Below are 57,671 nucleotides of genomic sequence, written 5' to 3' on the forward strand. Positions count from 1 at the left end.
TTATTTATAAAAACGGCTTTGTAACCGATCATCAAATAGGTGTTGCAGGAGGGAACGATCTTACCCAGTATGCCATATCAGGCGGATACTACAACGAAACGGGGATCTATTTCGGCCAGTCGTTTGTACGTTATTCTATTAAACTGAGTGTAGATCAGCAATTGGGTAAATATGTAAAGGTTGGTTTAAGCAGCTTAAATACCTTAAGCTATACCAACGGTGAAAACGCGAACCCACTTGGGCAGGCCTTAAGGGCAAGTCCGCTTTCAACACCTTACGATGATGCTACCGGCAAACTGGTAGGTTTTACCGCCGGGAGCGCTAACCAGGTATGGAATCCGCTTGCAAATTTTGTTCCGGGTGCTGCTATTGAAACTCGCAAAAGATTTGGAACTTTTACAACAGCTTACCTCGAAGCCAGCCTTGCACCTGGTTTAAAATACAGGTTTAATGGCGGTGCTGAAATAAGGCCTGATATTTACGGCAACTACTACGCCAGCGCTACCACAAATAACCTCGGCGGTGCATCAACAGCAAATAACCAAAGTACTTACAGCTATAATTATACGCTTGAAAATATATTGACTTACGATAAAGTATTTGCGCAAAAACACCATATTAATTTTACGGGCCTTTACAGTTTACAGGAGAGCCAGTCACAATCAAACTCCTTTAGCTATAATAATATCCTGTCAGATGGGGTCCAGTATTTTAACCCGCAGTACGGGGCTAATCTAAACGGCTCCGGATCATATTCTAAGTGGGATATTATCTCGTATATGGCCAGGGTAAATTATGGTTATGCCAATAAATACCTGCTTACCTTAACCATGCGTTCAGACGGATCGTCACGCCTGGCGCCTGGCAATAAATATCATGTATTCCCTTCAGCAGCAATTGCATGGAATGTTACGAAAGAGCCTTTTTTAATGAACTCAAACGTACTTTCAAACCTCAAATTAAGGGCAAGCTATGGTACCGTTGGTAATACTTCTATTAATCCTTACCAAACATTGGGTGCTTTATCATCTGTTACCTATAATTTTGGCTCTACAAACCTTACCGGGGCTTATCCAACAAATGTTCCTAATCCAAACCTCACATGGGAGTATACTTCTACATTAAATGCGGGTGTTGATTTCGGGCTTTTCCAGGGGCGGGTTACGGGCACGGTTGAAGCCTACCATCAGTATACCAGGTCATTACTGCTACCATTATCATTACCGCCAACCTCGGGCATACCAAACAGCATTTTAACTAATGTGGGTCAAACGCAAAATAAAGGTATCGAAGTAAGTATAAGCACTATCAATTTACCGGGCAACGGCAGGAACACAGTTAGCTGGAGCACCAATTTTAACATCGCATTTAACAGGGGCAAAGTAACCAAATTAGCAAGCGGGGTTACCCAGGATATTACAAACGGTTTGTTTGTGGGCCAGCCTATTAATGCCATATTTGATTATAAAAAAATCGGTATCTGGCAAAATACGGCTGCAGATACCGCCCAGGCTAAAAGCTTAGGTCTTACAACCACCGGTACAGGTTCTGTAATTGGCACTATCAGGGTAGAGGATGTAAATAAAGATGGAAAGATAAGCGCTGCCGACAGGGTTGTGCTTGGGTCAGATCAGCCAACTTATACAGGCGGTTTTACTAACCGCATTGGTTATAGAGGATTTGATTTTACGGTAGTGGCCGCTTACAGGGTGGGGGGATTAATTACTTCCAAAATGTTCCAGAGCGGAAGCTTTATTAATACCTTCCAGGGTAATTACAATAACCTGAACGAGGATTACTGGACACCAAGCAATCATCAGAATTACTATCCTAAACCAAATTCTGCTTCAACCAATACGCCTTACTCATCAACGCTGAGCTATTTTGACGGTACCTTTCTTAAAATCAGGAGCCTTACTTTGGGCTATAACATGCCCGAATCGATAACAAAGCGTATTAATGCACGGTCGCTAAGAGTATATGCTACGGCCCAAAATCCGTTTATTCTTTTTTCTCCGTATCGTAATACTTATCATGGTTTGGATCCGGAAACAGCCGGAGCTTTAAACGTAGATACGCCTCCTACAAAGTCATTTACATTCGGTATTAACATGACACTTTAAATTTAAATAAGATGAAAAGGATATCTATATATTTATACACCTGTTTGTTTTTAGGTCTGATAACAACGGCTTGTAAAAAAACACTGATAGAAGACCCGAAATCAACACTTACACCCGCTTTTTTTACAACAAGCCAGGGCTTTCAGGCTGGTCTCACCGCGGCTTATGCAGGATTTAGAACTATTTGGGGCCCCGATACCTATTTTGAAATGACCGTTCCGGGTACCGATGAATTTATTGCAGGTAACGACGGCAACAACGGCATGGTAAAATATAACAGTAACTTTAATACCGCCGATGGCACTGTAGCCACGATCTGGAAAAATTGTTACACCTATATCAATACTTGTAATGGTTTAATCGGTAGTGTCCCGGCTGGTATTGACGCTACATCGGCAACAAGCATGGTCGGTGAAGCCAAGTTTTTGCGGGCGAATTACTACTTTATATTAGTTCAGTTTTGGGGCGATGTCACTTTAAACAAAACATTCCAGTCGGTGCCCACAACGTCGGCCACGAGGGCTAAAATGGCCGATGTATATGATTTCATAGTTCAGGATCTGAAAGATGCCATAGCAGTTCTTCCGGCAACCCCTTTAACCAATGGCGTGCAAACCGGCAGGGCAACAAAAGCGGCAGCCATGCACATGCTCGCAAAAGTATATTTAACAAGAGCGGGTTCATCGGCCAAACAGGCAGATGATTATAAAAATGCTTACAATACAGCAATAGACCTGATAACCAATGTTGCACCCGCAGGCGGCATGAAATTGCAGCAGGATTTTGGAAAGGTATTTGCTGAAGGCAATGAAGCCAACAGTGAAATATTGTGGACTGTACAGCACACAACTACATTGGCTTATAACGGTTCGGCTACACAAAATAACAGTGGCCCCGATAACCTGCTATGCCATTTATTTGTGCCTAAGTATGAAGTGCAGCCTGGTATGCAGCGCAGTACCCTTTATGGGCGCCCTTACATTCGTGTGGTGCCCACACATTGGCTAACCGATACCGTATTTAGCGAAAGGGTTAATGATCAGCGTTATAATAAAACTTTTCAAACAGCCTGGTTATGTAATAATGCAGCATCAATACCTACATGGTCTAATCCTCTGCCGGTCGGGGCGCCCGCCGGCGCTCAACCCGGGGCTGCTAAATTTACAGTTGGCGACACCGCTATCTGGATGCCGGGTAAGGATATGACGTCGGCGCAAATTGCAGGTTATCGTTACCAGGTTATTCCACCTGCTAAGTATAGCATTGCTTTGTCGCCTGCTATGATCAAATATTTTGATACCAAACGGCCCGATCAAAACTCACCCTCAAGCAGGCCCATAATTATTTATCGCTTAGCCGAAACCTATTTAATTGCTGCCGAAGCATTGGTTATGGATGGTCGTGCGGGCGATGCAGTGCCTTATGTTAATGCAATCCGCGAAAGGGCCGCTTACCCTTCAGGCAACGCTGCGGCAATGGATATTACTGCTGATAAGCTTACGCTGGATTTCATATTAGACGAACGTTCGAGAGAACTGTGCGGCGAGCTTGTACGCTGGCTTGACCTTGCAAGGACAGGTAAGCTGCTGGAAAGGGTAAAACTGCATAATACCGATGGTAAAAGCAATATAAAGCCATTTCATGTACTGCGCCCAATCCCGCAGACACAAATTGATGCAACAATTACCGGTACTCCATATCCACAAAATCCTGGCTGGTAAAACAGAGTTAAATTCAAGGTATATACTGTAAAGTGATTAAAAATGCTATGAAAAAACACAACGCTTTGATTCGTGTTCTTTTAATTTTTCTTTTGCCCTTTTGCTTCTTTAAAGCTCAGGCAAGCAGTAATACATCGCCGGAAACATCCCCATATAATGTAAAGTTATATGGGGCAAAAGGCGATGGAAAATCTGTTGATACTCAAAATATCAACAAAGCAATTGAAGCTGCCGCCGCGGCAGGCGGTGGAACGGTTTATTTTCCGGCAGGGAATTATTTAAGCGGTTCTATTCATCTTAAAAGTGGCATCAGCCTGTATATCGATCAGGGGGCTACTATAATTGCCGCGCCTATTGAAGCTGCCTCAGGCTATGATGAACCCGAAGCCAAAATAGACAATAACTACCAGGATTTTGGGCACAGGCACTGGCATAACAGCTTGATTTGGGGTGAAAATCTGCATGATATTTCCATATTAGGCCCCGGTACTATTTGGGGTAAAGACCTGGCGCGGAGCAACAAAGGAGAAGACGATAAACGCCCGAACAAAGCCATTAGTCTTTATTTATGCAGGAATGTGATTATCAGGGACATTTCCATATTGCATGGCGGCTGGTTCGGAATCCTGGCCACAGGGATAGACAATTTTACTATTGATAATGTAAAAATGGATACCAACCGCGATGGGATGGATATTGACTGCTGCCGCAACGTACGCATTTCAAATTGCAGCATAAACTCGCCTTATGATGATGGTATTTGCCTTAAGAGCACCTACGGGCTTGGATTTGCCAGGGCTACCGAAAATGTTACCATTACCAACTGCCAGGTAAGCGGTTATGATGAGGGCTCATTTTTAGCCGGTACTTTTACCCGCAATGAAAAAAAATACTCTGACGGTAACCCTACAGGCCGCATAAAAATGGGAACAGAATCAAACGGAGGGTTTAAGAATGTTACCATATCTAATTGCGTATTTGATTACTGCCGCGGCCTGGCCCTTGAAACTGTTGATGGATCACTTTTAGAAGATGTTACCATTACCAACATAACCATGAGGGATATTGTAAACGCGCCAATTTTTGTAAGGCTTGGTGCACGCATGCGCGGGCCGGAAAATGCCACTGTAGGCTCGCTCAGAAGGGTAATCATCAGCAATGTGGTATGTTATAATGCCGACTATAAACATGGGGCAATTATAAGCGGGATCCCGGGGCATGACATTGAAGATTTGCGATTGAGTAATATCAGGATCTATTATAAAGGCGGAGGAACAAAAGAGCAAGCTGCACGTGAAGTACCTTCGCTTGAAAAAGAATACCCTGAACCATATCGTTTTGGAACAATGCCTTCTTATGGCTTTTTTATCCGCAACGTTAAAGATTTAAAAGTGAACGATGTGGAGGTTAGTTATATCACTGATGATTTTCGCCCGCCATTTATCCTTGATCATGTAACCGGCGCCGATTTTCAGCATGTTAAAGCACAAAAAGCAGTAGGCTCATCAACATTTGTTTTAAACGAGGTGAAGGATTTTAACATCTACAATAGCCGCCCGGTCGCAGATACTAAACTGGCTAACGCGAGTAAAAAAGAATTATAATTAAACAGCATGAAAAGTATACTATTTAAATGGGTGATAATTCTTACGATCCTGCCGTTGAGCATAATGCTTTATGCCTTGAAACCGGGATCAGAAGTTGTGCCCGATGCCGATAACGCCGGTTTAAAATTACCTGCAGGTTTCGGTGCCCTGAAAGTTGCCGAAACGGGTGCAAAGGCCCGGCATTTAGTAGTTACGCCACAGGGCGATATTTACGTAAAGCTTGCTAAACCCAATAAAGAAGGCAAGAGTATTTTAGTGTTACATGAAGCACCTAATGGTAAAGCCGAGCTTAAATCGGGCTTCGGGACCTATGGAGGCACAGAAGTTTATTTAAAGAACGGGTACCTTTATGCTTCGTCAAATACCGAAGTTTTCAGGTATAAGGTAAATGGCAACAATGAAGTGATTAACACCGATCAGCCGGAAAAAATCATTACCGGGTTAAAGGCTGGCCGGCAGCATGAAACCAAATCGTTTGCTTTGGATAATGATGGCTATATCTATGTAAATATAGGTGCATGGTTTAACTCATGCCAGGAAAAGGATCGCGGCCTGCATTCGCCCGGTATACCGGGATGCCCGATACTGGATTCGATGGGTGGGGTGTGGCAGTTTAAAACTGATAAATTAAACCAAACTTATAGCGATGGTGTAAGGTATGCTACCGGCTTACGGAATATGGTAGGTATGGACTGGAACCAACAGGACAACCAGCTCTTTGTAATGCAACATGGGAGGGATAACCTGAATAGTTCATGGCCTGAGTTGTATACCACCAAGCAGTCGGCCGAGTTACCCGCCGAATGTTTGTATGCCCTTAAAAAAGGCGATAATGCAGGCTGGCCATATATGTATTATGACCAGATTCAGCATAAAAAGATACAAGCCCCTGAATATGGCGGCGACGGAAAAAAAGAGGCTGATGCTAAGTTTCTTGATCCCGTCGTCGCCTATCCCGGCCATATGGCTCCCAACGGTTTGTTGTTTTATAACGGAAACCAATTCCCGGAAAAATATAAAAACGGGGCTTTCATAGCTTTTCATGGCTCATGGAACCGGGCTCCCGAGCCGCAGGCCGGATACTTTGTAGTTTTTCAGCCATTTAAAAATGGTAAGCCTGATGGTGATTGGGAAGTGTTTGCTGACGGTTTTTCAGGATCTCCGGAAAAAACAGCGGCCGGGCGTGCCGACCATCGTCCCTGCGGTCTGGCACAGGGTGCGGATGGTTCATTATATGTTACAGATGATTCAAAAGGTACCATATACCGTATTATCTATCTTAAAAAGTAGTAAACAAATGACTAAATATTTATTGACCCTTCTTTTTGCTTTTAGCTGCTTCCAGCTCATGGCGCAAGTGAAAACCAAGGCAAACACAAATGCAAAGCCTGTTGTGAATCTTGCCGTTTCTATGGCAAATGGCAAAGCTATCTATATAAATCATTGCTTAACCTGCCACCAGGCCGATGGAGGAGGTGTACCTAATATGAACCCTCCATTAATCAAAACATCCTATATAACAGGCAGTCATGAGCAATTAATTAAAGTGCTGCTTAACGGGTTTTCGGAGAACGTTGATATTGACGGCGAATCATATTCAAACGTGATGCCTGCACACGATTTTTTAAAAGACCGGGAAATTGCAGACGTGTTAACCTATGTACGGAAAAGCTTCGGTAACAAGAGTAGTGCAATTACCGAGGCACAGGTAAAGGCGGTCCGAGATAAAAACAAAAAGAAGACGGCTATTAAAAACACATAATAATCAAATTAAAAACAGCTAAAATGAAATCATTTTTATACTTGTTACTTATTGCTTATGCTTCGGCAGCGTTTGGGCAGGACGTTAATACTGAAAATATTGTACGCCGGGTTGCTGATAATATTATTAAGGAAACTTCTTTCCAGTTTGTCAATTCCAAAACAAACGAAAAGTATAATTCTACAAAGGGGTTAGCTCCATCGACAGATATTAAGGTCGATAGTAAATACAATAAATGGGCTTACGTAAATGGTGTTTTAGCCATAGGCATGGTGCAAACGGCTGATGTGCTTGGCGACAAAAAATATTCAGATTATTCCCAGCGTAATTTTACATTTATTTTTGATAACCTCAGTTATTTTGAAACGCTTTATAAAGCAAAAGCCGGCAAGGTTGAATATGGTTCTGTATTCAATATAACCAATCTCGATGCCTGTGGTGCAATGTCGGCTGGTTTGTTTGATGTGGACGCACTTGCTCACCGGAAAGATTATCAGGCTTATTTAGAAAGGTCTGCCACCTATATTTTGACAAAACAAATGCGCCTTCCTGACGGTACGCTTGCTCGTCCGCAGCCCCGCTTTGGTACGCTTTGGGCCGATGATATGTTCATGAGTATCCCTTTTTTGGCACGTATGGGCAAACTTACCGGCGATAGTAAGTATTTTGATGATGCTATTAAACAAGTTGAGAATTTCAACAAGTACCTTTATGATCCGGCCACAGGCTTGTTTTTTCATAATTATTATGCTGATGATCAAACCAATGGTGTAGGCCATTGGGGCCGCAGCAATGGCTGGATAGCCATGGCACAGGTTGAGCTGTTAAACAATTTACCTGCAAACCATCCTAAACGTGCTGAACTGATCAAGTTGCTGTTGAGGCAAATTGTAGGTTACGCCCGTTACCAGGACCAAACCGGTTTATGGCACCAGTTACTGGATAAACCCGATTCATATCTCGAAACATCAGTTACTGCTATGTACACTTATGCAGTAGCAAGGGCTGTAAACCAGGGCTGGATCAATGATAAATATATAGCCATAGCCCGCGAAGGGTGGAAAGGTTTAACCTCAAAAATAACTGCCGATGGCCAGCTACAAGATGTTTGCATTGGTACTAATATGGATACAGCCATTAAATTTTATTACACGCGCCCAACCGAACTGAACGATACGCATGGCTTAGGTGCCTTATTATTGGCCGGAACAGAAATGCTTAAGGCCGAAAGGAAGAAATAACCATGTACAGGCTAACAAGGTTATTGTTGTGCATTGGTGTTACACTTCTGGCATCTGATTGCAGTTTGTTTGCCGCGGATGTAGATATCACAGCCTATGGAGCTACGGGTAATGGCACAACATTAAATACAGCGGCTATTCAAAATGCCATTGACGTGTGCTATAAAAGTGGCGGCGGCAAGGTTGTTGTTCCATCAGGCGTATTTTTAACCGGTACAGTTGCATTGAATGACAATATTACCCTGCACCTGAATAAAGGAGCTGTTTTATTAGGAAGCACCGATATTAACGATTACCGGAACCTTGATCCCTTTGTTGAGGGGTTGGGCATTAGCGTAGGCTGGGCGCTGGTTGTTGCGGTTGATAAAAAGAATATCAGCATTGAAGGCAAGGGGGTTATTGACGGACAAGGGGTAAAACTGAAAGCGCAGCAAATCTTAACTGATACCCGGGCCGAATCACAACGCTGGGGCAGGCGTCCGTTTTTATTACGCGTTGTACGCTGCCAAAATGTTTTTGTACAGGGCGTTACTTTAAATTACTCGGCCGCCTGGACCTCGCATTATTTTCAATGTAAGCAGGTAAATATTCAAAATGTAAAAATTGAAAGCCGGGGCGTTGCTCATAACGATGGGATGGATATAGATGGCTGCCAGGATGTTACTATTAAAAATTGCGATGTGGTAAGCGGCGACGATGCCTTATGTTTTAAAACAACATCAAGTAAAATGGCTTGCAGGGATATTGTGATTTCAGGTCTGAGATTAAAAAGTGGGCAGGGGGCCATTAAGATCGGTACCGAATCTATGGCGCCATTTGAGAATATCAGGATCTCAAAATGTTACATCTATGATACGGCTAACGGCGGGATCAAGCTGCTTTCTGTAGATGGGGCGAATATCAGGAATATCGAAATTGATGATATTACTATGGTTGAAGTAAAAACACCTATCCTGATCCGTTTGGGGGCAAGGTTAAGTGTATTCCGCAAAGATCAGGATACGCAACAACCAATTGGTACGCTTGAAAACGTAACCATTAAAAATGTAAAGGCAAAAGCGGCAGATATCGCGCAACTCATGCCGCCATCAGGCATTTTGATAACGGGAATTCCCGGGCATGACATTAAAGGGCTAACATTAAAAAACATTGAGATAAATCTGGCGGGAGGTGGAAGCGAAGAAAATGCCCGGCAGATTGTACCTGAAGCTATTGACAAATACCCCGAAGTAAAAACATTTGGCCCGCTTGTGCCTGCCTATGGTGTATGGGCCAGGCACATAGAAGGGTTAAAACTCGATAATATAAAATTTACATTGGGTAATAATGATCTCAGGCCCGCTTTAATCTGTGAGGACGGAAAAAACATTGAACTTAATTCCTGCATAATTCCTGAAACTACAGGTGCAAAGGCTGTAATAAGGTTAGAGAATGTTGCAGGTGCTCGCATAAATAATACTGCCGTTGCCGGATCTGCGGGTGCATTTGTGCGTGTTGAAGGCACTGCGAGTAATAATGTTCATCTCCTGAAAAATAAAACACCTGGGATACAAAAAAAGGTTGACCTGTCTGCTGATGTGAAAGCGGGTACAGCCATTTTAGATTAGCATTAATGGGAAATTGAATCCAACATATGAAGATAGATAAACATAAAATATTTTTAAGCTGCCTGGTCTTTTTGTTCCCTTGCGTGATTTACGCTCAGGAGGTTGCTTTACCGGCACAAACAGACCGCTGGGTTATCCAATCTGATGGAAGTATAAAATGGACTATTAATGGCCGCTTACCCCATACCGATCATATTGAAATGTCGGGCGAGAAAGCATCCGTGTGGGTGCAGTATGGATTAGATAGTACCGGCAGCGCCTCTGTTTCAAGAACTGTTGTTTTCCCCACATTCAGGATGCTGCCTGATGGCACCCGCACTCACATCGATTATACATTTCAGGACAACGAACTGCCGCGTTTTTTTGTTAATAACCGTAAGCTAAAGACAGATCTGGCCAACGGGAAGAAATCAGGCGATCTTTCGTACAATATCAAAAGTATCAGTCATAAAGGGATCATGAGGATAGCCGCCATGGCCGGTAATCCTGCGCTGGTGAAAATAGACCGGAGTATCTTTCCATCTGTAGATAAACCAATGGTTATTGAAAAGTTTGTGTTTACCAATATAACGGACAAGCCGGTTACCGTTAGCATGGAGTATTTGCGGCGTGAAGTTAGGACAGATAGTGCTAAAAGTAAAGTAAGGCCCCATTCGGTGATCAGCGGCTCTGTTGATCCTGGCAGCAGGGTGATACAGCCCGGAGCAAATGCCGCCTTTTCAGTTTATTACCTGGCTACGGATTTTCCTGCCCAAGCGATTAAAATTGACGCTGATGCTGAAGAAAGAGCCCGGGAAAACCGTATAAATACCATTTTATTACCCTTGCAGTTAAAAACCCCTGACACCTTATTGAATACCGCATTCGCTTTCGCCAAGATCAGGGGAACGGAGAGCATTTACAAAACCAAAGTTGGATACCTGCATGGCCCTGGCGGGCTTGCATATTATGCGGCCATTTGGGCTAATGACCAGGCCGAATATATTAGTCCTTTCTTCGCTTTTTCGGGAGATAGCATCGGTAACCTGTCGGCCATGAACTGTTACCGGTTATTTGCAAAATATATGAACCCGGAATACAAACCAATTCCCAGTTCAATTGTGGCCGAGGGCGATGCGGTATGGAAAGGGGCGGGCGATCGTGGCGATCAGGCTATGATAGCCTATGGCGCATCAAGGTATGCATTAGCTTATGGTAAACCCGACTCTGCAAAAAAACTATGGCCGCTCATAACCTGGTGTCTGGAATATAGTCGCCGGAAACTGAATGAACAGGGTGTAGTTACATCCGATCATGATGAACTGGAAGGGCGCTTTCCATCTGGCAAGGCCAACCTTTCGACCAACAGTCTTTATTATGATGCTTTGATCTCCGCCGTATATCTTGGCAAACAATTGCATCAGTCCAAAACACAAACAGATGAATATTTAAAGCAGGCTGCGGCTCTTAAAATTAATATCGAAAAATACTTCGGGGCAACTATCGGGGGCTTTGAAACTTACAGATACTACGAAACCAATGATGTACTGCGTGCCTGGATTTGCCTGCCGCTTACTATGGGTATTTTAAACCGCAGCGAAGGAACCATCAAAGCCCTGTTTTCGCCCAGCTTGTGGACGGCCGATGGCTTAGCCACACAGGCCGGCAAAGAAACCTTTTGGGACCGCTCTACCTTGTACGCCCTTCGGGGTGTATTACAGGCAGGTAAAACCGAAAAGGCCGTGGAATATCTTCGGTATTATTCACGCAGGAGGTTGTTAGGGGAGCACGTGCCTTACCCGGTAGAAGCCTATCCCGAGGGTAATCAAAGGCATTTATCAGCCGAAAGCGGCCTTTATTGCCGGATCTTTACCGAAGGCTTATTCGGCATCAGGCCAACAGGTTTCAGCAATTTTGATTGTACACCCCGTTTACCAAACGGATGGAATGAGATGACCTTGAATAATATTCATGCATTTGGTCATGTTTTCAATCTTCAGGTCTCAAGGCAAAACAAAGAAAAGCTACTTATTACTGTCACAGAGGGTAGCAAAGTAATTAAATACAGGATAAAAGATGGTGCAACGCAATCAGTTGTGCTGTAAGTTCTATCTTGATGTATAAACAATGACTATGAAAAAAATATTGAAATGCACATTGCCCGTTTTAATGGCATTTATGGTACAAGGCGCTTTTGCACAAACACACCAATTAGAAAAACTTTGGGAAACTGATACCGTTGTTCGGATCCCCGAATCGGTTTTACCGGATTTTAAAAAGAAGATATTATATGTATCAGAAATTGAAGGGAACCCCAGCGCTGTTGATGGCAAAGGTGGGATTGCTAAGATTGGACTGGATGGAAAGATCATTAACCTCGACTTTACCACCGGTATAAATTCACCTAAAGGCCTTGGGCGGGTTGGCAATCAATTGTATGCGGCTGATCTGTCGGAGGTTGTTGTTATAGATATCAAAACCGGCAAAGTAATTAGTAAGATCCCTGTTGACAGTGCAAAAATGCTAAATGACATTACTGTGGATGACAAAGGAATAGTTTATGTATCAGATAGTAAAACCAAAAAGATCCACCGGATTGAAAAGGGTAAGGTAACTACTTTTTTAACGAATGTAAATGGTGTAAACGGCCTTAAGGCTATCAATAATGATCTTTATATTCTTGGTGGACAGAAGTTCATGAAAGCAGATAGTAAAGGCAATTTAATCCAAATAACTACACTCAGTTGCGGAGGAGATGGTCTTGAACCTGTAGGCAATGGCGATTTTTTGATCACCTGCTGGTCGGGCCATATATTTTACGTAACTGCCGATGGTAAAATAGAAACCCTGCTTGATTCGGAGCCACAAAAGATGAATACTGCCGATTTAGGTTACGATACCGTTAATCATATTTTGTATGTGCCAACGTTTTTCGGAAAAAAGGTAGTGGCTTACAAACTAATCACCCGTTAATATGCAGTTGAAAAATTTAAGGCTGTATTTAATAATGATAGGTGTTTTAAGTACTAACCTTTTATTCGCGCAGCAAAGTACCCGTTTAAATACGGGATGGGAATTTATACAACGCGATTTAGGCGGCATTTGGGAGGCTATTCGTCCCGAAGATAAGGGCATTCCGCACGATGTTCCGCACTGGCAGCAAGTAACACTTCCGCATTGTTTTAATGCACGTGACGCGGTTGACCCCGATGTGAACTATTACCAGGGCCCCGGATGGTACCGCACGCAGTTAAGCATTAATAACCCTTATAAAGGAGGGCGTACGTTATTGCACTTTGAAGGCGCCGGACAAAAGACTGAGGTTTATGTATATAACATTAAAGTAGGTTCGCATCTGGGAGGGTATGATGAATGGACAGTTGATATAACAAAAGCTATTGATGACTTTAAGCAAACTGATATCTGCCAAACCCAATTTAAAGGCAACGTTCCCGTTGAGATAAGGTGTGATAATTCGCGTGATTTGGAAAGTATTCCTTCCCGCTTATCGGACTTTACCGTTTATGGCGGGCTTTATCGGTACGTCAACTTGGTATACGTACCGGCTGTTTCGTTGGATAAGGTTTTTGTCAAAGCAGAGGTTGATAAAGATGGCCAGCAAGGCAGGTTAAATGTAGGTGTCCGAGCGTACGATCCTAAAAATATTAATTCGACCGAAGGTGATATCAGGATCATTGATCCGCAGGGTAAGGTTATTCAGCAATCAAAATATAACCTATCATCTACAGCAGGGCAATCGTCTATCGGCTCATTTACGGTGAAAAAGCTGCAATTATGGTCGCCAGATCATCCGGTGTTATATACCGTTGAGGTTACTGCGCGTGCCAATGGTAGTACTTTCACCCAAAGAGAAAAAATAGGGTTCCGGAATTTTGAATTTGTGGATCATGGGCCATTTATGCTGAATGGTAAGCGCTTGTTATTAAGGGGCACCCATCGGCATGAAGATCAGGCTGGTGTTGGCGCCGCCATGACAGAGGGCATGATCAGGCAGGAAATGCAGCTGATGAAAGATATGGGCGTAAATTTTATTCGCCTGGGGCATTACCAGCAATCGCGTATTGTACTTAATCTGTGCGATAGCCTGGGAATTTTAGTCTGGGAAGAAGAGCCCTGGTGCCGCGGTGGTTTAGGGGGCGAGGTTTACAAGAACCAGGCCCGGCAAATGCTCACCAACATGATTGAGCAGCATTATAATCATCCGGCTATAATTTTATGGGGGCTTGGGAACGAGAACGATTGGGAGGGAGATTTTCCAGAGTTTGATAAAGCAAAGATCAGGGCCTTTATGAGCGAGCAAAATGATCTTGTCCACAGGCTCGACCCGTCCCGTAAAACCACTATTCGTCGCTGTGATTTTTGCAAGGATATTGTTGATGTGTATTCGCCCTCTATATGGGCTGGCTGGTACCGCGGTACTTATAACGAATATAAGCAAACCACCCTTGATGAATTTAATAAAGTAAATCACTTTTTTCATGCAGAGTGGGGAGGAGATAGCCATGCTTTGCGCCATTCTGAAGATCCGGACAAGGCATTTGTAAATATTAAAACAGGGGGAGGGGCCGATGAACGTGCAGGCGATGCGTCACTCTCGGGCGGAGATTCAAGGGTTTCAAAAGATGGCGACTGGAGCGAAAGCTATATCTGCAACTTGTTCGACTGGCATTTAAAAGAGCAGGAAACAATGCCCTGGCTCACCGGTTCGGCCTTTTGGGTATTCAAAGATTTTGCTACACCATTACGGCCTGATAATCCGATACCGTATATGAACCAAAAGGGAGTTCTGGAACGGGATATGACCAAAAAGGAATCTTATTACGTTTTCCAGTCGTATTGGACAGCCAAACCAATGGCACATATTTACGGGCACACCTGGCCTGTGCGATGGGGAAACGACGGAGAGCAAAAAGTGGTTAAAGTATATTCGAACTGTGAAACCGCCGAGCTTTTTTTGAATGGCAAAAGCTATGGTATAAAAAAGAGAAACAGCCAGGATTTTCCGGCAGCGGGCCTGCGCTGGGTAGTGACCTTCAAAAAAGGAAGCAATAATATCCGCGTAGTAGCTAAAAAAGGAAAAGTTATAGTAACCGACGAAATTACCCAGGCTTATCAAACCGACAAATGGGATAAACCCGCTAAACTGATAGTTGAGAAAACCGCCGATGAAAACGGTTTTGCCACCGTACAGGTTAAAGTTTTGGATAAAAATGGGATCCAATGCCTCGATGCTGTTAACTGGATCAGTTTTTCCTTAAGCGGAGACGGCATCTTACAGGATGATCTGGGCACATCAAGCGGGGCAAGAAAAGTGCAGGCTTATAACGGTCGCGTTATTATAAAAGTGCAAACCCAAAACGGCAAAAGTGTTGTTGGTGTACAATCGCCGGGATTACAAACCGTATTTATAAATCTCTGAGTTATGCATCAGCTTAAAAGGTATTTAGTTTTTGCAGGTTTAATAAGCGCTAAACTTGCTACTGCTCAAACACAAAGCAATAGTGCTGCTTTAAAACTCTGGTATACCAAACCGGCTGTTGCCTGGGAAGAAGCGCTGCCTCTCGGTAACGCGACTACAGGAGCTATGGTATTTGGCGGCGTTAATCATGAACGTTTTCAACTGAATGATCATAATCTTTGGTCGGGCTACCCCGAAGCGGGAAACAATCCTCAGGGGCCTGCGCATCTGCCCGAAGTACGTAAAGCTGTGTTTGATGGTGACTATGATAAGGCTGCCGCCATTTGGAAAAAGTACTTACAGGGGCCATATACCGCGCGGTATTTACCCTTGGGCGATCTGTTACTCGATTTTAACCCGGCCGACAGCACCTCCACTGATTATCATCGCGATCTTGATTTAAATAACGCGGTATCCACAGTAAGGTACAAGATTAACGGGGTTAATTTTTCGCGTGAAACATTTATAAGCTACCCTGACAAGGTAATGCTCGTGCGGATCACTGCCGATAAAAAGGGTGCTGTAAGCTTTACCGCTAACCTGCAAAGTAAATTACGCTTTAGTGTTGCGGCCGCCGGTGCTAATAAATTGATTTTGAATGGAAAGGCACCTACCTACGTGGCAAACCGCGATTATGAGCCCCGGCAAGTGATTTATGACGAGCCTAAATGCGAGGGTATGAATTTTCGCATCAACCTTAAAATAAAAAACCATGGCGGTAAAGTACGTGCCGTTAATAATGCGCTGCAGGTTAGTGGTGCAAATGAGGTTATCCTATATCTGACTGAGGCCACCAGTTTTAATGGCTTTAACAAGTCGCCTGGATTACAGGGTAAAAACCCTGCTATTGAGGCCGACAGGAACCTCTTGGCTGCAGAGCAAAAAACATATGACCAGCTTAAGCGAAGGCATATTGCCGATTATCGGCATTTATTTAAACGCGTGGATTTTAATTTGGGCGCTGATGCCGAAATGATAAAGCTGCCTACAGACGAACGGCTTAAGAACTTTGATATAGCAAAACCTGATAAACAGCTGCAAACCCTGTATTATCAGTTTGGGCGCTATCTGCTTATTGCCAGCTCAAGGCCGGGAAGTGCTCCTGCCAATTTACAAGGGATCTGGAACGACCAGGTAATACCACCATGGGGTAGCAATTATACCACCAATATTAATACCGAAATGAACTATTGGCTGGCCGAGAATACCAATCTCTCAGAATGTCACCAGCCTTTGTTTGATTTTTTAAAAGAGCTTGCAGTAAATGGGAAAGTTACCGCCAAAGTGAACTATGATATCAATGAAGGATGGGTTGAGCATCATAATACCGATATCTGGGCCAAAACATCAACCGTTGGTCATTTTGACCAGGACCCAAAAAGCTCGGTAAGGTGGTCGGCCTGGCCAATGGGCGGGGCATGGATGAGCCTTCATTTGTATGATCATTACCTTTTTACCGGCGATAAAATTTTTTTAAGTAAAACCGCTTATCCCATTATGAAAGATGCCGCGCAATTTATGCTGCGCTGGCTGGTTACCGATCCTAATACGGGCTATCTTGTAACAAACCCATCCACATCGCCCGAGAATACCGTAAAGATCAATGGTAAAGAATACCTGGTAAGTATGGCCTCTACCATGGATATGTCAATCATCCGCGAATTGTTTCAGGATTGTATCAGCAGTGCAGACATTATGGGTGTTGATAAAGTGTTTGCCGCAGAGATAAAGGAGGCGTATAATAAACTTTATCCGTTTCACATTGGCAAGCATGGTCAATTGCAGGAATGGTTTAAAGATTGGGATGATACGGCGGATACACACAGGCATATTTCACATCTGTTCAGCCTGTTTCCCGGGCGGCAAATCTCTGTATTTAATACACCAGAATTGGCCGCAGCCGCAAAGCAGTCTATGATTTACCGGGGCGATGTAAGTACAGGCTGGTCAATGGCCTGGAAGGTGAACTGGTGGGCGCGGATGCACGATGGCAACCACGCTTATAAAATATTGGCGGTCGCATTTAATTACATGGATCCTTTACAAACGAAAGGCCAAATGAGCGGCGGTGGCACTTATCCTAACTTGTTTGACGCGCATCCGCCTTTTCAGATAGACGGAAATTTTGGAGGAACAGCCGGCATAACCGAAATGCTGCTGCAAAGCCAGGATGGTGAAATAGAATTATTACCGGCTTTGCCCGATGCCTGGCCCGATGGCAGTATCAAAGGAATCAAAGCACGTGGAAATTTTGAGGTAACTATCGACTGGAAAAAAGGAAAATTAAGCAAAGCGATCATCAAATCAAACACAGGGGGGAATTGCAGGTTACGTACACCTATCCCTGTGAAAATTGTGGAGGTAAGCAGCAAGATCACTGTTGGTGCCAATAATAATGTCTTAAACGCTCCTCCCGCAATACCTGCTTATCAAAAAGCGGACAACGCTAAACTTCCTGACATCACATTTAATAAAGGCCATTTAATTGAGTTTACTACTCAAAAAGGTAAAACGTACACTGTTATTCCCCGGTAATATCATGAAAAAATTAAGGTACTATTTGCTGTTTTGTTTGTTTTTAAGTTTTACTGTATCGCTTCATGCGCAATCAATAAGCTGGACGGAGGTAGAGCCCGGGATCTGGAAAGGCGTTATCGGCAAGCCCGAAGAGTTTGATCTGTTGAAAGCCTCTGGTGCACAGCCTTATCATGCGGGTTTACAGCAAATGCCCGCAGCCGGCTTTCCTCTCGTACGGGAAGAGATTACCGGGCGGTTACAGGATGGCAAAACCTATCTCAGGTTCCCTCTCGAAAAAAAAGAACAATTGTTCGGGTTCGGTTTAAATTTTCAAACCGTATTTCAACGGGGAAAGGTACTTACTCTTCATGTTGATAATTATGCCGGTAAAGATAATGGACGTACACATGCACCGACGCCATTTTACGTGTCATCAAAGGGCTATGGCGTGTTTATTAATTCGGCAAGATATATCAACGTATATGCCGGTACGGCGGTAAGCCGGGACAGTAAGGTGCCTCCCGAAGTAAAAGATCGAAATCTTGATAAAACATGGAGTTCACACCCATATTCGGACGGGGTGGAAATGCTGGTGCCTGCCGCGGGTACCGAGATCTACGTATTTGCCGGGCCTACTATGCTGGATGCGGTTAGGCGTTATAATTTATTAAATGGCGGCGGCTGTCTGCCACCACGCTGGGGATTAGGTTTTACCCAGCGCATGCAGCGCTTAACTGATGCAAAGGGCGTTGAAGATGAAGCAAAGGCTTTTGAAGATAAAGGATACCCGCTTGATTTTATAGGACTTGAACCCGGCTGGCAAAGCAAATCGTACCCCTGTACTTTTGAATGGGATCCGAGTCGGTTTCCCGATCCGAAAACTTTTGTGCGGGAGATGCTGAAAAAGAACATCAGGCTTAATTTATGGACTAACCCTTACGTATCGCCCGAAGCGCCGGTTTATAAAAGTATTTTACCTTACAGTGGGTCGCATACGGTTTGGAACGGTGTAGTGCCGGACCTGAGCATGCCTGAAGCCAGAAATATCTTTTTCGGCGAACTGGAAAAAGGCAAGATTGATATCGGCATCAGCGGGTATAAAATGGATGAGGTTGACGGAGGCGACAATTACTTATGGCCTGACGTAGCTGTTTTTCCGTCGGGCCATGCTGCGGAGCAAATGCGCCAAACCTATGGGTTGATGATGCAGCGTTATACCAGCGAAATTTTTCATCAGCGCAACCAGCGTACATTTGGCCTTGTACGCGCATCGAATGGGGGCGGATCATCATTTCCGTACGTAATTTATAACGATTATTATGATCACCGCGACTTCATCACCGCGCTGGTGAACAGCGGCTTTGCCGGTGTGCTATGGACGCCTGAAGTACGATCATCCAAAACAGGCGAGGAATGGCTGCGCAGGTTTCAGTCAAATGTATTTTCGCCTATGACCATGATCAATGCCTGGGCAAGCGGCACTAAACCATGGTCGTTTCCCGAAGTAGCCGAGCAAGTAAAAACCATGGCTAATCTGCGGATGCAAATGATGCCATATTGGTACAGCGAATTCGCAAAATATCATTTTGAAGGGATTCCGCCTTTCAGGGCTATGTATATGGAAGAAGGTTTTGGAAACCCTGAAGCCAAAACCGAAAAAAAACAGCTAAACCTGGAAGAAAACCCTTATGAAGAAGCGATAACTAAAGAAGTGAAAGACCAGTATATGGCCGGCGAATATTTATTGGTAGCCCCGGTATTTACAGGTGAAACCAGCAGGAAAGTGATATTACCCAAAGGTAAATGGTATGATTTTTATACCGGGAAGTATGCAGGCAATGGCGAAGTGATCAGTGTTACGCCAGGTCTGGATAAAATCCCTGTCTATGTAAAGGATGGCGGGGTCATCCCCATGATGCCTGTAATGTTGCACACGCCAAAAGCAGGGCAGAAGATAGATGTCGAGATCAGGTATTACGGCGAAAAGCCCGGTGTTTATTCCTTATATGACGATGACGGTGAAACTTTTGATTACGAAAAAGGAAATTACACGTTCCGCAAAATTACGGTTGTTAAAAAGAATGGGAAATTAGTTGGTTCTATCACATCTGCCGTAACAGGCAAACCCGATAATATCGGAAAGGTAACCTTCAAAGCCATGACGGGGCAATAAATTGTTAATGCCCCGCTTTTTAATGTTGAAGTTTTAAACTCAATGGGTTAGGATAATTATCACTTTGGTCTTCAGCCACATTATCCAGACATTTAAAATCTTTTTCAATAAGCAGGTACATTTGGTCGGTATTGTTTTCATAACCAACCCGGTCGGTGCCTGTCCATTCAAGGGCCATCGCAGCCGGCATATACATAATTATGGTATTATCGCTGAACCCGGCAGATAAAAATTCAGTTGCAGAGCGTTGCAATGCATATTTAAATACTTGTGAACCAAAATTGGTGCATTCTTCCAGATAGCCGTCCCTGTCAAAGTTTTGCACGTCTGTTTTGGTGAGGCGATAGCGCAGTGAGTTTCCTTTTATTCTGATCTTCATTTCTTCAATTTTTTACGTTAACAACATCTCCTATAATAATAATAGCGGGGTAGGTAAGCTGATTATCTGCTGCGATAGCTTCAAGGCCGCTTACTTTTCCTTTTGCAGATTTTTGTTGAGGCAATGAAGCATGTTGTATAATAGCTGCCGGTGTATCGCCTTTACCCGCTTTTATATAGGCTGATGCTATTTCTGCCAGCTTTTTCATCCCCATATATATAACAACTGTCGCGTTACTGTGCATGGCGCAGGTTAAATCGGCAGATAAGCTGCCATCTTTTTTGGTGCCGGTAACCATCCAAACGCTTTCGCTTACCTGTCGGTGGGTTAGGGGGATGTCTTCCAAGCCGGACGCCTGCATGCTGGTTACACCAGGTATATAATGTGTGGTGATACCATGTTGGCGGGCATAAATGATTTCTTCAAACCCGCGGCCAAATATAAACGGATCGCCGCCCTTTAACCTTACCACGTTACCTTTAGTAAATGCGTAATGTTTTATCAGCTCATGAATTGTTTCCTGCGGTGTATAATCGCCGTAAGGTTGCTTGCCAACGTACACTTTTTCACAATCATCCCGGCTTATTGCCAGTAACTCTTTGTTAGCCAGATTGTCATATAGTATCACATTTGCCTGTTGTAATACCTTAAATCCCTTGATAGTCATCAATTCTGGGTCTCCAGGACCTGCTCCAAGTACAAAAAGCTCTGGATTTTGTATTTGTTTTTGCATTTTGTTAAATTAGTGATTAAAAAATAGACTTTTAAGCCTTTAAATTTCATTGATTTTGTAAAAATAACAAAATTACATGAAGAAATATGTTTAAATAATGATATAAATTATGTTAATAGCACTATTTTATAAATTTAAATGCCAATAATCATGATTTGTTTAATAAAAAATTGAAATTAAATTTTTATTTGATGTTTTTTTAGTTATAATTGTAATATAAATGAAATCAAGGTCGCAGTTGATTCATTTTTAGTTTGAAAATTGCTTTAACATTTAAAAAATTTCGATATGTCAAAACCAACCATCATTGTTGTTGGCAACGGTATGGTAGGTTATAAGTTTTGCGAAAAACTTTTAGCCAGATCAACTCAGTTCCAGATAATTGTTTTTGGCGAAGAGCCGCGTCACGCTTATGACAGGGTGCATCTTAGCGAGTATTTTAACGGTAAGACTGCCGACGACCTATCGCTCTCCACTTTATCGTGGTATTCAGATAATGGTATCGCGTTGCATTTAGATGATCCCATTCAGGAAATCAATCGCACCGAAAAAACAATCCACTCTTTAAAGGGTGTTACACTTAAATATGATTACCTGGTTTTAGCAACCGGCTCATCGGCTTTTGTGCCAGATATTCCGGGTATTGAAAAAGAAGGTGTGTTTGTATATCGCACCATTGAAGACCTGGAGCTGATCAAGGCTTGCGCTGTTAATGCAAAGTCGGGCGCTGTAATGGGCGGTGGTTTGCTGGGACTGGAAGCTGCCAAGGCTTTAATAGATCTTGGCATTTCTGAAACTCATGTTATTGAATTCGCGCCGCGCCTGATGCCGCGTCAGATAGACTCTGCAGGGAGTAGTATGCTGCAAATGAAATTAAGCCAGCTGGGTTTGCATATCCATCTTAATAAAAGCACCGCGGCTATTACCGGCGATAAAAAAATTCAGGCGTTAAAATTTAATGACGATAGCCAGCTTGCGGTAGATATGCTGGTTATTTCTGCCGGTATCCGCCCGCGCGATGAGTTAGCTAAATTGGCCGGTTTGCACGTAGGTACCCGTGGCGGTATTGTAGTGAACGAAAAAATGCAAACCAGTGATGAATGCATTTATGCTATTGGTGAATGTGCTTTATATGAAGGGATGATCTATGGCCTGGTTGCGCCCGGCTATGAGATGGCGGATATTGTAGCTGCTCATTTAACTGAGGCTGATAAGAGTTTTTATGGCTATGATATGAGCACCAAGTTGAAGTTGATTGGTGTTGATGTGGCCAGCTTTGGTGATGCCTTTATTACTGAGCCTGATTGTCGCACCATCTTGTTTGAGGATACGCATAAAGGGATTTACAAGCGCATTAATATTACAAACGATGGCAAGAATCTTTTGGGCGGTATTTTAATCGGCGATGCGGATGCTTATAATATGCTGCTGCAAACCGTTAATAATAAAATAGTGCTGCCGCCAGATCCGGAAGATTTGATCTTGGGATCAAGAGGGGGTGAAGCCAATGCAGGGGCAGGCGTAATGAGCTTGCCCGATGATGCGCTGATCTGTTCATGTGAAGCGGTTACCAAAGGTGCTATCTGTTCGGCAGTAAATGAAGGCGGCGTTACCGGTATTGATGGTATGAAAAAATGCACCAAGGCAGGTACAGGCTGCGGCGGTTGCGTGCCATTGGTAAAAGATTTGATTGCCGGCACCATGAAGGCAAACGGTCAGTATATTAAAAATGTTATTTGCGAGCATTTTGATTACTCGCGCCAGGAATTGTTTGACCTTGTTAAAATAAACGGGCTGAAAAACTATGACCTGGTGCTTGACCATTACGGCAAGGGCGATGGCTGTGAGGTTTGCAAGCCGGTTGTTGCCAGTATTTTATCCAGCTTATGGAATGATGTTATTGTAAAACAGGAAGTAATACAGGATAGTAATGATCGATTTTTAGCCAATATCCAAAAAGGAGGCACTTATTCTGTCGTACCCCGTATCCCGGGCGGCGAAATTACGCCTGATAAGCTGATTGTAATTGGTCAGGTTGCCAAAAGATACGGATTGTATACTAAAATAACAGGAGGGCAGCGTATTGATATGTTTGGCGCGCACCTGAGCGATCTGCCTTTGATTTGGGAAGAGCTTATTGATGCCGGCTTTGAAAGTGGGCATGCTTACGGTAAAGCGCTCCGTACTGTAAAAAGCTGCGTGGGCAGTACCTGGTGCCGGTTTGGCCTACATGATAGCGTTACTTTTGCCATTGAGGTAGAGGATAGATATAAAGGCATTCGCGCCCCGCATAAAATTAAAGGCGGAGTGAGTGGTTGTGTGCGGGAATGCGCCGAAGCTCAATCAAAAGATTTTGGAATTATAGCCACAGAAAAAGGTTGGAATTTGTATGTGTGTGGCAATGGTGGCTCAAAACCGCAGCATGCTCAGTTGCTGGCAACAGATATTGACAAGGAAACTGTAATTAAATATCTCGACAGGTTCCTGATGTTTTATATAAAAACAGCCGATCAGTTAACCCGGACAGCAACCTGGCTTAATAAGCTCGACGGTGGCATGAGCTATCTTAAAAATGTAATAGTAAATGACAGTCTTGGATTGGGTGAGCAGTTGGAAGAGGAAATGCAGGCATTGGTAAACACTTATCATTGCGAGTGGAAAGAAGCAATAAATAACCCTTCAATGCGCAAGCGCTTCGCTCATTTTATAAATGCGCCCGATGAAAAAGATCCTCATGCTCAATTTGAGCCAATGCGTGAACAGGTTCGCGCTAAGGAATGGTAGGTTTTATTAGGAAATCCCAAGTTTTTAGTTCAAAGTTAGATTGATCATTATTAAAAAGAAAACACAATGGAAGCAACAATAGCAACCCAATGGATCATGGCCTGTTATGTTGATGATGTGCCTGAAAATGGCGGATCATGTATTAAGCACGGTGATGAACAGATAGCAATATTTAATTTTACACGTCGCAATGAGTGGTATGCTACGCAAAATCTTTGTCCGCATAAGCAGCAAATGGCTATATCGCGTGGAATGATCGGCAGTGCGGGCGAAAGCTGCGAGCCAAAAGTAGCTTGCCCTTTTCATAAAAAAACATTTTCACTGCTTACCGGTGAGTGTTTGGGAGAAGAGGAATTGGTTATAAAAACTTACCCGGTAAAAATAGCCGACGGAAAAGTTTTTGTAGGAATTGATTAAATGCTGGTGTATTTGGGCGGAAAATAGAACGAAATTTACATTAAGCGCCGTTGCCGAATAGGGCAATGGCGCTTTTTCATATGTTTTTGTTTGAAATCGCAGTGTATTTTATACACCAATGTGGTATCTAATAAAGGCATGTGGACTTTTTACGTCTTTTTTTATGTGATTTTTGTTTTTTTAGAGTTTAAAACAAATTTTAATGGCTTTTTATTAGATTATTTGATTTTTTGTGGCGACTTTTTTCTTTATAAGGGATTTTAATTTGGTTTTTGCAATGTTTTATTGGCTTTTCATCTATTAATAAATTGTTAAAAATGCATTTCTGCTGTTTTTGATCGTTTGTAATTTGAGTTTTTATCAAAAAATATAGTTTTTAATGATTTTAATCATAAAAATTCATTTTAAAAATCAATTATTTGTACGCAATCATTAAATAAGTTATATTTATCATAATTAAACAGATAAATTAATCAAAAAAGATTGCGCCTATGGTAAAAATCAAAAATGCATAAAAAAGCCCTGCCGGGAGGTCGCATTCCCAGACAGGGTTAAATAGTTTTTAATCGCTTTAACAAATAAAAAACCAATTCAAATGTACAAAAATGTATCTAATCAATACACTATTGGAAAAATTCTATTAATTATATCATGTTTCGTTTCTTATAATGCTTCTGCGCAGCTATCTTTAACAGGGCAGATCAAAACAAGGGGCGAATTACGTGATGGTTATGGAACTTTAGAACCGGTAGGTAACAAAAATGCAGCCTTCGTGTCACAACGAACGCGGCTCACCTTCAATTACAAAAGCAGTAAGCTTATTTTCCAAACATCGGTACAGGATGTAAGGCTGTGGGGCCAGGATGCCTCAACTATTACGATCAACGATGGCAGCCGGTTAAGCCTTCACGAAGCTTGGGCGGAATTGATCCTCTCCAACAAAAAAGACACTTCCTTTAAAAAATCGCCTGTCGATTATTTCGCTATAAAAGCTGGCCGACAGGAAATTAGCTATGACGATGAACGCTTGCTTGGCGCTACCGACTGGATTCAGCAAGCCCGCAGGCACGACGCCATCGTATTAAAACTTCTTCAATCAGGCTGGCAGGTTGATCTCGGCGCTGCCTTTAATCAAAGCTCTGATGCTATTAACTATAATGGCACCTATTATACACCGGCCAATGTACCCGCTACAGTAAAGGATAGCAAAGGTAATTTGGCTAATACCCCTGCCGGGCTTATCCCGCTGGTAAATGCTTCGGGGGTTAGTGCCAAAAACGGCAATCTTTCATTTTTAAATCCTCCCGGTACTAACGGGCAAAACCAAAACTATAAAGCACTTGAATATCTCTACTTTGCTAAAAAATTTAATAAAACTAAAGTAACCGGCCTTTTCCTGGCCGATCAGTTTGCCAAATACAAACTCGATTCGGTAAAAAATGTATCAGGCGAAGACGTTGGTTATATATACGGTCGGCGGTTTAATCAACCTGGAGTTAATACCCGTTACACAACCGGCTTGCTTATCAATCCCGTTTTCGGCAGTAAGGATGAATGGGCTGCTACAGGCGGCTTTTACTATCAGGGCGGACATGACCGTGATGGTGCTGAGTTAAGCGCTTATACTTATACCGCATCTTTATCATACAAAAGCGGTAACATGGCTTATACAGCCGGATGGGATTACCTGTCAGGAAACGATGCGCTTTCCACCTCAAAAACCAATCACAGGTTTGATCCATTGTATGGTACACCGCATAAATTCTGGGGTTATATGGACTATTTTTATGCCGGCAGTGGATCCCCAACCGGCGGCTTGAGCAATCCGTATGTTAAAATCAAATATCTTTCAGACAATAAGCGCTTTAGCGTTGATTTGGCTAATCATTACTTCCTGTTGGCTAAAGATCAGAAAGGAACAAACGGACAGCCCATTGACAAATACCTGGGTACCGAATTTGACCTCACCAACAGCTATAAGCTCAACAAATTTACAGCTGTTGATCTGGGTTTATCTTACATGGCAGCAACCCACAGCATGGAATATGCTAAAGGTTTAACGCCGGATAGCAGCAAACTGCACCCGTTTTGGGCGTACCTGCAGCTTAATATCAAACCTGAATTTTTAAACAAGTAACGTAGGCTGAAAGCTTAAGGCTAAAAGCCGAAAGCAAGAAATGTTAAAAAATCAAAGTACAAACAAACAGCTTTTAGCCTTAGGCTTTGAGCTTTAAGCTTAAAAAAATGGAAAAACAACTTACCAAACTCAACATATTTTCATTAAAAGGTGTACAAATGCGCACCTTTCACATCACATGGCTCATGTTTTTTGTATGCTTTTTTGGCTGGTTCGGCCTGGCGCCATTAATGCCAACCATCCGCGCCGAATTACATCTGAGCAAAGGACAAGTAGGTAACACCATCATTGCATCTGTTGCTGCAACCATTATAGCCCGCCTTATTATAGGCAAGCTTTGTGATACCTGGGGGCCTCGCAAAACGGCGGTTAGGTTATTAATTATCGGATCGCTGCCGGTATTCCTGGTAGGCCTGGCTCATGATTACACCTCTTTTTTATTGTTTCGCCTGGCTATTGGTGTAATAGGTTCATCGTTTGTAATTACCCAGTTCCATACTTCTATGATGTTTGCACCTAATATAAAAGGTACAGCAAACGCGGTAACCGGTGGCTGGGGTAACCTTGGCGGCGGTATAACCAATATGGTAATGCCTTTAATATTTGCTGCCATAGTAGGGGCCGGCTTTACCAAAGCCGAAGCCTGGAGGTATGCCATGATAGTTCCGGGTGTAATGATGCTGATAATAGCATTTGTATACTGGAAATTTACCAAAGACACTCCTAACGGTAACTATGATGAAGTAGGTTATGCCAAAACCAATCCATCAAAAACCGACTGGTCGATATTGGCTGACTGGCGTGTTTGGGCACTTACACTGGCCTACGCCATGTGCTTTGGTATGGAGATCACTTTTGATAACGTAGCCTCCCTGCATTTTGTGGATACATTCCATCTCTCACAAAGCTCGGCAGGTTTCTGGGCAGGTATATTCGGCTTCATGAACATTTTTGCCCGTGCATTAGGCGGCATTGTATCTGACAAAGTTGGCGGTAAATTCGGAATGCGGGGCAAGGGCTTATTGCTTGCCGGCGTACTGTTGCTGGAAGGTATTGGTCTTGTTCTGTTTGCACATTCGGGCAGCCTTACAATGGCTATTATCTCCATGCTATCATTTGCGCTGTTCCTTAAAATGTCAAACGGCGCTACTTATGGTATAGTTCCGTTTATCAATAGCAAAAATGTGGGGATGGTAAGCGGTATTGTTGGGGCCGGTGGTAACCTTGGAGGAATGCTGTTTGGGTTTCTTTTCAAGTCCGAACATATCACTTATATACAGGCATTTACTTACATCGGTATAACTGTTATGGTGATTTCCGTGATTGTGCTGATCACCCGTTTTCAAAAACAGGCTGAGGCTCAAACAGCAGATGAACCCGCTTTGGCTTTATAAGCTTAAAGCCCGGGCAAAAAACTTTAAGCAGAAAGCCATTAACGCTTTCTGCTTAAAATACATATAAATAGTAATAAATAAAAGAGCTTTTGGCTTTCAGCCTTAAGCTTTTAGCTTAAAAGAAATGTCTAACAAACGCCCTCAAAATACATTTAAAAGTACTTGCTGCTACTGCGGGGTAGGCTGCGGCGTGGTAATTAATAAAGAAAAAAATGGCAGTATAACGCTTGAGGGCGATAAGGACTATCCTGTAAATAATGGCATGTTGTGCAGTAAAGGGCTTAACCTGCACTACACAGCTAATGATAAAACCGACAGGCTGCTATACCCTCAAATGCGCTATAATAAAAGCATGCCCCTGCAAAGGGTAAGCTGGGACGATGCATTGGAGCGCACAGCAGCCATTTTTAAAACGTTCATTGATAAATACGGGCCGGATTCGGTTGCATTTTATGCCTCAGGCCAGTGCCTTACAGAGGAATATTACGTTGTCAATAAGCTAATTAAAGGTTTTATCGGCAGTAATAATATAGATACCAATTCACGTTTGTGTATGAGCAGCGCGGTTGCCGCTTATAAAATTGCTTTAGGCGAGGATGCTGTACCTGTTTGTTATGACGATATTGAACTGGCCGATTGCTTTTATGTTACCGGAGCTAACCCAGCCTGGTGCCATCCTATTTTATGGCGAAGGGTTGAAGCGCATAAAGCCGCAAATCCCGATGTGAAAATCATTGTTGTTGACCCCCGGGTTACGGATACCTGCAGCAATGCCGATCTGCACCTGCAGTTAAACCCGGGTACCGATATCACCCTTAACCACGCTATTGGCAGGGTATTGATAGAGAATGGGGATATCGATATTGATTTTGTAAACAATCATGCTGATGGTTTTGAGCAGTACAGCAAATTGGTATTTGAACGTACCCTTGCTGAATCGGCTGCTATTTGTGGTGTAAGTGAAAACGACATACGGCTTGCTGCCAGTTATATAGGCGATGCAAAAGGTTTCATAACGATGTGGACAATGGGGCTAAATCAAAGCGCTGTTGGGGTAAATAAAAATTTAAGCCTCCTGAATCTTAACTTGATAACAGGCCATATTGGTAAGCCGGGATCTGGCCCATTATCGCTAACCGGGCAACCAAATGCTATGGGCGGGCGTGAAGTGGGAGGGCTTGCTAATCTTTTACCGGCGCATCGTGTTTTAACTAACCCGGCAGACAGGGCGGAGGTACAGAAGTTTTGGGGAGGTACAGAGATAGCCGCAAAACCAGGTCTTACCGCAACGGAGATGTTTGAGGCATTAAATGATGGCCGCCTTAAAGCCATCTGGATCATGTGTACCAACCCATTAACCAGCTTGCCAAACGTACGCCTTGCCGAAGAGGCTTTGAAAAAAGCAAAGTTTGTAGTGGTTCAGGAGATTAGTAATAAGCCCGAAACACTGGCTTATGCCGATGTGATCCTCCCCGCAGCAGCCTGGGCCGAAAAGGAGGGTACTATGACCAATTCTGAAAGGCGGATCAGTTATTTGAGTAAAGTACTTGACCCACCGGGCGAGGCTATGCCGGATAGCGAGATCATTTGCCGTTTTGCTCAAAAAATGGGGTACAAAGGCTTCGACTTCAAAAATGCCGCAGAAATTTATGCCGAGCATGCTAAACTAACAGGCAAAACCAATATTGATATCAGCGGGCTTACGCACGAAACCATCATACAACAACGATCAATACAATGGCCTTATAAAAAACGTAATGCGATACCAGGGACACCCCGCTTGTTTACTGACAAGCAATTTTATACCGAAACACGTAACGCTAAAATAAGCGCGGTACCGGATGGGCATACCAGCGAGGTTCCTGACGGCGACTATCCTTTCATTCTAACTACCGGCCGCATCCGCGATCAATGGCATACCATGAGCAAAACCGGTAAGGTAAATAAGCTTAACCAGCATATTAAGGAATCATTTATCGAGATCAATCCTGTTGATGCTGAAGCATTAGAGATCAGGGAAGGCGATGTTACTATTATTACATCCCGAAGGGGTGAAGTGAGGGTAAAAGCCCGGATTACCGAACAAATAAAGCAGGGCGTTGTTTTTGTGCCAATGCATTGGGGCAAGATCCTGAACAATGATCTGCACCGCATTAACAATGTTACTAATGACGCACTTGATCCGATATCAAAGGAGCCGGATTTTAAGTATTGCGCGGTAAAGATCCAAAAATATAAAAAGCCATTTCAAAGAATTGTGGTTGTTGGCGCCGGTGCCGGTGCACACGGTTTTGTACGATCATACAGGGAACTTAATAAAGATGATGAGATCATCATTTTCAGTAAAGAAGATCATCCTTTTTACAATCGTGTTATGCTGCCCGATTATATTAGCGGTGAACAACGCTGGGAGCAGTTGGTTAAAATGACCGATGAAGAAGAACCCGAACTTAAAATAAGGTTATTACGCGGCGTAAGCGTCGAGAAAATAGATCGTGTTAACAAATATGTGCTGGATAGCCGGGGAGTCAAAACTTATTACGATGTGTTGCTGTTGGCCACAGGTAGTCGTGCGGCAATTCCTAAAAACGTACCATCGCTGCCGGGGATCTTCAGTATGCGCAGCCGTAACGATGCTGATAATTTCAAAAAGCATGTGCCTAAAAACGGGCATGTGGTTATAGTGGGTGGCGGCTTATTAGGCTTAGAAATGGCCGCCTCTCTGCGTGAAATAGGAATTACCATCACCATCATTCAGCGTACGTCAAGGTTTTTAAACCGCCAATTGGATGAGTTGGGCAGCAGGCTTTTGCACGAAGAAATGGTTGACCAGGGTTGCGACATCTTTTATGACGATGAAGTGCAGCTGTTTTACGGCCGCAGCAAGCTTACCGGTATCGGCTTAAAAAGCGGGCGAAAAATTGACTGTGATGCCATGATCCTGGCCATCGGTACTACGCCAAATCTTGAAATAGCCAAGGATTGCGGTCTTGAAATTAAGCGCGGCGTAATTGTGAACGAACGGTTGCTTACCAGTGACCCCAATATATACGCCATTGGCGAAATAGCTGAGTTTAACGGCACCCTATACGGTATAACTGCCGCTGCCGAACAACAGGCAGCAGTTGTTGCAGGTTATATGAACGGCGACATTGCCAGTTATTATAAGGGAAGCCTGTTTATGAATATCATTAAAATTCATGGTTTTGATCTGTGCAGCATCGGTTTATCTGATTGCCCGAATGAAAAAGACTATGAAGAAATTGTATTTATTGACAAGGCCAAGCGCTATTATAAAAAATGCATTATTCACCAGGACAGGCTGGTGGGCACCATTTTAATTGGTGATAAAGGAGAGTTCCAGGAATTCAGGGAACTGATAGCAAACAAAACCGAGCTGAGCGATAAGCGCCTTAAATTACTTCGCAGTGGTAAAACGGCCGAACCTGTTTTGGGCAAGCTGGTTTGTAGTTGTAACAATGTTGGTGCCGATAATATCCGTAATAAAGTGGCCGGCGGCTGTACCCAACTGGCCGATGTTTGCAGCCAAACCGGAGCCGGCACAGGCTGCGGGTCATGCCGGCCTGAAGTGAAACGGCTGCTTGAAGAAGTACTTCAGCAGCAATTAGTAAAAGCTTGAAACAATGGAGAATAAGCAACTGATCAAGATTAATTTGCCGGGAGGCGTAGCCTCTGCAGGTGATTTTTACGAGATGCTCATCATCGCGCAAAATGCGGGTGCTAAACAGGTTCGTTTCGGGAACCGGCAGCAGCTTTATTTCGAAATTGAAGAAGCACAGCTGGAGGATCTGGAATTTGATATGCTTAGTGCCGGTATTGACCATGAAGTTAACCAGGATACTTATCCCAATATCACCAGTTCGTATATCGCCGATGGTATTTTTAACCAGGAGAACTGGCTCAAAGAAGGTGTTTATAAAGATATTTTCGATCTTTTTGACTATCAGCCCGAACTGAAAATAAACCTGGTTGACAGCAATCAAACTTTTGCGTCATTTTTTACCGGTAACCTTAATTTTATTTCTTCGCCGGTAAGTAATTACTGGTATTTGTATATCAGGTTTCCTAAAACTAATATCCTGTATTGCTGGCCTGTATTGGTTTATTCGGATGATATTCCCGCCATTGGCAAAGCAATACAACAAGTAATATTTGCTAACAAAACACTGTTTTACGACCAGGTTGAAATTAATCCCGATAAGCTCTATCAATTAGTTACTGCAGGCCACCAGTTTGTGACCCAGGAAATTGAACAGCCACTTATTATTCCTGAATTTCAACTACCCTATTATGAGGGCTTTAACAAGCAGGGCAACAAATACTGGTTGGGCATTTACAGGCGCCATGAGCTTTTTGACATTGAGTTTTTGAAAGATATTTGTAACCTGTGTATGCAAACCAGGGTTGGACAGTTATATTTTAGCCCATGGAAATCTCTGCTTATAAAAAATATCGAGGCCAGGCACCGTCCATTATGGGGCAACCTGCTTAACAAATACCGGGTAAACATCAGGCATGCTTCAAATGAGCTTAACTGGCAGGTTGAAGATCTTTGCAATCCCTGCCTCGAGCTTAAACAGCAACTGGTAAGCGAGTTTGAAGAGGCTGATTTAAGAACTTATGGCCTGAGTTTTGCCATAAAGCGTTCGCCTAAATCGGGGATCTATGGTTCTGTTATGATCCGCGCGCGGATGCCCGATGAATTTGAAATTGTGCATACCCGTGATTTTAACCACAATACCCGCGAATTTGTGATATACAAACAAGGTGTAGCAAAAGCAGATCTAAGCAGGCATCTGACAGCGCTTTGTGATATGTTTTACGAGCAGCAAATCAATAATTTATCGCCGTTGCCCGTAAGTAAAACAAGTACTGAAATTAAATCACCCAATCAAAAAACTGTTCATCAGTGCAAAAGCTGTTTCACTATTTATGATGAGTTGTATGGGGATATCTTTAATAATATAGAACCCGGAATGCCTTTTGAAAATTTAAGCGACTATGAGTGCCCAACCTGCGGCGCCGAAAAGGAAAACTTTGCAGAACTGATATATCAAGCCGATTAATCGTTTTTAAATAAAAAAATTTGATAAAAATCGGCCTGTTTGCTTAGTGTAAACAGGCCGATTTTTTTAATAATATGCCTTCGATAATTTATTTTGCCGGAGTAATGATAATGTTTCTGTAATCGATAGGCCCATGATCCCCCTGAATCAGCAGCGGCCCTGGTTCGCCTTCTTTACTGTCGATAGCCCCGCCGGTAATGCCCGGAATCTCCTGCTGGCATATCACCATGGTGCCATTGGCTACGATGGTAACTAAACGCCCAACCAGTGTAATGTCATATGATTGCCATTCCCCGGCATTTTTCGCCATCATTTTATTAGGCGGCAGGAAACCGTAAATAGCACTAAACTGGTTATTGATAGGTTCAGGCTCACCGGTTTTAGTGTCGATAACCTGTACCTCATAGCGCCCTCTCAGGTAAACGCCGCTGTTGCTGCCTTTTTGATAGCGAAATTCGATGTGTAATTTAAAATCGCTGAATTTTTGATCGGTGATAAGGTTTGCGCCGGAGTGCTTGCTCCTTAATATGCCCGATTCTACTACCCATTGGTTTTTGCCGTCCGTATGCCAGCCTTTGGTGTCTTTACCGTTGAACAGTTTAACAGGTTTGCCCCAAACCGGTGCCTTTGCCCTTGTCATTAACGGTGCCCGCACACCGGTGAAATGGTAGGTAGCACCATCTGTATATACCATTGTCCCGGTTAATTCTTCCCCCTTAACTTCAAATTCAAAATCCATGTTTCGGCTTCCTTCTTCCCATTGTGGCGGGATAGAAAAACTGTATTTGCCGTCATGCGGCTTCACCTCCGATATCGGGCGCGCGCTTCCAAAAGCATAAGTAAAACGGCCAATCAGGGTATGTGTTCCTGATTTTTGAACTTCCAGCCAGGATGGAAGGCTTTTGCCACCTTTGTCGATAGTAATATCCCATCGGCCGATAACTGCAGGATCCTTTATTTGTTGAGCTTTGGCTCCCGAAATTATTAAAAGCAGCAATCCCGCGATAAGCGGTATGCGGATGAATCTGCTATTTGAGTTCTTTTTAATAGTAGGTTGGTTTCTCATAATTTTTAAATCTACAAACTATCATCCAATATTTTATTAGACGATTAGTTTTTTGTAACAACCATGCAGCGATCATTTTCTTAAAGTTTAGTTAACATTAGTAATGTAGGTTTGTAGCATCAAATGATAGAAATTGCCGATACTATTTTACTTTCCCGAATCAAGGAAGACGATCATTCGGCGTTTGATCTGCTGTTTGAGGGTTACTGGGAGCGCGCATACCGGGCAGCCAGGGCCAGGCTCGATGATCAAGCACAGGCGCAGGACCTTGTGCAGGAAATTTTTATTAAGCTCTGGCAGCGCAGGCATTCCCTAAGCATTCAAACAAGTTTCGAGCAATATTTATTGAGCGCAGTACGTCTGAGCGTGATCAGTTATTTCAGATCGCAAAAGGTTACGCATGTGCGCCTGGAGGATGCGCTGCAGCGTGTAGAATTACTTGAAAATTCCATACATGACCATACCGGATATCTTGAGTTGGAGCAAACGCTTGAACAGGCGGTTAAGCATATGCCCGAAATGCTTCAAAAGGTTTACGAACTGCGCAGCGAAAACCACTCAGTAAAAGCAATTGCCAGCGAATTAGGACTGGCCGAGCAAACGGTAAAAAATTACATTTCTGAAGTACTGCGTCGGCTGCGTATCGTTATCTCCGAAAAACACCCCGAACAAAGCGCCGCTTATTTAGCACTAATACTATTTGTGCTTTACAATTAATTAACAAAATGTTGATGTAAATTATAAGTACCTCCTGGGCTTTTTGACGACTTACTGTTGAAAACCCATTATGGAGCTACGTAAATTTATAAAACAACTCGGCCGGTACCAGAAAGGCACAACTAACGAAACCGAAAAAACGATCATTGAAGCCTGGTATGATTCATACGATGCCGGGAATGAAAAGCAAGCGTTGCCGCCAGAGGAGCTGGAGCGCGTAAGAAATGCTATGCACACAAAGATCAGCGGTTCCATCAATACGCCTGTACGGTTGATGTGGTTTAACTATCGAATTGCTGCAAGTATTTTATTGTTATGCTGCTCGGCTACGTTGATTTATTTTCTGAGAAAGCCAGCAACTGTAGTTCCGGAAACTTATACCACTTTAAGTACACATAACGGTGAAATCAGGAAACTGACGCTGCCCGACAGTTCTGTTGTTTGGCTAAATGCCCAAAGCCGGGTACGGATTCCTTCTAATTTTGGTAAAACTATACGCCAGGTTTACCTGGATGAGGGCGAAGCATATTTTGAAGTAAAGCATAATATCCATAAGCCATTCAGAGTTATCACGGCGCCACTGCAGGTACAGGTTTTGGGTACGTCGTTTAATATCAACGCATATCATAGCCTCCCTCATGTAAAAGTTACTGTTGTTACGGGTAAGGTTGGGGTAAGTAAAGGAACAAAACTGCTGTCATTCCTCACGCCGGGAGAGGAACTTAGTTATACGACGGATGGTGGCTCCTTTGAGCAGAAAAAAGTGGATGCCGATCAAAGCCAGAGCTGGAAGGATGGCGACACCTATTTAAACCGCGTAAAGTTTGACGAACTGTCACTGGTTTTTAAGAACCTGTATGGCCTTACTTTAAAAGCGGGCAGCAAACGGGTGCATGATTATTTATTCACCTTACGTATTAAGCGCAATACACCGGCCACAGAAACGCTGAAACTGATCAGCGCCATACATAATGCACATTTCAGAAAGGAGGGTACCAACGTAATTATTTATTAACCCTTTAAAAAGAAACCGGTCCTGTTTCAGCAGGAGCCGGCTTTAATTTCAGCAGGTGAAGGTTTGCCGACCCCAGCCTGCAATGCTCAGCATCTATTTGACTATTACAAAGCAATCAAAAATATGAATTTCCATACACAGTTATGCAGACAGTTTATGCGTATCTCTTTTTTACTAATTTCCATATCAATAACCATCGGCCTGGTATCAGGAAAGGCCACTGAGTTAGCAGCCCAGGGGGTAAACACCCGGCTTGATATCACCATCGGAAACGAAGACCTTTCTTCAGTTATAAAAAAGCTGGAACAAAAGGCCAACGTCGCTTTTGCCTACGATGAGGTGTTTTTAAAACTTACCGATAAACATACTAATGCAGCAAACTATAAGAACGAAAGTCTGAAAAATATCCTTACGGCCTTGTTTAAAGGGCAGGAGATAGGTTTTAAGGAGCAAGCCGGCAATATCATAGTTTACAGACAGCTTACCGGGCGGATAAGCGGAAGAATAACTGATGAAAGCGGACAGCCTTTGCCTGGAGCTTCGGTAAGCATTGTTGGTACCTCATTTGGAATGATGACAGATGCAGACGGCAGGTACAATATTAGTATACCCGAAGGTACTTACACCGTGGCTGCTTCATTTGTGGGTTACACCCGTGTTGAATCTGCTAATGTTATAATTAACGGTAATCAAACCACCACGTTGAATATTAGCCTTGTGGCTGGCAGCCAGTTAAAAGAAGTAACCGTAAGTTACGGTAAACAGCGTGTAAGGGAAGTTACAGGTTCGCTTACCCAGGTAGATGCAGCCCCACTTCAGGATATGCCCGTAATGCAGTTTGCCCAGCAATTACAGGGCAAGGCCGCCGGCGTTCAGATTGCACAAAGCAGCGGACAGCCAGGCCGTGGTGTGGAGTTCAGGATCAGGGGAGCAGCTTCGTTTTATGCCAGTAATCAGCCTTTAGTGGTTATAGATGGGATCCCCGTTACAGGTAGCATCAATAACATGAACCCAGCCGAGATCGAGAGCTTCAGTATATTGAAAGATGCTTCGGCCACGGCACTTTACGGTTCACGAGCAGCAAATGGTGTAATCCTGATCACTACCAAACATGCTAAACCCGGCGATGCGCAGATTGAATTTAATGCCAATTACGGCGTGCAGAAAATACCGGGCGAGCGTGTTCCAAAAATGATGGATGCCCGTGGCTTTGCCCAGTACATGAATGAAAAATTTGCCGATAGCCGTCAGTACGAACCTGGCTATACAACAGCTACCCCAGCCGATTATTTGAACCCGGAGCAATATGGCGAAGGTACTAACTGGTATAAACTGCTTACCCGTACTGCTCCGATTCAAAGTTATGACATCACCATCCGCAGCGCGCGCGAAAAATCAAGTTCGACAGTTATGGCTGGTTACCAGGAGCAGCAGGGCGTACTGATCAATACCGGCACCAAATTGTTTTCATTGCGTATAAATCAGGACCTTTCATTAAGCAACAATAAATTAAAAATAGGCTTTAATCTTGCGCCAAGCTATCGCCTTGATCATAACAACCGTTTAGGTACTGATGGGGTTGGCGGTTTGTTTGAAAGGATTTTTGAAGCCAGTCCGTTAAAGTCGCCTTATAATGCAGATGGCAGTTACAACCGTGATACTTATTCACCGAGTATGGTGGCTTATATTAACCCGCTGGCCCAGTTCAACCTTACTAACGATGATTATAAAACTACACGCATCCTGGCCAATGGCTATTTAAACTACGAGTTTTTAACCGGCCTTAGCATCAAAACTAATATTGCTGTAGATAAAGGCGGTGAAACGCGGCAGTATTTTCAGTCGGGTGTGGTTACTTCAACGGTAGGCCAGGCCACCGGAACCAGCAGTTCGGTAGATAATGGATCATATACAGCGGAGGCGAACCTCGTTTACCGTAAATCTTTTGGAAATCATAATATCGAAGCGCTGGCAGGATATTCTGCTCAAAAATATAGCGGTACTAATAATACCTTAACCGGTTTAGGTTATCCAAGTGATGATATTCCCTATTTAAATGCGGCGACCAGTTTATCTGCAGGTGGGAGTTCATATAATGCCTATTCGTTGTTGTCAAGTATCGCACGTATTAACTACAACTACAAAGGCAGGTACTTGTTACAAGGCGCAATTCGTCGTGACGGTTCATCCCGCTTTGGCTCAAACCAGAGTTACGGTAATTTCCCATCAATATCTGCTGGTTGGGTAGTAAGCGATGAAAAGTTCATGGATCGTTTCAGCTTTCTTAACCTGATGAAGATCCGTGCAAGCTATGGCGTAACCGGTAATAATTTCTTCCCTGGTTATTATGATGCACAGGCAACCATCGGAAAATATTATTATGAATTTGGTGGCGCATCTGTGGCCGGGCAAACTATTAATCGATTGGCTAATGATGACCTTCGCTGGGAACGCAATAAACAGTTCGATATCGGTTTAGACCTGTCGCTGTTTAACAATCGTTTGAATTTTACTTACGATTATTACCACAAAATATCCGACGGGCTTATTATGCAGCGCCCTATACCTAAGGCATCAGGCTTCACCAGCATCCTGGATAACGTTGGTGCCATTGAGTTATGGGGACACGAGTTCACGGTTAATTCAACCAACCTTAACGGGAAATTGAAATGGACAACTAATTTAAATATCTCGTTCGACCGCAACCTGATCAAAAACCTGGTTTCTCCGGGCTATATCCGCCGTAACAATACCGTATCGTCCGATTATTACCGCCAGCAGGAGGGACATCACCTGGGCGAGTTTTACGGCTTTGTGTTTTTAGGCTTATATAAAGATGCCAATGATTTGGCTAATTCGGCCAAATATGGCAGCGCCTCGGATGTTGGCACTATCAAGGTTAAGGATATCAATGGCGATGGTGTTATTGATGATGTAAATGACCGCACCTTTATCGGCGATCCTACGCCAACTTTTACCGGCGGCCTCACCAATAACTTTGTTTATAAGAACTGGGACCTGAACATACACATGGCCTTTTCAGTTGGGGGCAAAATATTAAATGCCGCTAAATGGGCCTATCAAACCAACCTGGATGGTTCACGTGTGATGCTTGCCGCTGCTGCCGACCGCTGGAGATCGCCGGAAAACCCGGGATCGGGGGTTTATCCACGCACAAAAACCGGCACTACGGCCATGGGAAGGCAAGTTAACTCACAATGGGTTGAGAATGGTTCTTACCTCACCGCAAAAAATATCTCTCTGGGTTACCGCTTTAACCTCGGTGATAAATTTTTGATGCGCAGCCTGAGGGTATATACATCGGTACAACAGGCTTTTGTATTTACCAAATATTCGGGAATGAACCCCGAGATCAACTTCGCCGGGCTTGATCCTACACTGGGTATCGGTGTCGATGAAAATGCTTACCCTATCCCACGCACCTTTTCATTTGGTGTGTCGGCAACTTTTAAATAATCTCCCAAAGACCATTGTATGAAAAAGACATATATTATCCTTGCTTTAACAGCACTTACCGCTGCTTCATGTAAAAAAGACTTTATTGACCTTACACCCAGGGATTCCTATACCGATGCTACATTTTATAAAACTGTCGATCAGTTTAAGCAGGCCGACATTGCGGCTTACGCACCCCTGCGTGATGTTTTGGTAAACGATTACTTTACATCTGAAATGCGCTCGGATAATACCATTTACCAGGCTTATCCCAGCAACCGTGGTACCGCGTATTTATATCGCGAAAGTATTTCAAACTTCACAAATACATCTACCAATGATTATGTGAACGCTGTTTGGCAGCATTGCTACACAGGTATCTCCCGCACCAATATTGTTATTGAGCGATTGAAGGCAACAGATTTTGATGCGGCCGTTAAAGCGCCTATTGACGGCCAGGCCAAGTTTTTAAGGGCTTTCTATTACTTTAAACTGGTTAGGTTATTTGGCGGTGTGCCTTTATTTTTAAAGGAAGTGACCAAGGCCGAAGATGCCTTTTTACCGCGCTCTGCAGCAGATGCTGTATACAATCAGATTATTGCTGATGCAAAGGATGCCATAAGTGAACTAAGCGCCCCGGCGAAGTTTCCGCAAACAGGCGAAGCTACTAAAGGATCAGCCACAATGCTGCTGGCCGAGGTTTATGCTACTCAAAAGAAATGGGCAGATGCCGAAACGTTGCTAAACACGCTCTCGGGTATGGGTTACGGCCTGAACGCTAATTATGCCGATGCATTTACACCAGGCAATAAAAATAGCAAAGAGTCGATATTTGATATTCAGTTTTTGGAAGGGACTGTTTTGGGAACTACGCCTAACCCGCTGCCTTTCCATTTTTTACCACGGAGTACCAATACTTCAATCGTCACCGGTATAAATATCAACAACAGCTCAACCGGCGGCTGGAATACACCTACACAGGATCTGATCAATGCCTATGAGCCCAATGACAAGCGCCTTGATGCTTCTATCGGGATTGTGGAAGGTGCCTACAATGCCAGCGACCTGTTTGTTTATTCGGCCAATAAAAGTGTAATTGGTTATACGCCGGCGGCTGGTAAAATGGGCGTACCTTACATCAAAAAGTACGAGCACCCGCCACTCATTGCGGTTACCGGCTCAAGTGATAACTTCCCTGTTTACCGTTATTCAGATGCATTGCTGCTTTTAGCCGAAGCACAGAACGAGCAGGGTAAATCGCCATTAACTGCACTGAACACAGTAAGGTCAAGGGCTGGGCTACCCGCAACAACCACTGCCGACCAGGCATCTTTGCGCGCTATCATAGCACATGAACGCCGGGTCGAGCTGGCCTTCGAAAACCACCGCTGGAACGATCTTGTACGCACCGGCAAAGCTGTTGACGTGATGAACGCTTTTGGAGCTGTACTAAAAACTCAGGTAAACTACCTTACACCTGATACATATAATGTAACAGCCAACAAATTGTTATATCCCATCCCACAGCCCGAAATTGATTTAAACCCTGGTCAGATGACTCAAAACCCGGGTTATTGATCCATCAATGTTTACTGTCCCTGCTTTCGGATTGCTGAAGGCGGGGAATAGTTTCACCATTAAACTAATACCACATGTTACCGAAATACAGAAATGCATTCGCAGCCGGGCTTTGCCTTGGCTCATTATTGTTGAATAACAGCGCGCAATCAGAACCATTGCTTCCAACAGATACCGTGTTAAACACTCCGGGACCCGAAGCAACGGTTAAACCCGGCGATTTTTCAATCGCTGTAATTCCCGATTCGCAATACTACCTGGCCCAGGCACAGCTTGGCGGAACTTTTGAGATGTTCAAAGCGCAGATTGACTGGATCCAGAAGAACCAGACCAAAGAAAACATAGCCTATGTAGCACACATGGGGGATATTACCGAACATGGTGATAACCCGGTAACAGCCAGAAGTGAGTGGTACCTTGCCAAAACCGCGCTTTATGGCCTGGAAAATCCCGTTAGTATTCCTTATGGTTTGGCTGTTGGTAATCATGACCAGTTCCCGTCACAACACCCGGTTACTGGCACTACTAATGGATATAATCAATATTTTGGTGTAAAACACTTTGAGGGACGTTCATATTATGGCGGTCATTACGGTAATAATAACGATAGCCATTATGACTTGTTTACAGCAGGCGGCATTGATTTTATCGTGTTGTTCCTCGAATTTGATGCTTTTAACGAAGATCAGGCAGGCATGTATGGCTGGGCTAACCAAATTTTAAGCAAATACGCCTCCCGCAAGGCAATCGTAGTAAGTCATTCAATTTTACATTTTAACCCGGTAGCCGGTTCAAACACCCCGCAGGCTCCTTTTAACGCGCAGGGCAAGGCTATTTATGAAAGCCTTAAAAACAATCCCAATTTGTTTATGATGCTTTGCGGGCACGTTGGCGATAATGGCGAGGGGTATCGTACGGAAGTTTTTAACGGCCACACAATTAAGGCTTTCCTTAACGATTATCAAAGCAGGCCAAACGGTGGTAATGGGTTGATGCGTTTGTATAAGTTTTCGGTTAAGCGCAACGAGTTGTCAGTCAAAACATTTTCTCCTTATGCCAAAACAAGCGAAACGGACGCCGATAGCCAATTTACGGTTCTTTTATTTGATACACCTGTAAAACAATAGCTATGAAGATTTTTCTTAAAGCGCCGGCAACAATTGCCCCGTAGTTTCAAGGATACTTTTTACACTCCATAACGATTGGCAAGGATTACGAAACCAACCATCCTGAAAAGGCGGTTGGTTTCATGTTTGTGCGATTATGGATTATTCTTTATCCATTTTTTCAAGCAGTGCCAGGATTCTGTCGAGCTTGTCTACTTCAATGGCGTTTAAGCGCAGTTGTAATTCTTCAATTTCTTTTTTTGCTTCCACATTGGTTCGGAAATCTTCATTGGCCTGGGCGCGGTCACGCTCATTTTGGCGGTTCTGTGCCATCATGATAATCGGCGCCGCATATGCCGCCTGGGTTGAAAACAACAAGTTTAATAAAATGTAGGGGTAGGGATCCCAATGGCCAATAAAGGCCACTACGTTTAGCGCCATCCACAATGCAACAATTAAGGTTTGAATGATGATGAACCGCCATGAACCCATGCCAGCCGCTACAGAGTCGGCCAATCGCTGCCCAAAGTTCATGGAATCGATATGTCTTTGATACCAGTTTTTTTTATTGTTTGACATTTTTTAAGAATTAAGCTTTAGGTAATAAATATATAAATTTAATTGCCATGGCTGCTTTTATTGGGCTGAACTCCTTAAGCTATGAGCAAGAAAAGTCATTTTGATTCGCATACTGCGTTAATCAAATATTTCTACCCATAATCTTCAAATCTCTGTAACTTTAAGATACATGTCATTATGTTAGATAGCTTTGAACATACCTCAGCACCTCAGTATTGGCTCACTCGTTTTGTGATTCTTCGCCTGCTGGGTGCGGTTTACGCGGTGGCGTTCCTTGTGGCTATAACCCAGGTGCTGCCATTAATCGGCTCAAATGGCTTATTACCGGTTGATCATTATTTGCATCAGGTAAGTATAGCACTGGGTTCAAAAGGAGCAGGGTTTATGCGGCTGCCTTCAGTGTTTTGGTTTTGGCATTCAGATCAGGCATTACTGCTTGTTTCATGGACAGGTTTAATTTTATCCCTGATTGTTGTGGCCGGTTATGCCAACGCGCTTTCAATGGGGATATTGTGGGTATTGTATCTATCGTTGGTACATGTTGGGCAGGACTGGTATAGTTATGGCTGGGAAATCCAATTGACAGAAACCGGCTTTCTGGCTATATTTTTATGCCCTTTGCTGGATATGCGGCCTTTCCCAAAACGTCCGCCGCCTTTGCTTATCATTATTCTGTTTCGCTGGCTCATCTTCCGGATCATGTTTGGGGCGGGAATGATTAAATACCGTGGCGATGAGGTGTGGCGCAACGGTACGGCACTGTATTATTATTTTGAAACCCAGCCAATACCGGGACCGTTTAGCCGCTGGTTTCACTTTCTGCCACATTCGTTATTGCGGCTTGGTGTTTGGTTCAATTGGCTGGCCGAACTATTGGCACCCTGGTTTGTTTTTGGCCCGCGGATATTAAGGCACATCGCAGGTACCGTTATCATTCTGTTCCAATTTGCAATCATCCTGAGCGGGAACCTCTCTTTTTTGAATTGGCTTACCATTGTGCCTGCGCTGGCTTGCCTGGATGATGGTTTGTGGGCTACACTCTTGCCGGGCGTACTTGTACGCAAAGCTGCGAAAGCTGCACAGGAAGCAGAGGTTTCACAACCCATGCAATACACGGTGCTGGCGGTGGCTTGTATTGTAGGGATGCTCAGCATCCAGCCTGTATTCAATCTCTTATCGTCCAAACAAATTATGAATACTTCGTTCGACCCGTTAGAACTCGTGAACACTTACGGCGCGTTTGGCAGCGTTGGAAAGGAACGTTACAACGTGGTTTTTGAAGGAACAAGTGATATCAATCCCGACAGCGCAAACTGGAAAGCTTATCCTTACAAAGGGTTGCCTGTAGCGCCTGGTGGGCCGCTCCGCCAGGTGGCGCCGTACCAATTAAGACTGGACTGGGAGATGTGGTTTGCCGCAATGTCCACAGCCGATCAGTATCCCTGGACATATCACCTGGCCTGGAAACTATTACACAATGATCCGGGGGTAGTTGGTTTATTTGCCGGAAATCCGTTCCCGGGAAAACCACCGCGTTATATTCGTGCTGTTATTTATCGTTACCGTTTTGCCCGTCCCGTGCCCGGTGCTGACCCCTACTGGAAACGGGAAAAGTTAGGATTATGGTTGCCCGTGCTTTCCGTGCAAAACCCGCAATTTGTTGCTTATCTGAAAGGTCAGGGCTGGCTATAAGCTACGGTTAATCTGGCTCCATTTCAATTGAAATCAACGTCCTGCATCAATAACTGTTTTTAAATTTTATTTTCGCAAAAATATTTTCTTTATGAAAGAACAATTGTCTGATCTACTTACTGCCCTAAAAGGTGGCACGGTTACATTTAATGACGTCATCGAATTTATTAATAATTATTACGAGCATCAGCCAACTGCATTTAAAAATGGCAATGTTTATAACGAAGCCGCGCAGAACCAGGGTAGCGCCAGGGTTTTCGCTTTTGCACAATTCAATAATCTAAGTGAACCCGATACGCTTTATTTATTTGCGGAGCACTACAGGGCCGTACTGGCAAATCCAGATGGTACAGATCATCAAAATATCCGTCAGTTTATGCTTATGGCTGGCCGGGAATCACGTTTGAAGGGGATGCCCTGGTGTTAAAGTCAGGACAGGCCTGAAATTCGCGATATATCATTTAAGTATTACTTTATGATTGGAATATAATATTGCATTGTTCAACAATTTGGATTCATCCGATATAGGTGACGAAATATCAAATTCGTTGTACCAGCGTATATCGGGTCTTGGAGGGAAACCATACCGGGACAGGAGTTACGAGTATTATTTCAGCGAAAAGGTGATAACTAACGATGCTAAAGGTATTGGCGCATTTATATTTAGCCAGCGTTGAGGTAGAGCGCCTGTCCGATGTGCATAGCCGAATAACAAAACCATAATTCTGGTAGCCGAAAAAATCTTATAGTTATGATAATGATTATCACTAATTCCATTGCCGATTATAGGAACGGAGTCGCCGCTAATATGCTTTAGATTTTTAACTTTGATCCACTATGAAATGGATCACGCGTGCCCGTCCTAAAATTGACCGTATTGCCTGCCCCTGGCTTATTAAACGCTTCATTGATCCTGAAGGTGAAATCATCTATGTTCCGTACGAGGAAGTGCTGGCGAAGGCAGCTGAGCTGGATGCTATCCCTTTTGATATTCCCAATGTAGAATATACCCACTACGAAGATCAATGCACCTTTGATTATTTCCTTAAAAAACACCAGTTAAAAGATGCAGCTTTAAACCGGCTGGCCTCGATAATCAGGGGCGCGGATACCGACCGTCACGATTTTGCGCCACAATCAGCCGGGCTGGAAGCGGTATTTTCGGGGTTAAGACATGATATTGCCGATGATCAGCAACTCCTGGCATTAGGCATGGTAATTTATGATGGACTATACAACTGGGCCAAATACCTCCATAAACAAAAACATACAGATGGGCCTGTTGAGCAAAGACTTATACAAGTTTATCATCAATATCTTAAAACTAAAGGAGATAAAAAAGCGCCATCCTGGACAAAGGAACTTAAAGAGATGATCCAGGATCAGATCGATACCAATATGAGCCTGAGCCTGCAACAGGCATCTGAAGAACTGGAGATCAACCCGGCTTATTTATCCAGGGAGTTTTCCAAATATTTTGAAAATATGAGTTTTGGCGACTATATCCGGAAAATGCGGATTGAAAAAGCCATTAACCTGATGGGGACCACCGCCCACAACTTCACCGAGATCGCTTACCTAACCGGCTTTTCTGATCAGGGCCATTTTTCCAGGATTTTTAAGCAGCATACGGGCCAAAGCCCTTCGGAGTATAAAAAAAGCCTGGCTAAAAAGTAAAATCTATCCAAATGGTAAATTTTATTCAAGCTTTTCCTGTAGATTGTTTATAGCGTTGCATCATAAATTTATATATAGTGTATTCAAAAAACTATTCGAAATTTTATCAGGCTAAAATCTCAAAAATTATACTGTTGATGCTGGCCATGGGGGTGTTTTGTCAGCAGCTTCATGCACAGCAAACCGGCGGCGTTTACCTTGATTCCCTGCTCAGCACGGCGGCCCGTAATTATCCGCTGATTAAAGCCAAACGTTTGCAGACCAAGGGATTGCAATATGCCGTTAAATTACAGCAAAACGGCATCATTCCTTCTATGAATGCATCTTACCAGGTAGATTACGCTACTTACAACAATATTACGGGTATGATCTATCCGCAATACATTACACCTATCAGCGGCCCGCCAAGCAAATCCAATGATTATAAAGGCACGTCGGGAAGTGCTGCGGCGCTGAACCTGCAATGGGAGCCTTTTACCTTTGGGCAGCGCGGAGCAGCCGTTGAATTGGCCAGGGGAAGACTCAAAAACGGGCAAGCCGACGAAACGCTTACTATTTTTCAGCATAAGATATTGGTGATCAATGCCTGGCTCAATTACCTGCTTACGGCCGACCTGGTTAAAGTTTATCAAAGCAATATCAGCAGGGATGCTTATCACCTGAAACAATCACAGGCTGTTGTATCAAGCGGGTTAAGGCCTGGCACGGATTCATCTACCTTTCACGCCGAACTGGCTAAAGCGCAGATCCAACTTATTGCTTTTGAACGGCGAAGGGATTCATGCCTGATCGTTTTAAAAGAACTTACCGGGGGGAATTTACCTGGTGCCCCTGTTGCGGATTCTGCGATGTTTAGGAGTCTGCCTGTTGTTGCGCTCAATGCGGATGATGCTGAACATCCGGAGGTTAGCTTACAAAAAACCAATGTACTTACCAATGAATTAACCCTGAAAACCTACAAAAGAAGCCTTTTGCCTAAACTAACTATCTGGAGCGTGGGTTATGGCCGCGGATCAGGCGTAGCCGCCGATGGTTCGGTCAACAACAGTGATGGATGGCGTTTTGAGCGGTATAATTATGGTATCGGCGCACAGCTTTCTTTTCCTATCCTGGAAGCATTTCGACAGAAACCATTATTCAAACAGCAACAGTTGAATATTGAGGCCAGCCGGGAGCAGCTTAAACAAACTGAACTGCATTTGAACACCGAACGGGAAATAGCAGATTCCGCTTTAACAAAAGCTATACAATCTGCCCGGCTGGCCCCGGAAGCATTGAAAGCTGCGCGGTACGCCTACCAGGCCATACAATCCCGCTATCAGTCGGGGCTCATCGGTTATTATGATGTGATCCAGTCCCTGCAATTGCTTTACCAATCGGAAGCTTCGGTTAAGATCGCTTATTGGGAAGCCTGGAAATCTTTATTAACTAAAGCCGCTTACCAGGGCAATATAGATGTCTTTTTAAATCAATACGGAAAATGAATATCATCCAGCTTTTATATGGTTCATTAAGAAAACCGGTAGCGATCATTGTCGCCGTTATCGCCATTGTTTTCTTTTCCGTAATTTCTATTCGCAATATGCCCGTGGATATTTTTCCAAAACTGGGCACCCCAACCATCTATGTGGCACAAACCTATGGCGGCCTGTCTGCGGAGCAATTGGAAGGTTATATTACATCTTATTATGAGTACCACTTTCTGTATGTTACCGGCATCAAATCGGTTGAAAGTAAGACAATACAAGGCGTAACCCTGCTGAAGCTGAACTTTCATGAGGGTACGGATATGGGCCAGGCCACCGGTGAAGTTGTGGCGATGGTGAACCGGGCGAGGGCATTTATGCCACCGGGTACTATATCTCCCTTTGTTACCCGTTTTGACGGCGGCAGTGTACCGGTAGGGCAACTGGTATTCAGCTCAACGCGCTCCCTGTCTGAAGTGCAGGACCTGGCCTTGTTTAAGGTGAGGCCCATGTTCTCAACCCTGCCGGGTGTTTCTGCTCCGCCGCCCTTCGGGGGGAACCAGAGAACCGTGCTCATTAAAGCCGATCCTGATAAATTACGCAGTTACAATGTTACACCCCAGGACCTGGTAACCGCCATTGCCAAAGGGAATGTCATTACCCCCTCGGGCAACATTCGTGTGGGCGACCAAACGCTGATCACGCCGCAAAATACGGTTGTGGAAAATATCCAGGACCTGGCTAATATTCCTATCAAAACAGGGAGCGGCCCGGCTGTTTTTGTACATGATGTGGCCGCGGTAGATAATGGGGCTGATATTACATCAGGTTATGCACTCATTAACGGCAAACGCTCCGTGTATATTCCTGTAACCAAAAGGGCCGATGCTTCTACCTGGGATGTGGTTCAACGGGTTAAAGCGGCATTGCCGGATATGCAGGCTGCCATACCGCCGGACATCAAAGTAAGCTATGAGTTTGACCAGTCGGGCTATGTCATCAATTCGATAAAGAGTTTAACTACAGAAGGGATATTAGGCGCCGTACTCACTGGCCTCATGGTACTGTTATTTCTGCGCGATTGGAGGGGATCGCTCATTGTGGTACTTACTATTCCGCTGGCTTTGTTATCAGCGGTTATTTGTTTGAAATTATTCGGTCAATCCATCAATATCATGACTTTAGGCGGCCTGGCGCTGGCCGTTGGTATTTTAGTAGATGAAGCCACCGTTACTATAGAAAATATCCATCATCACCAGGAAAAAGGCGAGCCCAAAGGTCGGGCGATACTGGAAGCTTCTAAAGAGATAGCGTTACCCAAGCTGTTAATATTGCTATGTATCCTTGCGATATTTTTTCCGGCATTTTTTATGTCCGGTATTCCCAAAGCAATGTTTTTGCCTTTATCCTTAGCGGTAGGTTTGGCCATGATCGCGTCATTCCTGCTTTCACAATCCTTTGTCCCGGTCATGGCCAACTGGCTTTTTAAGGATCATTTGAGCGAAAACGCGAAAGAGGGTGAAAAGATGAGTAAATTTAAAGACCGGCATGGCAAATGGCTGAAAAAAGCCGCCACCGCATCTACATTGATTGTTACGGTATACCTGTTGGTATCTGTGGTTGCCGCGGTTTTATTGTTCAATGTTTTAGGAAAAGAATTATTTCCTAAAGTTGATGCAGGCCAATTCCAGGTTAGGATTCGTTTAGCCGATGGCACCCGTCTTGAGCGTACTGAAACTAAAACCAAAGCATTGCTGGCTCTGATAGATAGTTTATCGGGCGGGCAAAAAATAGCCATTACTTCTGCCTTTATCGGCAACCAGGGTTCGTCATACCCTGTTAATGCCATCCACTTATGGACAAGCGGCCCCCAGGAAGCAGTTCTTAAAGTCAATTTCGTGGAGAATGCAGGCATAAATCTCGAAGATTTTAAGGAAACTTTGAGAAAAGAAGTGGCCCTGAAAATACCCGGTATGCAAATTTCCTTTGAGCCGTCGGACCTGGTAGACCAGGTAATGAGCCAGGGCACCAATACTCCTGTACAAATCAGGATATTATTGGGTAAGAACCTGTTGCAGGACAGGGAATTTGGGCAGCGGATCCTGGATCAATTACACAAATTGCCTTACCTGCGTGACATTACCTATGGCGCACCTCAAAGTTATCCCGCCATGAAACTGGAGTTTGACCGGGTTCGGTTAGGACAATTAGGTTTAACTGTGGATGATGTCGGCAAATCACTGATCGCGGCCACGTCTTCCAGCAGGTTTACCCAGCCCAATTACTGGCTGGATAAAGCTAATGCCACTGCTTACCAGGTGCAAGTGCAGGTGCCCGAGTTTATCATGAACGACCCTGGTAAGGTAGATAATATCCTGTTGGGCTCAAATGGCGGCAAACAGGTGTTTATGCGGGATGTGGCAAGTTGGAAGATGGGTAGGATAGAAGGGGAGTATGACCGTTTAAACCAAAAGCGTTTTATCACACTTACGGCCAACCTGCACGGCAAATCGTTAGGCGTGGCCATCCACGACATTGATAAGATTATTGCAGGTTTAGGGAAGTTGCCCGATGGTATGAAGATCCAGCAGCAGGGCCAGGCAGAAGTGTTTCAGCAAACATTTGATGAACTGCAAACAGGTGTGCTGTTGGCCATTGTTGTGATATTCCTGTTGCTGGCCGTTAATTTCCAATCATTCAGAGTCTCATTGATCGTGATCGGTATTATACCAGGCGTATTGACCGGGTGTTTTTTTCTGCTGTGGCTAACGGGCAAAACCTTAAACATTCAATCTTACATGGGTTGTATTATGGCCATTGGCGTGGCGGTGGCCAATGCTATCCTGTTTATCATACAGGCAGAAAACTATCGTAAACTAAGAACCGAAAATTCATTTTTGATCGGGATCAGGGATAGGACAAGGCCAATCCTGATGACCGGCCTTGCAATGATTGCCGGGATGGTCCCGATGGCATCGGGAATAGGTGAGGGCGGTGATCAGACCGCGCCTTTAGGCATAGCGGTAATAGGCGGGTTATTATTCGGGTTGCTCTTGAGCCTGTTGATTTTACCGCTGATCTATCATGCCGTAGCCGGCGACCGTCCGGTTAAGCTAATTTCACTGGATCCCGACGATAAGGAAAGCAAATACTTTATCATTACCGAACCAAACGCATGAAAGCATTACATACATATTTAGGATTAAGCCTGCTGGTTCTTGGAGCTTGCGGCAGCAATGAAAATAAGACGCCGGGAGCTACGGTAGCGCAGGCAAAACAACCTGTAGAAATCGTTGAGCTTAAAGCTGATAAAGTGAGCAATAAACTCACCCTCACCGGGGAAATTATACCAAACGACCGGGCCAATATCTATGCCCGTACAGCCGGTTATGTAAAAGATGTAAAAGTTGACATTGGCAGCAAAGTAAGTAAGGGCCAGGTGCTTTGTATCCTGGATGCGCCGGAGCTAAAAGCCGGCGAGGCGCAGAGCCGCAGTAATAGTCAGGGAGCTTATTCTAAATTCCAGTCCAGCAAAAGCATTTATTCACGGTTGTTAAAAGCATCTAAAACACCCGGCGCCATATCAGATAATGAACTGGATATTGCCCGCAATCAAATGAAAACAGACAGCTCCGCTTATGAAGCTTCTAAAGCTGCCAACCAGGCTAACCATGCATTAGAAGATTACCTGGTTATCCGGTCGCCATTTAACGGAGTAGTTACCGCGCGTAATATTTTTAAAGGCGATTATGTGGATAATACAGGTAAGATCCTGCTTTTTACAGTAGAGGATAATTCGTTGTTGAGGATCCAGGTACCGGTACCGGAGGCTTACAATGCTACTAAAATAGAAGATAACCAGGCCTCGTTTACCGTTTCCGCTTTGCCGGGAGTTGTCTTTAAAGCCAATCTCGCACGGAAATCGGAGGCGATCAGCTCAGACACCCGGAGCGAAACATGGGAATTTAGTTTCCCCAATCAAAAAAAACAGCTTAAGCCCGGTATGTTTGCCCAGATCACCTTAAACGTTGATCGCCCTGATCCTGGCTTTACGGTACCTTACAAGACTGTTGTAACCACACAGGAACGCAAGTTTGTGGTGAAACTGGTAGATGGCAAAGCGAAATGGGTAGATGTGAAAACGGGGTTTACAGGCAAAGAAAAAGTAGAAATTACAGGTGACCTGAAAGATGGTGACAAACTGGTTAAACAGGCCAATGAGGAAATGAAAGAAGGCTTAATCATTCCTGTTAAGCAATAGTTTATCAATACTCCTAACGAAGGATTCGAGCGTAATCCGTCCCTTTTATGTCCAACCTGATTATATCAATTGACGGAGCAGAAAGCCTGTAAACCGCCCGGTGTTCAACATGATAATTTCGCCTTTATTACCGATAAAGGACAAGAAAGTCAAAGATTAAACAGCACCTTAAGTAGTATAATCCTTCCCGGAAGCGTATATGAACTGGCTGTGAGCGTATTGGCTGATAAATAAAGCGCGTTGTAAGTTTTAACATTTAAAAAGTTGTTTGCACTTAGCTGCAGGTCGGTTTTCCATTTGTTGATCCGGTATTTTACCGAGACATCTGCAAAAAAGTATTTCAGATCAGCGTTGCCCTCCTGGCGGGTAAAATAATGTTCGCCTGTAAGATTGAGTTGTATAGCTTCGATGGGGTCATAATTTACCGACGCCTTTTGCACCAACTGGTTCACCCGAAAGGCAGAAACCTCCACGGAGGAACGGCTGGCTGTTTGCATTAAAGTGGCGTTGTAGTTGAAATTTACAGCATTACTCACTTTGGTAGCTGCGCTCACCCTAAAGGTTTTGGATATGGTGTTGAACGGCAGCAGCGCGTTATTCTGTATCTGCACCGAACGGCTGTTTTGCCAGGTTACGGCCCCGCTGAACGTGGTACGAAGCGCAAATGAGTATTTGCTGACGCTGCCGTTTAGTGCCCAGGAATCGGTGCTGTTGGAATAGGGCAGCACTATGCTCTGCTGTAAATTATTGGTAATGATGCTCGACGCGATGTTATTGGCCCCGGTATGGCTGTAAAGTGCGCCTACGCTCCAGAAAAAAAGGGTCAGCGCTTTGCGGTAGCTAAAACCTCCGCCCGCCTGTTGAATCTGCTGCCAGGTGAGGCCTGTATTATTGGCATTAAGTGTGCGGTAATTGGTCAGGATGTATCCGGGGTACACATTCTCAATGCCGCTGATCTGATTACTATAGGTGTAAAACAGGTTCAAATAATTTTCTGCGCTTACCTGGTATTTAGCCCTGAATTGGGGATTAAAATATAGGCGTGTCAGGCTTTTATTCAGTGCAAATGAACTTTCGGAATAAGTGATCTGCCGGAGTGTTGCCGGCAGGCTCAGGGTAGCTTTCAATACCGTTCCGGGCAGATCGTAGCTTGCTTCGGCATAGAGCTTTTTTTGAGTCCAGTCCACATGGTTGCGGGCACTGTCAGATTTTAAGTTAACGCTGTTGTTGTTTTGTACAACGTTCAGTGCAGAAGCAAGCGTTTGCGATTGCAGGCTAAAGCCCACCCGATAGCTTTGCGTGAATAGATTTGACGGTATCTTGAACGCAAAATAATTGTTGGTGTACCAACTGGGTATATTTACATTTTGTACCAGTTGCGCATAAGGCACATTGTTGTTAAATATAGATGCATTATACCCCGGGCCGATCACGAGGTTCTCTGGCCCGGCGGAGTGGCTGATGTAAGAATAAGCCTGGATAATTTGATTAGACTTTAAAGCTCTGATCAAATTGAATTCATTCGAAAAGGTTAGTGTATTGTCCTTTAACACCTGGTTGACTATGGAACTATCGGTTTTCAAACCCGAATAACCGGCGATATTTTTTTGATCTATCAGCAAGGCATCGTTCAGGTAATATTGAGCCCGGTTGATATTCAGCACAAACTGAGTATGAAAAATATCAGGAACTGAACGGTTATGTTGCGTTACGTGAAATCTTACCGTATCTCCGGGCAAAAATACGCTGGTCTGCTGGCTGTAATCCTGTTTTTGCGTATCGTGAACATAATAAGCGTTTACCCTGAGCTGCATATTGTTTTTTAGGTTGACGAGGTTGTTTACACTGACGACACCCGACTGGTCAAATAAATACCGGTTTTGCTCCAGTTGTGGGGTGTTTGCCGCCCCCAATGAAAGCACCGCCACGGGCAGGCCATTCTCTGCCTGCTGGTTATGTGATAACAGGTCCTGTTGCACATCATAGCCGGTGTTGTTGCCTGCCAGATAATTGATCGCCTTATAGTTGTCCTTAAACATCATGGCGTTTAAATTCACGTCGTAATTCCGCGGCAATCCGGCCCCGAGGCTTTCCTGGCCTATCAAATGTAGCTTTGCCCCATTTTTAAACGTCAGGTTCAGGGCTACATCTTCGCTCATCACTTTGTTTTGCAATACCTTTACGGGCTGGTTATTCTGAATTACCTGTACATTGTTCACAACTCCCTGAGGGATGGTGTTGGTAGCAATGCCGTATTTATCGTCGAGCAGGTTATCGCCGCCGATATACAAAGCGGAGATCGGCTTGTTGTTGTAGCTGATAGTGCCGTTGGCAGCAACAGTTATGCCCGGCAGTTTTCTGATCACATCGCCTATCGTCCGGTCCTGCGGATTAGCGAATTCAGATACTTTGTAACTCAGTGTATCCCCATTGATACGTAATACAGGGCGGCTGCTTTTAATAACTACTTCCTGCAACTGAGTAGTTCCTACAGCAAGTTTAAAATCAACCGGGGTATCAAGGTTTACGATGTTTTTGACCGAGATTTTGTAACCGATGCAGCTTACCTCTATTTTCAGGCTGTCTGCAGCGATACCAGCCGGAAGCAGCAAGGCAAAGCCGCCCTTGCTATCAGTTATAGTGTAGGCTATAATGGCATTACCTGTACTTTTCTTCAGGCTAACAGTTGCATAGGGTATTGCCTTGCCGGTGGTATCTTTTACAGCTCCCTTTACCGTTTGGGTATAACCGGCTGTAGCGGATAAAGTGCATAAGAGCACCAAGGCCAAAACCCTTATCAAACATTTCATTTTTTTTCCGGTAATTCTATTGGGTTAACATTTTGTGCAGGGCCGCCGGCGATAGCTTTAATAACATGGTCACCTTGTGTATTGGCGCCATCAACCGCTGCCATGCCTTGCGAAAGAGCATTGGGGTTCTTCTGCATACCAGCTTTCAGTTTGTCAAAGTCCTTTTGCGTGGCTTTGATCGCCCTGACCGGTGGCGCTATGATATTTGGGTTATCATCCAGACCCCGCAATATCGGGGGAACATCTTTTTCAGCTACACCAGGGCCGGCTATAGGTTTTACTTCTGCAAAAACCACCTTTTCTATACCGTCAAACTGAAATATCACCTCTTTTTTTGTATCATGCGCATCTATGATAACGCCAGGCAGGCCGTTTAACTTCCAGGGCCCGGTACGCACGGTCAGATCAGGGCAAAACCATACGATATAATCCCGGCCCTTAAAATGGCCGGTGGCTTTCTGGCAGTGCAAGCCGCCGAAAGTTGCTGTGTCTCCGCTGATCTTCCAGTCGATGGCCGGCATTGGGCCTTCTATAAGGTATTCGCTGGCAAGAATATAATCCTTGGTTAACAATTTCTGCTCATTTGGGTACAGGAAATATTGGGTATGCATACTTGCGCCACTCCTGTCGATCATCACACGCCCATCCGGACCGGCGGCCGTCGCTGCGACATAGGCTTTTCTAAACTGCTCATCGGATACCATCCCGTCATAGCTCTTATAAACACTGGCGGTTTTGCCGACCAATAAAGCCATGTTTTCCGTATAGGGGTGAGCCGGGTCTGCGGGATTGGTAACATGGGTGAACCTGTAATGGACCAGCACCCGTGCCGTATCCGGATGTTGAGCCTTAGCGGTTAAAGCCAGCAGGACGAGCACTGCGCTTGAAAAGATAAATCGTTTCATGATTTTAATGTTTTTTCGGGCAATGGTAGGCAGCCATTCCCGGCTGCTCAAATTTTTGTGATGAACGCTCCGGATTATTTATCCGGCAAAACGGCCGGGCGGCATCATCACAAAAACTGGCCGTTCATCACATTCTTTGCCGGTGACTTGTTATAAGGATTACATTTGTTTTATATGATTGCGATTAAGAAAAAAGACTGGATAGAGATAGTGCTTCACATAGCCTTCTGGATAGCTGTTTTCTATACATTGGTATTGCTAACTGTGCCTCATATCAAAATGCGGCTTGATCATAACGGTACTATTATGGAAAAGGACATCAGGCATGTCTTGTCGCCCGGTGTTTTTTTTACGCTTGGCCTGCTCATGGTATTGTTCTATGGCAATGCAGTTTGGCTATTAAAAAAAGCGCTTCATTATAAAAACATATTGATAAGAGTGATACTGCCGCTTGTTTGGCTTGCTATCATCCTGCAGGCAAATAACTATCTTCAAAACCAGCTACCCTCACACATTGAGAGAGATGACCCTGTTGTAAACATTGTGCAGCAGTTGCCAAACAAAAAACAGCTCACCATCCGTGGGTTCGTGTCTGATTCGGTAACCAGTATACCGGGGCATCTTGGCCACATACAAAAAGACAGGAATGTCCGCTCTATTGTATTACCCGATGGTGGTTTCTCAAATATGATATTGTTTATATTCATTATTGTTTTCGGCCTTTCTATAGCTTATTTCTTTTTAAAAGAATGGGCCGGGACCGAAAAATTCCGTGCAGAGCTGGAGGCGGTTCAGCTGGAGACAGAGCTTAAATTCCTTAAGGCGCAGGTGAATCCGCATTTCCTGTTCAATACGCTCAATAACCTGTTTTCGATGGCCTTAAAAGAAGGGAAAGGCAACCTTGCCGACAGGATCGCTAAATTATCGAACATGATGCGATATATGTTGTATGAAAGTAATGATAATGTACCGCTTGTCAAAGAGATTGAATGCCTTCAAGATTACCTTACGCTTCAGGGAATGCGTTATGCCCCGAGCGAGATCAATGTTAGTTTTCAGTATCCGGATCCTGCCTCCATCGCTGGGGTACAGGTTGCGCCGATGCTGTTCATTCCTTTCCTGGAAAATGCCTTTAAGCATGGCGTGGCGGTTGGTGAACAGTCTTATATAATTATGAAGATTGGCATCATCACACAAAAGCTGGTTTTTAACTGCGAAAATACCAATTATAGCTCGGTTAAAAAGCTGGGAGAAAAAAGTGGGGGCATTGGCCTGGAAAATGTGAAACGCCGGTTGGAACTGATCTATCCCGGCAGGTATGAGCTGCGGGCCGGGCCGCAAAACGAAAGTTATTTGGTAAACCTTCAAATTGACCTTTCATGATAAGTTGCGTTGCTATTGATGACGAGCCGATGGCCCTGGACGTAATTGAGCTTTATTGCGCGGATTGTGACCTCGTAGAGCTGAAGGCGACTTTCCGCGACCCGTTAAAGGCTATGGCCTACCTGAAGCGGGAAAAGGTCGACCTGATCTTTCTGGATATCAACATGCCGGAAATGAGTGGGATGCAGTTGGCACAAACATTGTCACCGGCCCCGATGATCATCTTTACCACCGCCTATAGCCATTATGCCGTTGAAAGTTACAACCTTAATGCGGTCGATTACCTGCTAAAACCGATCGTTTTTGAGCGTTTCCAAATAGCTATCAATAAAGCCGCAAAAGCTGCTTCGCTGCAAAATAGCGATAACAATGATGATACTACTGTTTACCTGAAAAGCGGTTCGCAAACCTATCCGGTGAAGCGCAATGAGATTCTTTACCTGGAAAAAGACGGTAATTACATGACCGTTCACCTGAAAAACAAAAACATCCTGATCCGGGAAAATATGAGCAGCGTATTCGAGCTGGTGCCCGCCACGGATTTTATCCGGGTACATAAGTCCTATGTAATAGCGATAAAGCATGTTACGATGATTGAGGCACAACAGCTGACAGTTGGTGGCGAAAAAATTCCAATTGGGAACAGCTACCGGGATCTTTTGCGCGCCCGATTAAGAATACCATAATGATGACTTGTTTGGATAAACCACACCATATTGACCCCTTTTCGCCAATTTTGATTTGACCACTTGTACTACTGATACTCAATCTATTATTAGGAGTTTGCAAAACGGCGAAGAAGGGTCAAAGGGATTGGTAT

General features: G+C 44.0%; 38 protein-coding genes (1 of these 38 only partly in view). 32 read left to right on the forward strand and 6 right to left on the reverse strand.

The annotated features are described in order from the left end of the window. The 12 genes in view from MusilaSJ_RS02940 to MusilaSJ_RS02995 are tightly spaced (at most 47 nt apart) and all read left to right on the forward strand, a layout consistent with a single transcriptional unit that may run on beyond the window. Positions 1 to 2,123, forward strand: the 3' portion of a protein-coding gene (locus MusilaSJ_RS02940; RefSeq protein ID WP_274988586.1) for a SusC/RagA family TonB-linked outer membrane protein. 1,276 nt of this gene lie to the left of the window's left edge; 2,123 of the gene's 3,399 nt are visible here — the last part of the coding sequence; its start codon lies off the left edge, out of view; its stop codon occupies positions 2,121 to 2,123. An 11-nt stretch (positions 2,124 to 2,134) separates the two neighbouring features. Beyond that, a complete protein-coding gene (locus MusilaSJ_RS02945) occupies positions 2,135 to 3,844 on the forward strand; it encodes a RagB/SusD family nutrient uptake outer membrane protein (RefSeq protein ID WP_274988587.1) in 1,710 nt (569 codons plus the stop codon). Between the two features lie 47 nt (positions 3,845 to 3,891). Further along, positions 3,892 to 5,448 (forward strand): rhamnogalacturonidase, encoded by a 1,557-nt coding sequence (locus tag MusilaSJ_RS02950; protein WP_274988588.1) that lies wholly within the window; start codon positions 3,892 to 3,894, stop codon positions 5,446 to 5,448. Positions 5,449 to 5,457: 9 nt separating this feature from the next. Continuing rightward, complete coding sequence (locus MusilaSJ_RS02955; protein WP_274988589.1) at positions 5,458 to 6,741, forward strand: PQQ-dependent sugar dehydrogenase; 1,284 nt, start codon at positions 5,458 to 5,460, stop codon at positions 6,739 to 6,741. Positions 6,742 to 6,748: 7 nt separating this feature from the next. Then, entirely contained in the window at positions 6,749 to 7,213 is a 465-nt protein-coding gene (locus MusilaSJ_RS02960) for a c-type cytochrome (RefSeq protein ID WP_274988590.1), read from the forward strand. Between the two features lie 23 nt (positions 7,214 to 7,236). Further along, complete coding sequence (locus MusilaSJ_RS02965; protein WP_274988591.1) at positions 7,237 to 8,454, forward strand: glycoside hydrolase family 88/105 protein; 1,218 nt, start codon at positions 7,237 to 7,239, stop codon at positions 8,452 to 8,454. Between the two features lie 2 nt (positions 8,455 to 8,456). Next, positions 8,457 to 10,061 (forward strand): glycoside hydrolase family 28 protein, encoded by a 1,605-nt coding sequence (locus MusilaSJ_RS02970; RefSeq protein WP_274988592.1) that lies wholly within the window; start codon positions 8,457 to 8,459, stop codon positions 10,059 to 10,061. Between the two features lie 26 nt (positions 10,062 to 10,087). Beyond that, positions 10,088 to 12,145: a glucosidase family protein gene (locus MusilaSJ_RS02975; protein ID WP_274988593.1), complete on the forward strand. Its 2,058-nt coding sequence runs from the start codon at positions 10,088 to 10,090 to the stop codon at positions 12,143 to 12,145. A 28-nt stretch (positions 12,146 to 12,173) separates the two neighbouring features. Beyond that, complete coding sequence (locus MusilaSJ_RS02980; RefSeq protein ID WP_274988594.1) at positions 12,174 to 13,013, forward strand: SMP-30/gluconolactonase/LRE family protein; 840 nt, start codon at positions 12,174 to 12,176, stop codon at positions 13,011 to 13,013. 34 nt (positions 13,014 to 13,047) lie between these two features. Beyond that, on the forward strand, positions 13,048 to 15,480 hold the full coding sequence (locus tag MusilaSJ_RS02985; RefSeq protein WP_274988595.1) for a glycoside hydrolase family 2 TIM barrel-domain containing protein: 2,433 nt from the start codon (positions 13,048 to 13,050) through the stop codon (positions 15,478 to 15,480). Positions 15,481 to 15,483: 3 nt separating this feature from the next. Further along, positions 15,484 to 18,054 (forward strand): glycoside hydrolase family 95 protein, encoded by a 2,571-nt coding sequence (locus MusilaSJ_RS02990; RefSeq protein ID WP_274988596.1) that lies wholly within the window; start codon positions 15,484 to 15,486, stop codon positions 18,052 to 18,054. Between the two features lie 4 nt (positions 18,055 to 18,058). After that, positions 18,059 to 20,209, forward strand: coding sequence for a glycoside hydrolase family 31 protein (locus MusilaSJ_RS02995; protein WP_274988597.1), 2,151 nt, complete (start codon positions 18,059 to 18,061; stop codon positions 20,207 to 20,209). Between the two features lie 19 nt (positions 20,210 to 20,228). Here MusilaSJ_RS02995 and MusilaSJ_RS03000 read toward each other — a convergent pair whose 3' ends face one another. Both MusilaSJ_RS03000 and cobA read right to left on the reverse strand, forming a co-directional pair. Beyond that, positions 20,229 to 20,588, reverse strand: coding sequence for a DUF7009 family protein (locus MusilaSJ_RS03000; protein WP_274988598.1), 360 nt, complete (start codon positions 20,586 to 20,588; stop codon positions 20,229 to 20,231). Between the two features lie 4 nt (positions 20,589 to 20,592). Beyond that, positions 20,593 to 21,321, reverse strand: a complete 729-nt coding sequence (gene cobA / locus MusilaSJ_RS03005; protein ID WP_274988599.1) for a uroporphyrinogen-III C-methyltransferase — start codon at positions 21,319 to 21,321, stop codon at positions 20,593 to 20,595. Positions 21,322 to 21,609: 288 nt separating this feature from the next. On the opposite strand from cobA, the gene nirB reads away from it, so the two are divergent. The 6 genes from nirB (at position 21,610) to MusilaSJ_RS03035 (ending at position 33,140) form a co-directional block, all read left to right on the forward strand. Beyond that, entirely contained in the window at positions 21,610 to 24,105 is a 2,496-nt protein-coding gene (gene nirB, locus MusilaSJ_RS03010; protein WP_274988600.1) for a nitrite reductase large subunit NirB, read from the forward strand. A 66-nt stretch (positions 24,106 to 24,171) separates the two neighbouring features. Further along, positions 24,172 to 24,522, forward strand: a complete 351-nt coding sequence (gene nirD, locus MusilaSJ_RS03015) for a nitrite reductase small subunit NirD (protein ID WP_274988601.1) — start codon at positions 24,172 to 24,174, stop codon at positions 24,520 to 24,522. 595 nt (positions 24,523 to 25,117) lie between these two features. Further along, positions 25,118 to 26,659, forward strand: coding sequence for an alginate export family protein (locus MusilaSJ_RS03020; RefSeq protein WP_274988602.1), 1,542 nt, complete (start codon positions 25,118 to 25,120; stop codon positions 26,657 to 26,659). 107 nt (positions 26,660 to 26,766) lie between these two features. Continuing rightward, positions 26,767 to 28,053: an MFS transporter gene (locus tag MusilaSJ_RS03025; RefSeq protein ID WP_274988603.1), complete on the forward strand. Its 1,287-nt coding sequence runs from the start codon at positions 26,767 to 26,769 to the stop codon at positions 28,051 to 28,053. Positions 28,054 to 28,177: 124 nt separating this feature from the next. Then, complete coding sequence (locus tag MusilaSJ_RS03030) at positions 28,178 to 31,693, forward strand: nitrate reductase (RefSeq protein ID WP_274988604.1); 3,516 nt, start codon at positions 28,178 to 28,180, stop codon at positions 31,691 to 31,693. Positions 31,694 to 31,697: 4 nt separating this feature from the next. Further along, positions 31,698 to 33,140 carry a rubredoxin gene (locus MusilaSJ_RS03035; protein WP_274988605.1) on the forward strand — a complete coding sequence of 481 codons (1,443 nt, stop codon included), beginning with the start codon at positions 31,698 to 31,700 and terminating at the stop codon, positions 33,138 to 33,140. An 88-nt stretch (positions 33,141 to 33,228) separates the two neighbouring features. On the opposite strand, the gene MusilaSJ_RS03040 is transcribed toward MusilaSJ_RS03035, so the two are convergent. Beyond that, on the reverse strand, positions 33,229 to 34,206 hold the full coding sequence (locus MusilaSJ_RS03040; protein ID WP_274988606.1) for a 3-keto-disaccharide hydrolase: 978 nt from the start codon (positions 34,204 to 34,206) through the stop codon (positions 33,229 to 33,231). A 123-nt stretch (positions 34,207 to 34,329) separates the two neighbouring features. Between MusilaSJ_RS03040 and MusilaSJ_RS03045 the strand changes: the two genes are divergently transcribed. The 5 genes from MusilaSJ_RS03045 (at position 34,330) to MusilaSJ_RS03065 (ending at position 42,099) form a co-directional block, all read left to right on the forward strand. After that, entirely contained in the window at positions 34,330 to 34,923 is a 594-nt protein-coding gene (locus tag MusilaSJ_RS03045) for an RNA polymerase sigma factor (protein ID WP_274988607.1), read from the forward strand. A 70-nt stretch (positions 34,924 to 34,993) separates the two neighbouring features. Then, positions 34,994 to 35,938, forward strand: coding sequence for a FecR family protein (locus MusilaSJ_RS03050; protein ID WP_274988608.1), 945 nt, complete (start codon positions 34,994 to 34,996; stop codon positions 35,936 to 35,938). 123 nt (positions 35,939 to 36,061) lie between these two features. After that, positions 36,062 to 39,415, forward strand: a complete 3,354-nt coding sequence (locus tag MusilaSJ_RS03055; protein WP_274988609.1) for a SusC/RagA family TonB-linked outer membrane protein — start codon at positions 36,062 to 36,064, stop codon at positions 39,413 to 39,415. Between the two features lie 18 nt (positions 39,416 to 39,433). Then, a complete protein-coding gene (locus MusilaSJ_RS03060; protein ID WP_274988610.1) occupies positions 39,434 to 40,972 on the forward strand; it encodes a RagB/SusD family nutrient uptake outer membrane protein in 1,539 nt (512 codons plus the stop codon). A gap of 74 nt (positions 40,973 to 41,046) precedes the next feature. Beyond that, a complete protein-coding gene (locus MusilaSJ_RS03065) occupies positions 41,047 to 42,099 on the forward strand; it encodes a metallophosphoesterase (protein WP_274988611.1) in 1,053 nt (350 codons plus the stop codon). 141 nt (positions 42,100 to 42,240) lie between these two features. Here MusilaSJ_RS03065 and MusilaSJ_RS03070 read toward each other — a convergent pair whose 3' ends face one another. Next, positions 42,241 to 42,657: a DUF1003 domain-containing protein gene (locus tag MusilaSJ_RS03070; RefSeq protein WP_090525787.1), complete on the reverse strand. Its 417-nt coding sequence runs from the start codon at positions 42,655 to 42,657 to the stop codon at positions 42,241 to 42,243. Positions 42,658 to 42,834: 177 nt separating this feature from the next. Here MusilaSJ_RS03070 and MusilaSJ_RS03075 point away from each other — a divergent pair, with 177 nt between their 5' ends. The 7 genes from MusilaSJ_RS03075 (at position 42,835) to MusilaSJ_RS03105 (ending at position 51,753) form a co-directional block, all read left to right on the forward strand. Beyond that, a complete protein-coding gene (locus MusilaSJ_RS03075; protein WP_274988612.1) occupies positions 42,835 to 44,349 on the forward strand; it encodes a lipase maturation factor family protein in 1,515 nt (504 codons plus the stop codon). A 91-nt stretch (positions 44,350 to 44,440) separates the two neighbouring features. Further along, a complete protein-coding gene (locus MusilaSJ_RS03080; RefSeq protein ID WP_274988613.1) occupies positions 44,441 to 44,776 on the forward strand; it encodes a HopJ type III effector protein in 336 nt (111 codons plus the stop codon). 52 nt (positions 44,777 to 44,828) lie between these two features. Continuing rightward, a complete protein-coding gene (locus MusilaSJ_RS03085) occupies positions 44,829 to 45,026 on the forward strand; it encodes a hypothetical protein (protein WP_274988614.1) in 198 nt (65 codons plus the stop codon). A gap of 160 nt (positions 45,027 to 45,186) precedes the next feature. Continuing rightward, positions 45,187 to 46,026, forward strand: coding sequence for a chromate resistance protein ChrB domain-containing protein (locus MusilaSJ_RS03090; RefSeq protein ID WP_274988615.1), 840 nt, complete (start codon positions 45,187 to 45,189; stop codon positions 46,024 to 46,026). A 77-nt stretch (positions 46,027 to 46,103) separates the two neighbouring features. Beyond that, positions 46,104 to 47,510 carry a TolC family protein gene (locus MusilaSJ_RS03095; RefSeq protein ID WP_274988616.1) on the forward strand — a complete coding sequence of 469 codons (1,407 nt, stop codon included), beginning with the start codon at positions 46,104 to 46,106 and terminating at the stop codon, positions 47,508 to 47,510. Beyond that, entirely contained in the window at positions 47,507 to 50,671 is a 3,165-nt protein-coding gene (locus MusilaSJ_RS03100) for an efflux RND transporter permease subunit (protein WP_274988617.1), read from the forward strand. The genes MusilaSJ_RS03095 and MusilaSJ_RS03100 overlap by 4 nt, the downstream gene beginning before the upstream one ends. Then, complete coding sequence (locus tag MusilaSJ_RS03105) at positions 50,668 to 51,753, forward strand: efflux RND transporter periplasmic adaptor subunit (RefSeq protein ID WP_274988618.1); 1,086 nt, start codon at positions 50,668 to 50,670, stop codon at positions 51,751 to 51,753. The genes MusilaSJ_RS03100 and MusilaSJ_RS03105 overlap by 4 nt, the downstream gene beginning before the upstream one ends. A 149-nt stretch (positions 51,754 to 51,902) precedes the next feature. On the opposite strand, the gene MusilaSJ_RS03110 is transcribed toward MusilaSJ_RS03105, so the two are convergent. Both MusilaSJ_RS03110 and MusilaSJ_RS03115 read right to left on the reverse strand, forming a co-directional pair. Beyond that, positions 51,903 to 54,563 (reverse strand): carboxypeptidase-like regulatory domain-containing protein, encoded by a 2,661-nt coding sequence (locus MusilaSJ_RS03110; RefSeq protein WP_274988619.1) that lies wholly within the window; start codon positions 54,561 to 54,563, stop codon positions 51,903 to 51,905. Then, entirely contained in the window at positions 54,560 to 55,468 is a 909-nt protein-coding gene (locus tag MusilaSJ_RS03115; protein WP_274988620.1) for a GLPGLI family protein, read from the reverse strand. The genes MusilaSJ_RS03110 and MusilaSJ_RS03115 overlap by 4 nt, the downstream gene beginning before the upstream one ends. 174 nt (positions 55,469 to 55,642) lie before the next feature. Here MusilaSJ_RS03115 and MusilaSJ_RS03120 point away from each other — a divergent pair, with 174 nt between their 5' ends. Together MusilaSJ_RS03120 and MusilaSJ_RS03125 are read left to right on the forward strand one after the other, a co-directional pair. Continuing rightward, positions 55,643 to 56,851, forward strand: coding sequence for a sensor histidine kinase (locus MusilaSJ_RS03120; RefSeq protein ID WP_274988621.1), 1,209 nt, complete (start codon positions 55,643 to 55,645; stop codon positions 56,849 to 56,851). After that, positions 56,848 to 57,537 carry a LytR/AlgR family response regulator transcription factor gene (locus MusilaSJ_RS03125; RefSeq protein WP_274988622.1) on the forward strand — a complete coding sequence of 230 codons (690 nt, stop codon included), beginning with the start codon at positions 56,848 to 56,850 and terminating at the stop codon, positions 57,535 to 57,537. The genes MusilaSJ_RS03120 and MusilaSJ_RS03125 overlap by 4 nt, the downstream gene beginning before the upstream one ends. Positions 57,538 to 57,671: the final 134 nt, after the last annotated feature.

It is taken from the genome of Mucilaginibacter sp. SJ, assembly GCF_028993635.1.
Classification (GTDB): domain Bacteria; phylum Bacteroidota; class Bacteroidia; order Sphingobacteriales; family Sphingobacteriaceae; genus Mucilaginibacter.

What these genes read in the sequence shown, in the direction of transcription:
- MusilaSJ_RS03125 (WP_274988622.1), top strand. Translation starts at nt 56,848, where the DNA reads ATGATAAGTTGCGTTGCTATTGATGACGAGCCGATGGCCCTGGACGTA.
- MusilaSJ_RS03075 (WP_274988612.1), top strand. Translation starts at nt 42,835, where the DNA reads ATGTTAGATAGCTTTGAACATACCTCAGCACCTCAGTATTGGCTCACT.
- MusilaSJ_RS03060 (WP_274988610.1), top strand. Translation starts at nt 39,434, where the DNA reads ATGAAAAAGACATATATTATCCTTGCTTTAACAGCACTTACCGCTGCT.
- MusilaSJ_RS02985 (WP_274988595.1), top strand. Translation starts at nt 13,048, where the DNA reads ATGATAGGTGTTTTAAGTACTAACCTTTTATTCGCGCAGCAAAGTACC.
- MusilaSJ_RS03120 (WP_274988621.1), top strand. Translation starts at nt 55,643, where the DNA reads ATGATTGCGATTAAGAAAAAAGACTGGATAGAGATAGTGCTTCACATA.
- MusilaSJ_RS02970 (WP_274988592.1), top strand. Translation starts at nt 8,457, where the DNA reads ATGTACAGGCTAACAAGGTTATTGTTGTGCATTGGTGTTACACTTCTG.
- MusilaSJ_RS02950 (WP_274988588.1), top strand. Translation starts at nt 3,892, where the DNA reads ATGAAAAAACACAACGCTTTGATTCGTGTTCTTTTAATTTTTCTTTTG.
- MusilaSJ_RS02980 (WP_274988594.1), top strand. Translation starts at nt 12,174, where the DNA reads ATGAAAAAAATATTGAAATGCACATTGCCCGTTTTAATGGCATTTATG.
- MusilaSJ_RS03045 (WP_274988607.1), top strand. Translation starts at nt 34,330, where the DNA reads ATGATAGAAATTGCCGATACTATTTTACTTTCCCGAATCAAGGAAGAC.
- MusilaSJ_RS03050 (WP_274988608.1), top strand. Translation starts at nt 34,994, where the DNA reads ATGGAGCTACGTAAATTTATAAAACAACTCGGCCGGTACCAGAAAGGC.
- MusilaSJ_RS03090 (WP_274988615.1), top strand. Translation starts at nt 45,187, where the DNA reads ATGAAATGGATCACGCGTGCCCGTCCTAAAATTGACCGTATTGCCTGC.
- MusilaSJ_RS02955 (WP_274988589.1), top strand. Translation starts at nt 5,458, where the DNA reads ATGAAAAGTATACTATTTAAATGGGTGATAATTCTTACGATCCTGCCG.
- MusilaSJ_RS03035 (WP_274988605.1), top strand. Translation starts at nt 31,698, where the DNA reads ATGGAGAATAAGCAACTGATCAAGATTAATTTGCCGGGAGGCGTAGCC.
- nirB (WP_274988600.1), top strand. Translation starts at nt 21,610, where the DNA reads ATGTCAAAACCAACCATCATTGTTGTTGGCAACGGTATGGTAGGTTAT.
- MusilaSJ_RS03000 (WP_274988598.1), bottom strand. Translation starts at nt 20,588, where the DNA reads ATGAAGATCAGAATAAAAGGAAACTCACTGCGCTATCGCCTCACCAAA.
- MusilaSJ_RS02990 (WP_274988596.1), top strand. Translation starts at nt 15,484, where the DNA reads ATGCATCAGCTTAAAAGGTATTTAGTTTTTGCAGGTTTAATAAGCGCT.
- MusilaSJ_RS03070 (WP_090525787.1), bottom strand. Translation starts at nt 42,657, where the DNA reads ATGTCAAACAATAAAAAAAACTGGTATCAAAGACATATCGATTCCATG.
- MusilaSJ_RS03110 (WP_274988619.1), bottom strand. Translation starts at nt 54,563, where the DNA reads ATGAAATGTTTGATAAGGGTTTTGGCCTTGGTGCTCTTATGCACTTTA.
- MusilaSJ_RS03115 (WP_274988620.1), bottom strand. Translation starts at nt 55,468, where the DNA reads ATGAAACGATTTATCTTTTCAAGCGCAGTGCTCGTCCTGCTGGCTTTA.
- MusilaSJ_RS03020 (WP_274988602.1), top strand. Translation starts at nt 25,118, where the DNA reads ATGTACAAAAATGTATCTAATCAATACACTATTGGAAAAATTCTATTA.
- MusilaSJ_RS03065 (WP_274988611.1), top strand. Translation starts at nt 41,047, where the DNA reads ATGTTACCGAAATACAGAAATGCATTCGCAGCCGGGCTTTGCCTTGGC.
- MusilaSJ_RS03025 (WP_274988603.1), top strand. Translation starts at nt 26,767, where the DNA reads ATGGAAAAACAACTTACCAAACTCAACATATTTTCATTAAAAGGTGTA.
- MusilaSJ_RS03100 (WP_274988617.1), top strand. Translation starts at nt 47,507, where the DNA reads ATGAATATCATCCAGCTTTTATATGGTTCATTAAGAAAACCGGTAGCG.
- MusilaSJ_RS02995 (WP_274988597.1), top strand. Translation starts at nt 18,059, where the DNA reads ATGAAAAAATTAAGGTACTATTTGCTGTTTTGTTTGTTTTTAAGTTTT.
- MusilaSJ_RS03055 (WP_274988609.1), top strand. Translation starts at nt 36,062, where the DNA reads ATGAATTTCCATACACAGTTATGCAGACAGTTTATGCGTATCTCTTTT.
- MusilaSJ_RS02960 (WP_274988590.1), top strand. Translation starts at nt 6,749, where the DNA reads ATGACTAAATATTTATTGACCCTTCTTTTTGCTTTTAGCTGCTTCCAG.
- MusilaSJ_RS02975 (WP_274988593.1), top strand. Translation starts at nt 10,088, where the DNA reads ATGAAGATAGATAAACATAAAATATTTTTAAGCTGCCTGGTCTTTTTG.
- MusilaSJ_RS02945 (WP_274988587.1), top strand. Translation starts at nt 2,135, where the DNA reads ATGAAAAGGATATCTATATATTTATACACCTGTTTGTTTTTAGGTCTG.
- MusilaSJ_RS03030 (WP_274988604.1), top strand. Translation starts at nt 28,178, where the DNA reads ATGTCTAACAAACGCCCTCAAAATACATTTAAAAGTACTTGCTGCTAC.
- MusilaSJ_RS03040 (WP_274988606.1), bottom strand. Translation starts at nt 34,206, where the DNA reads ATGAGAAACCAACCTACTATTAAAAAGAACTCAAATAGCAGATTCATC.
- MusilaSJ_RS03105 (WP_274988618.1), top strand. Translation starts at nt 50,668, where the DNA reads ATGAAAGCATTACATACATATTTAGGATTAAGCCTGCTGGTTCTTGGA.
- nirD (WP_274988601.1), top strand. Translation starts at nt 24,172, where the DNA reads ATGGAAGCAACAATAGCAACCCAATGGATCATGGCCTGTTATGTTGAT.
- MusilaSJ_RS02965 (WP_274988591.1), top strand. Translation starts at nt 7,237, where the DNA reads ATGAAATCATTTTTATACTTGTTACTTATTGCTTATGCTTCGGCAGCG.
- MusilaSJ_RS03080 (WP_274988613.1), top strand. Translation starts at nt 44,441, where the DNA reads ATGAAAGAACAATTGTCTGATCTACTTACTGCCCTAAAAGGTGGCACG.
- cobA (WP_274988599.1), bottom strand. Translation starts at nt 21,321, where the DNA reads ATGCAAAAACAAATACAAAATCCAGAGCTTTTTGTACTTGGAGCAGGT.